At 38.8% G+C, this 57,671-nt stretch carries 69 protein-coding genes and 2 other annotated features; all 69 genes read right to left on the bottom strand.

Annotated features, from left to right (window positions below; all coding sequences use genetic code 11):
* Window positions 1–80: 80 nt before the first annotated feature.
* The 69 genes from cwlD to AB1K81_RS17920 all read right to left on the bottom strand — a co-directional run bounded on the left by cwlD (window position 81) and on the right by AB1K81_RS17920 (window position 57,463).
* Entirely contained in the window at window positions 81–806 is a 726-nt protein-coding gene (gene cwlD / locus AB1K81_RS18260) for an N-acetylmuramoyl-L-alanine amidase CwlD (protein WP_412978091.1), read from the bottom strand.
* A gap of 82 nt (window positions 807–888) precedes the next feature.
* Complete coding sequence (locus tag AB1K81_RS18255) at window positions 889–2,046, bottom strand: GNAT family N-acetyltransferase (protein ID WP_412978090.1); 1,158 nt, start codon at window positions 2,044–2,046, stop codon at window positions 889–891.
* 90 nt (window positions 2,047–2,136) lie between these two features.
* The gene (locus AB1K81_RS18250; protein ID WP_412978089.1) at window positions 2,137–3,360 is read right to left on the bottom strand and encodes an efflux RND transporter periplasmic adaptor subunit; all 1,224 of its coding nucleotides are present in this window, start codon (window positions 3,358–3,360) and stop codon (window positions 2,137–2,139) included.
* Window positions 3,357–4,034, bottom strand: a complete 678-nt coding sequence (locus tag AB1K81_RS18245; protein WP_412978088.1) for a hypothetical protein — start codon at window positions 4,032–4,034, stop codon at window positions 3,357–3,359. The genes AB1K81_RS18250 and AB1K81_RS18245 overlap by 4 nt, the downstream gene beginning before the upstream one ends.
* A 182-nt stretch (window positions 4,035–4,216) precedes the next feature.
* Window positions 4,217–4,441: a hypothetical protein gene (locus AB1K81_RS18240; RefSeq protein ID WP_412978087.1), complete on the bottom strand. Its 225-nt coding sequence runs from the start codon at window positions 4,439–4,441 to the stop codon at window positions 4,217–4,219.
* A 600-nt stretch (window positions 4,442–5,041) separates the two neighbouring features.
* Window positions 5,042–5,434, bottom strand: coding sequence for a 30S ribosomal protein S9 (gene rpsI, locus AB1K81_RS18235; RefSeq protein WP_412978086.1), 393 nt, complete (start codon window positions 5,432–5,434; stop codon window positions 5,042–5,044).
* 18 nt (window positions 5,435–5,452) lie between these two features.
* On the bottom strand, window positions 5,453–5,890 hold the full coding sequence (gene rplM, locus AB1K81_RS18230; protein ID WP_412978085.1) for a 50S ribosomal protein L13: 438 nt from the start codon (window positions 5,888–5,890) through the stop codon (window positions 5,453–5,455).
* A gap of 292 nt (window positions 5,891–6,182) precedes the next feature.
* Window positions 6,183–6,926, bottom strand: coding sequence for a tRNA pseudouridine(38-40) synthase TruA (gene truA, locus AB1K81_RS18225; protein ID WP_412978084.1), 744 nt, complete (start codon window positions 6,924–6,926; stop codon window positions 6,183–6,185).
* A gap of 21 nt (window positions 6,927–6,947) precedes the next feature.
* Window positions 6,948–7,748 carry an energy-coupling factor transporter transmembrane component T family protein gene (locus tag AB1K81_RS18220; RefSeq protein WP_412978083.1) on the bottom strand — a complete coding sequence of 267 codons (801 nt, stop codon included), beginning with the start codon at window positions 7,746–7,748 and terminating at the stop codon, window positions 6,948–6,950.
* Entirely contained in the window at window positions 7,741–8,613 is an 873-nt protein-coding gene (locus AB1K81_RS18215) for an energy-coupling factor ABC transporter ATP-binding protein (protein WP_412978082.1), read from the bottom strand. The genes AB1K81_RS18220 and AB1K81_RS18215 overlap by 8 nt, the downstream gene beginning before the upstream one ends.
* Complete coding sequence (locus AB1K81_RS18210) at window positions 8,589–9,428, bottom strand: energy-coupling factor ABC transporter ATP-binding protein (RefSeq protein WP_412978081.1); 840 nt, start codon at window positions 9,426–9,428, stop codon at window positions 8,589–8,591. Before AB1K81_RS18210 ends, AB1K81_RS18215 begins: the two co-directional genes overlap by 25 nt.
* A 574-nt stretch (window positions 9,429–10,002) precedes the next feature.
* A complete protein-coding gene (gene rplQ, locus AB1K81_RS18205; protein WP_186871278.1) occupies window positions 10,003–10,356 on the bottom strand; it encodes a 50S ribosomal protein L17 in 354 nt (117 codons plus the stop codon).
* A 43-nt stretch (window positions 10,357–10,399) separates the two neighbouring features.
* Complete coding sequence (locus tag AB1K81_RS18200) at window positions 10,400–11,344, bottom strand: DNA-directed RNA polymerase subunit alpha (RefSeq protein WP_186871277.1); 945 nt, start codon at window positions 11,342–11,344, stop codon at window positions 10,400–10,402.
* Window positions 11,345–11,631: 287 nt separating this feature from the next.
* Window positions 11,632–12,021, bottom strand: a complete 390-nt coding sequence (gene rpsK / locus AB1K81_RS18195) for a 30S ribosomal protein S11 (protein WP_345826587.1) — start codon at window positions 12,019–12,021, stop codon at window positions 11,632–11,634.
* 21 nt (window positions 12,022–12,042) lie between these two features.
* A complete protein-coding gene (gene rpsM / locus AB1K81_RS18190) occupies window positions 12,043–12,408 on the bottom strand; it encodes a 30S ribosomal protein S13 (RefSeq protein ID WP_186871276.1) in 366 nt (121 codons plus the stop codon).
* A gap of 22 nt (window positions 12,409–12,430) precedes the next feature.
* Window positions 12,431–12,544, bottom strand: a complete 114-nt coding sequence (rpmJ, locus tag AB1K81_RS18185) for a 50S ribosomal protein L36 (protein ID WP_010095733.1) — start codon at window positions 12,542–12,544, stop codon at window positions 12,431–12,433.
* Between the two features lie 31 nt (window positions 12,545–12,575).
* Window positions 12,576–12,794, bottom strand: coding sequence for a translation initiation factor IF-1 (infA, locus tag AB1K81_RS18180; protein ID WP_010095735.1), 219 nt, complete (start codon window positions 12,792–12,794; stop codon window positions 12,576–12,578).
* Between the two features lie 292 nt (window positions 12,795–13,086).
* Window positions 13,087–13,731 (bottom strand): adenylate kinase, encoded by a 645-nt coding sequence (locus tag AB1K81_RS18175; RefSeq protein WP_412978080.1) that lies wholly within the window; start codon window positions 13,729–13,731, stop codon window positions 13,087–13,089.
* A 29-nt stretch (window positions 13,732–13,760) separates the two neighbouring features.
* Window positions 13,761–15,053 (bottom strand): preprotein translocase subunit SecY, encoded by a 1,293-nt coding sequence (gene secY, locus AB1K81_RS18170; protein WP_412978079.1) that lies wholly within the window; start codon window positions 15,051–15,053, stop codon window positions 13,761–13,763.
* On the bottom strand, window positions 15,053–15,493 hold the full coding sequence (gene rplO, locus AB1K81_RS18165; RefSeq protein WP_412978078.1) for a 50S ribosomal protein L15: 441 nt from the start codon (window positions 15,491–15,493) through the stop codon (window positions 15,053–15,055). Before rplO ends, secY begins: the two co-directional genes overlap by 1 nt.
* Window positions 15,494–15,523: 30 nt before the next feature.
* A complete protein-coding gene (gene rpmD / locus AB1K81_RS18160; protein WP_412978077.1) occupies window positions 15,524–15,706 on the bottom strand; it encodes a 50S ribosomal protein L30 in 183 nt (60 codons plus the stop codon).
* Window positions 15,707–15,719: 13 nt separating this feature from the next.
* The gene (gene rpsE, locus AB1K81_RS18155) at window positions 15,720–16,223 is read right to left on the bottom strand and encodes a 30S ribosomal protein S5 (RefSeq protein ID WP_412978076.1); all 504 of its coding nucleotides are present in this window, start codon (window positions 16,221–16,223) and stop codon (window positions 15,720–15,722) included.
* 20 nt (window positions 16,224–16,243) lie between these two features.
* Window positions 16,244–16,606, bottom strand: coding sequence for a 50S ribosomal protein L18 (rplR, locus tag AB1K81_RS18150; RefSeq protein WP_412978075.1), 363 nt, complete (start codon window positions 16,604–16,606; stop codon window positions 16,244–16,246).
* Window positions 16,607–16,636: 30 nt separating this feature from the next.
* The gene (gene rplF / locus AB1K81_RS18145; RefSeq protein ID WP_412978074.1) at window positions 16,637–17,173 is read right to left on the bottom strand and encodes a 50S ribosomal protein L6; all 537 of its coding nucleotides are present in this window, start codon (window positions 17,171–17,173) and stop codon (window positions 16,637–16,639) included.
* 30 nt (window positions 17,174–17,203) lie between these two features.
* Complete coding sequence (rpsH, locus tag AB1K81_RS18140) at window positions 17,204–17,602, bottom strand: 30S ribosomal protein S8 (protein WP_412978073.1); 399 nt, start codon at window positions 17,600–17,602, stop codon at window positions 17,204–17,206.
* Between the two features lie 29 nt (window positions 17,603–17,631).
* Entirely contained in the window at window positions 17,632–17,817 is a 186-nt protein-coding gene (locus tag AB1K81_RS18135) for a type Z 30S ribosomal protein S14 (RefSeq protein ID WP_186871267.1), read from the bottom strand.
* A gap of 30 nt (window positions 17,818–17,847) precedes the next feature.
* The gene (gene rplE, locus AB1K81_RS18130; RefSeq protein WP_186871298.1) at window positions 17,848–18,387 is read right to left on the bottom strand and encodes a 50S ribosomal protein L5; all 540 of its coding nucleotides are present in this window, start codon (window positions 18,385–18,387) and stop codon (window positions 17,848–17,850) included.
* A gap of 27 nt (window positions 18,388–18,414) precedes the next feature.
* Complete coding sequence (gene rplX, locus AB1K81_RS18125; protein WP_412978072.1) at window positions 18,415–18,726, bottom strand: 50S ribosomal protein L24; 312 nt, start codon at window positions 18,724–18,726, stop codon at window positions 18,415–18,417.
* 34 nt (window positions 18,727–18,760) lie between these two features.
* Window positions 18,761–19,129 (bottom strand): 50S ribosomal protein L14, encoded by a 369-nt coding sequence (rplN, locus tag AB1K81_RS18120; RefSeq protein WP_010095756.1) that lies wholly within the window; start codon window positions 19,127–19,129, stop codon window positions 18,761–18,763.
* Window positions 19,130–19,172: 43 nt separating this feature from the next.
* A complete protein-coding gene (gene rpsQ / locus AB1K81_RS18115; RefSeq protein WP_186871265.1) occupies window positions 19,173–19,436 on the bottom strand; it encodes a 30S ribosomal protein S17 in 264 nt (87 codons plus the stop codon).
* 24 nt (window positions 19,437–19,460) lie between these two features.
* The gene (rpmC, locus tag AB1K81_RS18110) at window positions 19,461–19,661 is read right to left on the bottom strand and encodes a 50S ribosomal protein L29 (RefSeq protein WP_047983280.1); all 201 of its coding nucleotides are present in this window, start codon (window positions 19,659–19,661) and stop codon (window positions 19,461–19,463) included.
* Entirely contained in the window at window positions 19,651–20,085 is a 435-nt protein-coding gene (gene rplP / locus AB1K81_RS18105) for a 50S ribosomal protein L16 (RefSeq protein WP_010095762.1), read from the bottom strand. Before rplP ends, rpmC begins: the two co-directional genes overlap by 11 nt.
* Window positions 20,086–20,102: 17 nt before the next feature.
* Window positions 20,103–20,744 carry a 30S ribosomal protein S3 gene (gene rpsC, locus AB1K81_RS18100; protein WP_186871264.1) on the bottom strand — a complete coding sequence of 214 codons (642 nt, stop codon included), beginning with the start codon at window positions 20,742–20,744 and terminating at the stop codon, window positions 20,103–20,105.
* A gap of 3 nt (window positions 20,745–20,747) precedes the next feature.
* Window positions 20,748–21,089: a 50S ribosomal protein L22 gene (rplV, locus tag AB1K81_RS18095; protein ID WP_412978071.1), complete on the bottom strand. Its 342-nt coding sequence runs from the start codon at window positions 21,087–21,089 to the stop codon at window positions 20,748–20,750.
* A gap of 18 nt (window positions 21,090–21,107) precedes the next feature.
* On the bottom strand, window positions 21,108–21,386 hold the full coding sequence (gene rpsS, locus AB1K81_RS18090) for a 30S ribosomal protein S19 (RefSeq protein ID WP_186871262.1): 279 nt from the start codon (window positions 21,384–21,386) through the stop codon (window positions 21,108–21,110).
* Between the two features lie 56 nt (window positions 21,387–21,442).
* The gene (gene rplB, locus AB1K81_RS18085; RefSeq protein ID WP_412978070.1) at window positions 21,443–22,273 is read right to left on the bottom strand and encodes a 50S ribosomal protein L2; all 831 of its coding nucleotides are present in this window, start codon (window positions 22,271–22,273) and stop codon (window positions 21,443–21,445) included.
* A 29-nt stretch (window positions 22,274–22,302) separates the two neighbouring features.
* Window positions 22,303–22,590 carry a 50S ribosomal protein L23 gene (gene rplW / locus AB1K81_RS18080; RefSeq protein ID WP_186871260.1) on the bottom strand — a complete coding sequence of 96 codons (288 nt, stop codon included), beginning with the start codon at window positions 22,588–22,590 and terminating at the stop codon, window positions 22,303–22,305.
* Complete coding sequence (gene rplD, locus AB1K81_RS18075; RefSeq protein ID WP_412978069.1) at window positions 22,590–23,213, bottom strand: 50S ribosomal protein L4; 624 nt, start codon at window positions 23,211–23,213, stop codon at window positions 22,590–22,592. Before rplD ends, rplW begins: the two co-directional genes overlap by 1 nt.
* A 26-nt stretch (window positions 23,214–23,239) precedes the next feature.
* Window positions 23,240–23,869: a 50S ribosomal protein L3 gene (gene rplC, locus AB1K81_RS18070; RefSeq protein ID WP_412978068.1), complete on the bottom strand. Its 630-nt coding sequence runs from the start codon at window positions 23,867–23,869 to the stop codon at window positions 23,240–23,242.
* Between the two features lie 30 nt (window positions 23,870–23,899).
* On the bottom strand, window positions 23,900–24,208 hold the full coding sequence (rpsJ, locus tag AB1K81_RS18065) for a 30S ribosomal protein S10 (protein ID WP_010095771.1): 309 nt from the start codon (window positions 24,206–24,208) through the stop codon (window positions 23,900–23,902).
* 427 nt (window positions 24,209–24,635) lie between these two features.
* Window positions 24,636–25,826 (bottom strand): elongation factor Tu, encoded by a 1,191-nt coding sequence (gene tuf, locus AB1K81_RS18060; RefSeq protein ID WP_412978067.1) that lies wholly within the window; start codon window positions 25,824–25,826, stop codon window positions 24,636–24,638.
* A 124-nt stretch (window positions 25,827–25,950) separates the two neighbouring features.
* Complete coding sequence (gene fusA, locus AB1K81_RS18055; RefSeq protein ID WP_412978066.1) at window positions 25,951–28,029, bottom strand: elongation factor G; 2,079 nt, start codon at window positions 28,027–28,029, stop codon at window positions 25,951–25,953.
* Between the two features lie 42 nt (window positions 28,030–28,071).
* The gene (gene rpsG, locus AB1K81_RS18050) at window positions 28,072–28,542 is read right to left on the bottom strand and encodes a 30S ribosomal protein S7 (RefSeq protein ID WP_412978065.1); all 471 of its coding nucleotides are present in this window, start codon (window positions 28,540–28,542) and stop codon (window positions 28,072–28,074) included.
* 43 nt (window positions 28,543–28,585) lie between these two features.
* On the bottom strand, window positions 28,586–29,005 hold the full coding sequence (gene rpsL / locus AB1K81_RS18045; protein ID WP_186871253.1) for a 30S ribosomal protein S12: 420 nt from the start codon (window positions 29,003–29,005) through the stop codon (window positions 28,586–28,588).
* 135 nt (window positions 29,006–29,140) lie between these two features.
* Window positions 29,141–29,392 carry a ribosomal L7Ae/L30e/S12e/Gadd45 family protein gene (locus tag AB1K81_RS18040; RefSeq protein WP_412978064.1) on the bottom strand — a complete coding sequence of 84 codons (252 nt, stop codon included), beginning with the start codon at window positions 29,390–29,392 and terminating at the stop codon, window positions 29,141–29,143.
* A gap of 461 nt (window positions 29,393–29,853) precedes the next feature.
* A complete protein-coding gene (gene rpoC, locus AB1K81_RS18035) occupies window positions 29,854–33,459 on the bottom strand; it encodes a DNA-directed RNA polymerase subunit beta' (RefSeq protein WP_412978063.1) in 3,606 nt (1,201 codons plus the stop codon).
* A gap of 93 nt (window positions 33,460–33,552) precedes the next feature.
* The gene (rpoB, locus tag AB1K81_RS18030) at window positions 33,553–37,089 is read right to left on the bottom strand and encodes a DNA-directed RNA polymerase subunit beta (RefSeq protein WP_412978062.1); all 3,537 of its coding nucleotides are present in this window, start codon (window positions 37,087–37,089) and stop codon (window positions 33,553–33,555) included.
* A 451-nt stretch (window positions 37,090–37,540) separates the two neighbouring features.
* Window positions 37,541–38,143: a class I SAM-dependent methyltransferase gene (locus AB1K81_RS18025; protein ID WP_412978061.1), complete on the bottom strand. Its 603-nt coding sequence runs from the start codon at window positions 38,141–38,143 to the stop codon at window positions 37,541–37,543.
* Between the two features lie 101 nt (window positions 38,144–38,244).
* A complete protein-coding gene (gene rplL, locus AB1K81_RS18020; RefSeq protein ID WP_412978060.1) occupies window positions 38,245–38,607 on the bottom strand; it encodes a 50S ribosomal protein L7/L12 in 363 nt (120 codons plus the stop codon).
* 62 nt (window positions 38,608–38,669) lie between these two features.
* Complete coding sequence (rplJ, locus tag AB1K81_RS18015; RefSeq protein WP_412978059.1) at window positions 38,670–39,170, bottom strand: 50S ribosomal protein L10; 501 nt, start codon at window positions 39,168–39,170, stop codon at window positions 38,670–38,672.
* 42 nt (window positions 39,171–39,212) lie between these two features.
* Window positions 39,213–39,342 (bottom strand) — a sequence feature (ribosomal protein L10 leader region).
* Between the two features lie 47 nt (window positions 39,343–39,389).
* Complete coding sequence (gene rplA / locus AB1K81_RS18010; RefSeq protein ID WP_412978058.1) at window positions 39,390–40,082, bottom strand: 50S ribosomal protein L1; 693 nt, start codon at window positions 40,080–40,082, stop codon at window positions 39,390–39,392.
* 177 nt (window positions 40,083–40,259) lie between these two features.
* Window positions 40,260–40,685: a 50S ribosomal protein L11 gene (gene rplK, locus AB1K81_RS18005; RefSeq protein WP_010095790.1), complete on the bottom strand. Its 426-nt coding sequence runs from the start codon at window positions 40,683–40,685 to the stop codon at window positions 40,260–40,262.
* Window positions 40,686–41,171: 486 nt separating this feature from the next.
* Entirely contained in the window at window positions 41,172–41,705 is a 534-nt protein-coding gene (gene nusG / locus AB1K81_RS18000) for a transcription termination/antitermination protein NusG (protein WP_412978057.1), read from the bottom strand.
* A gap of 150 nt (window positions 41,706–41,855) precedes the next feature.
* Entirely contained in the window at window positions 41,856–42,029 is a 174-nt protein-coding gene (secE, locus tag AB1K81_RS17995; protein WP_412978056.1) for a preprotein translocase subunit SecE, read from the bottom strand.
* A gap of 58 nt (window positions 42,030–42,087) precedes the next feature.
* Complete coding sequence (gene rpmG, locus AB1K81_RS17990) at window positions 42,088–42,237, bottom strand: 50S ribosomal protein L33 (RefSeq protein WP_412978055.1); 150 nt, start codon at window positions 42,235–42,237, stop codon at window positions 42,088–42,090.
* 72 nt (window positions 42,238–42,309) lie between these two features.
* Window positions 42,310–42,960, bottom strand: a complete 651-nt coding sequence (gene sigH / locus AB1K81_RS17985) for an RNA polymerase sporulation sigma factor SigH (RefSeq protein WP_412978054.1) — start codon at window positions 42,958–42,960, stop codon at window positions 42,310–42,312.
* Between the two features lie 167 nt (window positions 42,961–43,127).
* Window positions 43,128–43,637 carry an NYN domain-containing protein gene (locus tag AB1K81_RS17980; RefSeq protein ID WP_412978053.1) on the bottom strand — a complete coding sequence of 170 codons (510 nt, stop codon included), beginning with the start codon at window positions 43,635–43,637 and terminating at the stop codon, window positions 43,128–43,130.
* 3 nt (window positions 43,638–43,640) lie between these two features.
* Window positions 43,641–44,399, bottom strand: coding sequence for a 23S rRNA (guanosine(2251)-2'-O)-methyltransferase RlmB (rlmB, locus tag AB1K81_RS17975; RefSeq protein WP_412978052.1), 759 nt, complete (start codon window positions 44,397–44,399; stop codon window positions 43,641–43,643).
* The gene (locus AB1K81_RS17970) at window positions 44,400–44,798 is read right to left on the bottom strand and encodes a Mini-ribonuclease 3 (protein WP_412978051.1); all 399 of its coding nucleotides are present in this window, start codon (window positions 44,796–44,798) and stop codon (window positions 44,400–44,402) included.
* Between the two features lie 3 nt (window positions 44,799–44,801).
* Window positions 44,802–46,202, bottom strand: coding sequence for a cysteine--tRNA ligase (gene cysS, locus AB1K81_RS17965; RefSeq protein WP_412978050.1), 1,401 nt, complete (start codon window positions 46,200–46,202; stop codon window positions 44,802–44,804).
* Window positions 46,203–46,205: 3 nt separating this feature from the next.
* Window positions 46,206–46,850 carry a serine O-acetyltransferase gene (gene cysE, locus AB1K81_RS17960; protein WP_412978049.1) on the bottom strand — a complete coding sequence of 215 codons (645 nt, stop codon included), beginning with the start codon at window positions 46,848–46,850 and terminating at the stop codon, window positions 46,206–46,208.
* Window positions 46,851–46,914: 64 nt separating this feature from the next.
* Window positions 46,915–47,131, bottom strand: a binding site (T-box leader).
* A gap of 138 nt (window positions 47,132–47,269) precedes the next feature.
* Window positions 47,270–48,739 (bottom strand): glutamate--tRNA ligase, encoded by a 1,470-nt coding sequence (gene gltX / locus AB1K81_RS17955; protein WP_412978096.1) that lies wholly within the window; start codon window positions 48,737–48,739, stop codon window positions 47,270–47,272.
* 141 nt (window positions 48,740–48,880) lie between these two features.
* Complete coding sequence (locus tag AB1K81_RS17950) at window positions 48,881–49,975, bottom strand: PIN/TRAM domain-containing protein (RefSeq protein WP_412978048.1); 1,095 nt, start codon at window positions 49,973–49,975, stop codon at window positions 48,881–48,883.
* 281 nt (window positions 49,976–50,256) lie between these two features.
* Window positions 50,257–51,630: a DNA repair protein RadA gene (gene radA, locus AB1K81_RS17945; RefSeq protein ID WP_412978047.1), complete on the bottom strand. Its 1,374-nt coding sequence runs from the start codon at window positions 51,628–51,630 to the stop codon at window positions 50,257–50,259.
* Between the two features lie 358 nt (window positions 51,631–51,988).
* Window positions 51,989–54,415, bottom strand: a complete 2,427-nt coding sequence (gene clpC, locus AB1K81_RS17940; RefSeq protein ID WP_412978046.1) for an ATP-dependent protease ATP-binding subunit ClpC — start codon at window positions 54,413–54,415, stop codon at window positions 51,989–51,991.
* A gap of 16 nt (window positions 54,416–54,431) precedes the next feature.
* The gene (gene mcsB, locus AB1K81_RS17935; RefSeq protein ID WP_412978045.1) at window positions 54,432–55,496 is read right to left on the bottom strand and encodes a protein-arginine kinase McsB; all 1,065 of its coding nucleotides are present in this window, start codon (window positions 55,494–55,496) and stop codon (window positions 54,432–54,434) included.
* A complete protein-coding gene (mcsA, locus tag AB1K81_RS17930; protein WP_412978044.1) occupies window positions 55,471–56,037 on the bottom strand; it encodes a protein-arginine kinase activator protein McsA in 567 nt (188 codons plus the stop codon). Before mcsA ends, mcsB begins: the two co-directional genes overlap by 26 nt.
* 37 nt (window positions 56,038–56,074) lie before the next feature.
* Window positions 56,075–56,536: a CtsR family transcriptional regulator gene (locus AB1K81_RS17925; RefSeq protein WP_412978043.1), complete on the bottom strand. Its 462-nt coding sequence runs from the start codon at window positions 56,534–56,536 to the stop codon at window positions 56,075–56,077.
* 231 nt (window positions 56,537–56,767) lie between these two features.
* Entirely contained in the window at window positions 56,768–57,463 is a 696-nt protein-coding gene (locus AB1K81_RS17920; RefSeq protein WP_412978042.1) for an MgtC/SapB family protein, read from the bottom strand.
* Window positions 57,464–57,671: the final 208 nt, after the last annotated feature.

Here is a 57,671-nt window from a genome sequence, read left to right as displayed (position 1 = left end):
TTAAATAGTCCAAGGCTAGTATACCATAAATCACAATAAATCTAAGTGATATGAATTTTAGGAAGGATGGTTTCAAATAGTTATTCTTCTTCTTCTAACTCTGGCTCTTCTGTCATATATCGCAAAACTCCCTTGTAAATACTTGCTGCCATTTGTCTTTGATACGTATCTGATTTCAGTAATTCCCTTTCCTGAACATTAGATAGAAACCCAATTTCCACTAAAGCTCCTGGTATTTCTGCATTCTTTAATAAGTACAAATTATTCACTGCAAGTGCACTACGGTTTGTATTTTCTAAATTACGTGTAATTTCTGCTTGGATCATTTTCGCTAAATGTTTACCTTCATCTGATTTCGGATAATAAAAAGTTTGTGCCCCACTCCATCTAGTGGAAGGTAGAGCATTTAAATGAATCGTTAAAAAGAAATCCGCTTCATGGGAATGAATAAACTCCATCCGCCTTTTTATATCTTCTGCCTTCCGCTTCGATAGACCTTTCGTATCTTTATCCGCTAAATCTGTATCCGTTTCACGCGTTAAATAAACAATAGCCCCTGCCTGCTGGAGATAATTTCGTAATTCCTTTGCCACTTCTAATGCAATACCCTTCTCTAACGTATCATCACTACCTACCGCCCCACCATCTGGTCCACCATGCCCTGGGTCTAGTACAATGGTTTTTCCGCTTAAAGGCATTGAAAAATTCGTCGTTTCCTTTGCGCTATCTGGTAATGGAATTTTTATAAGTGCAATTAAGATAACTAGTCCAATAACCCAAGCAACTACCTTTCCAAATCGATTCATCACATTCGCCCCTTTACTTATCCTCACACTATTTTATGGGACAAGTATGTCGTTTATGACTTATGCATGAACCGAATTTTCGCTAAAAAAAGTCTGGCAAATAGGTTTGCTGATTTGGAATAAGGTTCTCTAATTTTTCTACCGCTTCTTGACTACCTTCTATTAACCCTAAAGCAGCAAGTTCTCTCGGTCTTTTATAACCAAGGAACATCGAAGTAAACTGTTGAATGGTACAATGAATTTCCGCTTTTCCTTCTGTCTTTATAACCGTGCAGGTAAGGCCATCTGTAGTTGGATTAACATAATATACTCCCGTATTTTCTGGTAAAAATGAATCCTCCACAAAAATCGATATAGACTCTCTTCCCACTGTAGTAGGATATTGTTTTAAAAATCCTATCACATCTACTACCCTCGCCATGAAGTATGGGTCCACTTTCGTTTCAAATCTAGGTTCATCAAGAAGTAGTGGCATGTTATCATTTTCTGGTACAACAAATTCTGCATGCTCGGCCATCGAATCATGGTTACTGATAAACTCCATTAATAGCCTTAATCCCGATAACGAACGATACGCTATTTCAACTACCGTAAATAATTTCTCTTTTACTTCAAATATGATATAACCCTCAGGACTATGTTCGTCATTATAAGCTATTGCGATGTGGTAATTATCTTTCAAGACACGTTGTTTCCACCATTTTTCGTCACGAACAAGGGAACCAGTGTATTTCTTTGCATACTGCGGATAAATGGTATTTAGCAACGGAATATCTGGTTCAATCCTTCTTACATATCCTTTCGTTCCCCAGTCTTTCTTCAGTTTAGCAAAAGGAATTTTGTATTTTTTTTCATTAAACGCAATCTCATAGCCGTACTTCCTGTAGAACGGAACAGAAAATGGATGCAGATAAGAAAGTACCTGGCCATTTTCCCTCATGTATTTTAATGCATGTTTCAGTAGTTTCCTCACCATTCCATTTCGTCTATATTCTGGCCATGTAGCGACTGAAGCAACGCCACCCATTTGCATCTGTTTCCCCATTATATTGACAGCAAGTGGAATTAAATGCAGTTTTGCTGCAATTTTATCATTTTCCATGATGCCCCAAATCATATGCCGTTCTGCTTCTTGACGCTTTAACTCTAGTTCTTTTTCAGACAGAGTATATTGAAAAGCAAATTGTGAAAGGGCAAAAATATCACGATACTGTTCATTTAAATTTAACTCTTTAATCATGTAGACTTCCTCCAAGTATTTTTCTTATAGAGTATTTTAGCAAAAAACAATCCAGTATCACCATTAAGTATACTGGATTGTATATATCATTTATCTCACCATTATTCCCATCAACATATACTTCTTCCATTCAGCGTATTGATTAAAATCTAGCCAAGGAACTTGTGTGAACTTTAACGGAGTAAAAAATGGCATTCCAGTATAATCTGGGTGAATGGATTTATCAGTTACCGTATTTTCAGCTAACAAGCCACTTGTAATCTCTAGTTCATCCCCCATCAAAATCCCTGTTTCAACTGGAACTAATTCAAGGTTTCCTGATTCATTAAGCTTCCAGACTTGATCATCCTTTACTATACCCGCTTTAACCGTATTAGCATTTAAGGATTCATTCACTGTAATGGTCAAATCAGCATGATAACCTGGTAGAACCTCATCTAGTGGTTGTTCCTCGGAAAACTGCACCTCAAAAGGATAAATACTTTCCGCATCCACATCTACGTCATTTGGATGATCTTCCACATGAAGGACCGTTCCATGAAATGTTTGCTCACTTTCTTTTAAGGAGATTTCTACCGGTTGCTCTACATCCACTTCTACTCTTTTTCCTTCGTCAATATTTCCTTTAACCTGTAATGCTGTATTTTCAATAGCAATTATCGGATCATCTAACGTGGAGGAAAGTTCGCTCACTTTCCCTTCTACAGGGCTTTCCACTGTTATGACGGCCCCAGTAGTTAGTAAGTCTTCTAGCTGAGACTGGATAATTCGCTCTTCCTCTTGTTTCGCTTGTAATTCTTGTTCTTTTTGAATGATGAACTGCTCCTTCATCACTTCAGCTTCAGCAGGTTCCTGCGGAGACACAACTACCGTAGTTCCATCCTCTTCATTAGTTCCTACAACCGGCACGGTAGCACTTGGTATTTGAAACGCCACCATTTCAGAAATAGCCGCTCCAATCGCATCGATCTCACTACTCACCTTCTCAAGCTCATAAGTTAAAAACCTTTCCGTTTCCATAAAATCATGCACTTGATAGGTAAATAGTGGGTCTCCCACATTCACTGTACTCCCTTCTTCCACTAAAAAACCTTCAAAGCTTCCTAACGCTTTATCGAAATACACATAACTTTCCCCAGAATATGTAACAACACCGTCAGCATTCACCGTTTCAACTAAATCCTTTTGATACACTTTGTCCCACGTTGACACGTATGCTTGTCTTACTACTTTTTCCCCGTCATCAAGTAAAACAAGTAAGGTATTGATTCCAATAAATAAGATTACTGCTAACCATTTCATTCGCTTCTTCATTCGTTAAACCACCCATCTATCATATATAGATCGGTAAAGGCTAATACTGCAGTCACGGACCAAACCGCTAAATGAAATAAAATGACCGTGCTCCAAATCCATGCCTTATGTATACCAGAAAGCTTGGTTAGAAATTTTATTTGGAAGATAACAATCCATATCTGAAATAGAGAAACAGCCCCACACAAATAAATTAAAAAAGTAACATCCGTGAGGTAGGAGGCAATAATCCCTAAAGAAAATGGTGAAACAAACCAATCTAGCCCAGCATACACCGCCAAAGGAATCCAAAGAATTCTCTCGACCAGCATGATAAACAAAACAACGACTTGCATTAGTAATAATTTTTTAAATGGGATTTTTGTTACCCAGTAGTAAATTAAGGACGGAATAAATAACACAAACAATACAAAAGCGGTCGAGTAAATCATTCTACCGATTATAAAATAGAGCTTGGACAATTCATATTCCGAGGCTGTTAATAAAACTGCTCCACTAGATAATGCGGAAGATCCGATTCCCAATATCCCCATTCCACTATACGTTACCAAGCAAAGTAAACCTAATAGCACTACAGTCTTCCACGGGTTCCGAATTTGTTCTGCTTTCCCTATCCGGAAAATATGATCATCTACTGCAAACAATAGTTTAATAAGCTGTACTTGATATATCATTCTTTCACCCATTTCTGATTAGCTTTTTGGGAACCTACTTGCACCAATTTTAACCTACGATTCAACAAATATCCATTATTTTCAATTTATTTGGAATAATATTGGTACTTATGTCCCAAAAAAACAAAAAAATAGCCAGGCCACTACGAAACATGTCGTACTTTCGTAGTACCTGGCAAAATTTAATGGGCTCCGGTTGTTAATTTTTCCGGCTCTACTTCCTTACTTTCCTTCTTATCAAGCATCCGTACAAACTGCCAACCTACCGCTGCGTTGACTGCTGCCATTAACCCAAACAATAAATAGTCCCCAATCGGTTCTGGAAGGATCAAGTCCATAATCAACCATCCCCCAGCAGTAGAAGCACCAACTAGCCCTCCGATTATAGGCTTACGATTGCGATTCATTTTATTGCACCACCTTTAATATTTTGTAAGTACGTCTAAGTAGCTTGCTAGGTTGAAAAGTGCAATTCATTGAACAGTTATCTTGCTAATAATGTATTCTTCTTAATCCTATGTAACAAGTTCTGTTGAAATAACTAAAGAGTGAAGATTTGGCTCGTCCTAAGTGAACTTTTGCAATGCGGGAAGAGAATTGTTCGGGATATGGATTATCATGATGTTTTTCATGACTTTATAGTCGAATGAGGTGATGAGGAGGGTTCTCATGATGTTTTTGGGGGATTATTGTATTAAGAAGATGATGAGGACCTTTGTCATGATGTTATTGCCGAATATTATACTAAAAAACACGATGAGCCGATTTCTCATAACGTTTTTTCGAGGTATTTTGGTTAATAGTGCGATGAGGAGTTTCCTCATCATGTTTCTTCTTGGTTTTAAGTCAAAAAAGATAATGAGTTACCTTTCCACAGCCTCAATCGAGGTATTCAGCAAAATACCAAGTTAACTATCAAATAGCTAACTTGATTAATGCCCTTATTAAGTTAGTCCAAAAAAAAAGGCCCCAGCCATATTGACTGAAGACCTTTTGAAGTAAACATATTAACGTTTTGAGAACTGTGGTGCACGACGAGCGCCTTTAAGACCGTATTTCTTACGCTCTTTCATACGAGGGTCACGAGTTAAGAACCCTGCACTCTTAAGTGCTGAACGATAACCTGGATCTGCTTCTAGTAAAGCACGTGCGATACCATGACGGATTGCACCAGCTTGACCTGTAAATCCACCACCATCAACAGTTACGATTACATCATAAGTTCCTTGAGTTTCTGTAGCTTGAAGTGGTTGGTTAAGAATTAGAATTTGAGTTTCGTATGGGAAATAGTCATTTGCATTACGACCATTAATTGTTACATTACCAGTACCCGGTACTAAACGTACACGTGCAGTTGAGCTTTTACGACGACCTGTGCCGTAGTATTGTACTTGTGCCAATTGAGTTACCTCCTTTTATTATCCGCGAAGTTCGTAAACTTCAGGTTTTTGTGCTGCATGATTGTGCTCAGCACCTCTGTATACATGTAATTTCTTAGCCATTTTACGTCCTAAAGATCCTTTTGGAAGCATGCCTTTGATTGCGATCTCAAGCATTTGCTCAGGATATTTTGTACGCATTTCATCAGCAGTACGTTCTTTTAATCCACCTGGATGTCCAGAGTGACGGTAGTACATCTTATCACTTAATTTGTTTCCAGTTAATTCGATTTTGTCAGCGTTAAGGATGATTACATAATCACCAGTGTCAACGTGTGGTGTATAAGTTGCTTTATGCTTTCCACGAAGGATTGCAGCAACTTCACTTGCTAGACGACCAAGGCGCTTGCCTTCAGCGTCCACAACAAGCCATTTGCGTTCGATATTGTTTTCATTCGCCATGAAAGTTGTACGCATGTTTGGTTCCCTCCATATTTTTCATTCATTAATTTTTAATGTTTTAAAGTTCGTTATTCCTATATTTTCAACACAATTAGTTCCGGGGCTAATCGCGGTTTTAGAAATAAAATGCCATAGACCATAATATATCAAAAAAGGGTCATTTGTCAAGAGCCTGGCAGATTTATTTATACTTATTTTTTAGCTATTTAAATAAAAACCACTTTCCCTATTATATATCATTTCTACTCGAAAAGAAACCTGTCGATATTTCCCAGGAAATGTTTACTTTTGTCGGAAATAAATTAGATTACTCATACCGTACTCGCCATAAGAATAACCCTTGGGCTGGTGCAGTCTTTCCTGCGTTACTACGATCTTTTGATTCTAGTATCGCTGCCATTTCTTCCGGACGAATTTTTCCTTGTCCTACATCTAGTAACGTTCCTATTAATATCCGTACCATATTATATAAAAAGCCGCTTCCTCGAAAAACAAACTCTAATTTCTCGCCATTTTGGTTACAAGAAACTTCGAATAACGTTCGTACCTTATCACCTTTAACCGTTGCTTTAGCCGATGAAAAGGTAGTAAAGTCATGTGTTCCTTCTAAATAATGACAAGCTTCTTTTATCGCATCGATATTTAGTTTATAAGGGAAGTGATACATATAATTTCGATTAAATATATCCGGCTCTACAGCATTTATGATAAAGTAGCGATACTCTTTCTCCACTACACTATATCTAGCATGAAAATCACTAGAAGCTACCTCTGAATGCGTCACATATAAATCATCAGGAAGCAGTGCATTTAATGCCTTCTTCCAACTATTTCCCGGGATATCAAGAGCCGTATCAAAGTGGATGGTCTGCCCCCTGGAATGGACCCCTGTGTCTGTTCTACCAGATGCTTGTACACGAACATGTTCGCCTTTGTGTATCTTTTCTAATACTCGTTCTAATTCACCTTGCACCGTGCGTTTTTTAGGCTGGACCTGGTAGCCATGAAAGTGTGTCCCGTCATAGCTTATAATACATTTTATCTTCGGCAAATTTGTCCAACCTCCAGACTGTTAATAATTTCTCGTAATAAATAACCCAGCAATAACTAGTAAGAATAAAAGCAAAACAAAAATATCTATTCTTTCAATCTTCAGTTGCCTTAGCTTCGTCCTTCCTTCGCCACCTCGGTATCCCCTTGCCTCCATCGCCATTGCCAATTCTTCCGCTCGTTTAAATGCACTAACGAACAACGGTACTAAGAGTGGAACTATCGCTTTTAGTCGTTCCTTCATTGGGCCAGTACGAAAATCTACTCCCCTTGATGCTTGTGCTTTGGATATTTTATCGGTTTCCTGTAATAGCGTTGGAATGAATCGTAAGGAAATTGACATCATAAGTGCTAGCTCATGTACTGGAAACTTTATCTTTTTTAATGGATGTAGCATATCCTCAATCGCATCGGTAATCTCTATCGGTGTTGTCGTCAATGTTAATAGTGATGTAATCAAGATTAATAGGAAAAATCGCAATGATATCGCAAAGCCCTGTATTAGCGCTCCAGAGTATATTTTAAACCCTAGTATATCTACTAAAACAGAACCTTCCTTCGTCACGATTAAATGCAAGATAAAGGTGAAAGCAATTAAAAACCAAACAGGTGTTAATCCCTTTAATATAAATCGAAAAGGGATTCTTGTTGTTACTGTCGTTATCATCGCAAAAACAGTTAAAACACTATAACTCGCTACGTTGTTAGCAAAAAATACAAAAATAACAAATAAAAATATAACCGTTATTTTCATCCGTGGATCTAATCGGTGTACTAAAGAATTTCCTGGGACATATTGTCCAATGATCATCATGTTATTCATTTGACTCAGCCCCCTTTAAAGCCTGCTGAATCTCCAGGGCAAGTTCTTGGACCGTTTGTCTTCTAAACGGAATTGTATTCCCAAAACGCTCATGGAATGCGTTGATAAACTGAATCACTTCTGGAACATCTAATTGAACCTGATTAAGGGCTTCCTTCTGTGTGAAAACTTCTTCAGGTGAGCCTTCCATATACTTTGTCCCTTTATTCATAATGATGACTTGGTCTGCATATTTGACCGCATCTTCCATACTATGAGTGACTAACACTGTCGTTAAATTACGCTCTTTATGAAGTGAATAAAACATATCCATAATTTCTTGCTGCCCTCTAGGGTCAAGTCCTGCAGTCGGCTCATCTAAAACGAGAATCTCAGGCTTAATTGCAAGTACTCCAGCAATTGCAACCCGTCTCATTTGTCCTCCACTTAAGTCAAAAGGGGATCGACTTAATAACGCTTCATCAATTCCAACCGATGGGATAATTTCTCGTATTCTATTTTCTATTTCGCTTTCTGCAACACCGAAGTTTTTCGGTCCAAAGGCAATATCCTTTTTGACTGTTTCATCAAAAAGCTGATGCTCTGGATACTGAAACACTACCCCGACCCGACTTCGAAGCTCTTTTAAATTCTCCGGCTTTTTCTCCGAATTAATATGATAGTCACCAATATGAACTTCACCACTAGTTGGCGTTAACAGTCCATTTAAATGCTGGATTAAAGTTGATTTACCAGAGCCAGTATGGCCGACAATCGCAACAAAAGAACCTGACGGGATATGAAAGGATAAATTCTGTAAAGCAGTATGTGCAAAAGGTGAGTTTGCTTGGTAGATGTAACTTACATCGTTGAATGTAATGTCCATAGTTCCTCCAATAATTCTTCATGATTTAAAGGCTCTGTTTTGATTTTCATACCATTTTGTTTTAATTCATCTGCTAGTACTGCAATATATGGAACATCTAATCCAATCTTTCGTAACTCATCCTTTTTTGCAAAAACTTCTCGTGGTGTTGCCTCATCCCAGACTTCCCCATTATTCATCACAATAACCCGCTCTGCCTGTACTACTTCTTGTAAATCGTGGGTAATTGTAATCAATGACATCTCATTTTTCGATTGGATGTCTGATACGGTACGGATAATCTCCTTACGCCCTTTTGGATCGAGCATTGCGGTTGCTTCATCTAAGATTAATACAGCAGGTTCTATCGCAAGAACACTTGCTATCGCGACACGCTGCTTCTGACCACCAGAAAGCCTGTGTGGTTCAGTTAGAAGGTAGTCTTCCATCCTTACTGCTTTTAAAACTTCTTTGATTCGTGTTACCATCTCTTCTCGAGGTATTCCTCTATTTTCCATTCCAAAGGCAACATCATCCTGAACCGTTGTCCCAACAAATTGATTATCCGGATTTTGGAAAACCATTCCAACCTGCTTTCTGACTTCCCATACATGCTCATCATTAACCTGCATGCCATTTATAATAATTTCTCCCTCTTGGGGATATAATAATCCATTCATTAACTTGGCTATCGTAGACTTACCTGAACCATTATGACCTATAATTGCTACCCACTCGTCTTTACATATTTCAAATGAAACATTCTTTAATACCCAAGGGCCATCATCTCCGTACCTAAACGATACATTTCTAAACTCTATAAACTTCTCTCTCATCTAAACTCCTCCTATCTCCACATAGCCTTTAAGGTTCATCTATGTATGTATTTTACTACTTATCGTGGGGAATGTTAATTGTCAGGTAATGGGGTAGTTGGTTTTTTGGAGGGATTTAACTTCTCGGGGCGGTTGCACGGTGTTTTACTGCGGCAGGGTTTCAACTGTCTGCCGAGGAGATTCAACCGGTTTTCCAGAAATATCAACGGATATATTGTACCATCTACCACACGATTAATTCATCATCCGTTTAGCAAATATTTCAACCGAAGTATTCTTCTTACATTTATAACGGAGCATCAGCCAGATGTGCCCCTTTGCTTGTTACATCGACCCTATTCGCTGGGACATGTACCCATATCCTCCGCACATCAGCCCACTTCACTGGAACATGCGCCCATTCTCTTACTATATCTACCCATTACCTTAAGGCTTGTGACCGTTGCCGCAAAGTATCTGCCCAAAAACGCAATACTTGCACCAGTAACCATACCTCTTGTAGCCATACAAAAAAAGGGCTTGGATTTCACCTCGTGGAAGAGATCAAGTCCTGCCCTTAACGCGTATGGATTGATTAAACTAGCTCGATAATTGCCATTTTCGCTCCATCACCTTGGCGTTCGCCTAGCTTAAGAACGCGTGTATATCCACCTTGTCTGTCTTCATAGCGTTTCGCTACATCATTGAAAAGCTTTTGAAGAACAGTATCTTCTTCGTTAGCCTCTTTGTTGTATAAGAATGCAGCAGCTTGACGACGAGCGTGTAGATCACCACGTTTACCTAATGTAATCATTTTATCTACTACAGATCTAAGTTCTTTAGCCTTAGCTTCTGTTGTTTCAATCCGCTCATGAATAATTAAATCAGAAGCAAGGTTACGAAGTAGTGCTAGTCGTTGATCTGTTGTACGTCCTAGTTTTCTTGCCATGGACTATCCCTCCCTTTCTTGAAACTCTAAAGATGTCCGATTATTAGTCTTCTTTACGTAAACCTAAACCTAAATCAGCAAGTTTAACTTTAACTTCCTCTAATGATTTACGGCCTAAATTACGTACTTTCATCATATCTTCTTCAGATTTATTTGAAAGCTCTTGAACTGTATTAATGCCAGCACGTTTTAAACAATTGTAAGAACGAACTGATAAGTCTAGTTCTTCAATTGTCATTTCCATTACTTTTTCTTTCTGGTCTTCTTCTTTCTCGACCATAATTTCGACATTCTGCGCTTCGTCAGTTAACCCAACAAAAATATTTAAATGCTCAGATAAAATCTTTGCACCTAAAGAAATAGCTTCTTCAGGGCGAATGCTTCCATCTGTAGTCACATCTAATGTCAGTTTATCGTAGTTTGCACTTTGACCTACACGAGTATTCTCAACTTGGTAAGTAACACGTGATACTGGTGTGAAAATGGAATCAACTGGAATAACACCAATTGGTTGATCTTCATGTTTGTTTGCATCAGCTGGAACATAACCACGACCACGTTGTGCAGTTAACTTCATACGCAAGTTTCCTTTTGCATTTAATGTTGCAATTGGAAGTTCAGGATTTAATACTTCTACATCACTATCATAAGTTAGATCAGCAGCAGTAACGACTCCTTCACCTTGCACATCAATTTCTAATGTTTTTGGTTCGTCTGAATAGATTTTAAGGGCTAGCTTTTTCAAATTCAAAATGATTGTTGTTACATCCTCAACTACCCCATCGATAGTTGAAAACTCATGTAATGCTCCATCAATTTGAACCGATGTAACAGCAGCACCTGGAAGTGAGGATAGTAGGATACGACGCAAGGAGTTTCCAAGAGTTGTACCATAACCACGTTCGAGCGGCTCTACCACAAATTTTCCAAATGTAGCATCATCACTAATCTCAACCGTTTCAATCTTTGGCTTTTCTATTTCAATCATTCCATAATACCCTCCTTTAAAACGTCGAAACCCCGGCTAGAATATGCTCTAACCGAAATTCCTCGGGATAGGCAGTTGGCGTTCTGCACTACCTGCTTATTTATCGTACGTTTGTCTTTGCGATGCTGTATAGTAAGGTTTCAAAAAGAACTATAATCAGTTCGCCCAAAAGGCGTTTTATTAAATTCTTCCCTAATACCTTGGTGTTCACTTTATCTCTATTACCATCTATACTTTTAGTCATCATAACCCATTATAGACAGGGTGACAAATATTATACGTTAAAATTAAACACGACGACGTTTTGGTGGACGGCAACCGTTATGAGGTACTGGAGTTACGTCTTTAATAGCAGTAACTTCTAATCCAGCTGCTTGTAAAGAACGAATAGCAGCTTCACGACCAGCTCCTGGACCTTTAACTGATACTTCTAATGTTTTCATTCCATTATCTACTGCAGTTTTAGCAGCTGTTTCAGCAGCCATTTGTGCAGCAAATGGAGTAGATTTACGAGAACCTTTGAAACCTAATGCACCAGCAGAACTCCATCCAACAACATTACCTTGAACATCTGTGATCGTTACAATTGTGTTGTTAAATGTAGAACGGATATGTGCTACACCAGTCTCAATATTCTTTTTCACACGACGTTTACGTGTATTAGTTTTACGAGCCATCTATTAGTTTACCTCCTTACATTATTTTTTCTTGTTAGCGATTGTACGACGTGGACCTTTACGAGTACGAGAGTTGTTCTTCGTATTTTGACCGCGAACCGGTAAACCACGACGATGTCTTAAACCACGGTAAGATCCGATTTCAATAAGACGTTTAATGTTAAGAGACACTTCACGACGAAGATCCCCTTCCGTTGTATATCCATCAACTGCTTGACGAATACGACCTAACTCATCTTCAGTTAAATCACGAACACGAGTATCTTCGGAAACGCCTGCTTCTTTAAGGATATCCTGAGCAGTCTTTTTACCGATACCATAAATGTATGTTAAAGAGATTACTACACGTTTATCACGTGGAATATCTATACCTCCAATACGTGCCATAAAATATGCGCACCTCCTTCATTTATCCTTGTTTTTGCTTGTGTTTCGGATTTTCACAAATCACCATTACTTTGCCTTTTCGTTTAATGACTTTGCATTTTTCACAAATTGGCTTAACAGATGCTCTTACTTTCATCATCTATACCTCCTTTAATATCGGAGCTCGCTTATTTATAACGGTACGTAATTCGTCCTCTTGTTAAATCATACGGAGAGAGTTCTACCGTTACTTTATCACCTGGTAAGATACGGATGAAGTGCATTCGGATTTTACCAGACACATGTGCCAAGACCGTATGGCCGTTTTCAAGCTCTACATTGAACATTGCGTTTGGCAATGTTTCTGTTACAGTTCCTTCCACTTCAATTACATCATCTTTCGCCATCGCGCCTTACTCCCTTCTCTTAAATCAGTCACAATATTGTTTTTGGAAAAACAGTTAAACGATAAACTTACATTTGTGACACGACCAGTTTCTAGAAGGCTGTTTTGGACTTCTGGAGACGTTATAATCCATGTTTCAATATGATGTTTATTCTTTCTCTTTGGCCGATCATATTTAGGTGTTCCCCATCTGCTACCAAGACACAACGATCATCAATCACTCAAATCGATAAATCCTTGTTTCCTCATGCAAAATACGACAAAACCTATTCGTGCAGGGCTACAGTTCTAGCTTATTTTTCAATAATCGATTGAATGTCTTGAAAAACCTTATCTATATCTTGATCTCCATCAACGGTGACAAGATATCCTTTATCTTCATAAAAGTCTAGTAACGGCTTCGATTGCTCGATGTTGATCGCCAAACGATTTTTAACCGTTTCTGGTTTGTCATCATCACGTTGAATTAACGCTGAACCATCTTTATCACATATACCCTCTTCTTTGGGAGGATTATACATCACATGATAAGCTCTACCACATGTAGGACAAATTCTACGACCGGATAAACGCTCCACTAATTTCTCTTCTGGTACTTTCACATGTAATACATGGTCAATCGCTTGATTCATATCAGATAAAAGAGCTTGTAAGCTTTCTGCTTGTGGAATGGTTCTTGGAAAACCATCTAACAAGAAACCTTTCTCACAATCATCTTTGCTTAAACGCTCTTTTACAATTCCAATTGTTACTTCATCCGGAACAAGTGCACCTTGGTCCATAAAGCCTTTAGCTTTCATACCAAGTTCTGTTCCTTCTTTAATAGCGGATCGGAACATATCTCCTGTTGAAATATGAGGGATGTTATATTTCTCGCTTATTTTATCTGCCTGTGTACCTTTTCCAGCACCAGGAAGACCCATTAACAATAGATTCAAAACTTTCCCCTCGCTTCATTGGCAAATTGTTACTTAATAAATCCTTTGTAGTGTCGCTTCACTAACTGACCTTCTAATTGCTTCATAGTTTGGATTGCTACACCTACAACGATTAGTAAACTAGTGCCGCCGATTTGAACTGCTTGTGGCAGACCTGCAAGTTTTCCGAAAACAATCGGTAATACAGAAACTGCAGCCAAGAATAGTGCTCCTACAAATGTTAATCGATTGATAACACGAGTAAGATACGTCTCGGTATTTTTACCTGGACGAATTCCTGGAATATATCCACCTTGTTTTTGTAAGTTTTCCGCCATTTGTTCAGGGTTAACTTGAACAAATGTATAGAAATACGTAAACGCAATAATTAACGCCACATAGATAACCATACCTATTGGTTGTGTATAGTTAAAGATTTCTTGGATCGTTGTAGCAACATTTCCTTCAAAGAACCCTGCAACAGTACTCGGCGCCATAATAAAGGCAATCGCGAAGATTACTGGGATTACTCCCGCAGCATTTACTTTTAGAGGTAAATGTGTAGAATGGCCACCTACTGGAGAACGGTTAACAAGTTTCTTTGCATATTGAATTGGGATCTTACGTAATGCTTGTTGTACGAAAACAACACCTGTTACGATTGCGATCGCAACTAAAGCAATTAACGCCACAATAACGATATTGATAAACAATTGATCTCCAGGATTCAAGAAATACTGGGCATATAATTGTTGTAACGCATTCGGTATAGCAGCAACGATACCAGCAAAAATGAGTACCGAAATTCCATTCCCAACTCCACTAGCGGTGATCTGTTCACCTAACCACATTAAGAATGTTGTTCCAGCAGTTAATACTAATGCAATAATAAGGAATTTAACAGCGTCCGGGTTAGGGATTAAAAATCCACCAGCCATTGCATTAAAGCCAATAGACATTGCTATTGCTTGAAGAAATGCAAGGACGACTGTTCCATAACGGGTAATTTGAGCAAGCTTCTTTCTACCCACTTCACCTTGTTTTTTCCATTCTGTAAACTTCGGCACAACATCCATTTGTAATAATTGCATAATAATTGATGCTGTAATATAAGGCATAATCCCCATTGCAAAAATGGAGAAATTCAGTAATGCCCCACCGCCAAATGTATCTAGAAAACCAAATACACTATTTTGCGAGTTCAAATGTTCAATTGCAGTTTTATCTGTGAATGGCACAGGAATAAAAGTGCCTAGACGGAATACAATTAACAAAGCAAGTGTAAAAAGTATTTTCCGTCTAATGTCAGCCACGCGCATAAAATTGGAGAATGTACGGAACATTAGATCACCTCTGTTTTACCGCCCGCTTCTTCGATAGCTGCTTTTGCTGAAGCAGAGAACTTATGAGCTTTAACGGTATATTTATTTTCGACGGAACCATTACCAAGTACTTTAATACCTGATTTTACGTTCTTCACGACACCTGATTCAATTAATAACTCAGGAGTAATTTCTGTGCCGTCTTCAAATTGGTTTAAAACATCTAAGTTCACTATAGCATATTCTTTACGGTTTATGTTCGTAAATCCACGTTTTGGTAAACGTTGGAATAAAGGCATTTGTCCACCTTCGAATCCTGGACGTACACCACCGCCAGAACGAGCATTTTGTCCTTTATGACCACGACCGGAAGTTTTTCCGTTACCAGAAGATGTTCCGCGTCCCACACGGTTTCTCTCTTTACGTGATCCCTCTGCTGGTTTCAATTCATGAAGTTTCATACGAGCACCTCCTCTTTACGCTAATGTTTATTAACCTTCTTTAACCGTTACTAGATGAGACACTCTGTTAACCATGCCGCGAACAGCTGGAGTATCTTCAAGAACTACGGTTTGACGAATCTTTCTTAATCCTAGTGCTTCAACAGTTTTCATTTGTTTTTCTTTCGCACCGATAACACTGCGTGTGAGGGTGATTTCTAATTTTTTAGACATAGTGTTTCCCTCCTTATCCTAACAGTTCTTCTACAGACTTTCCTCGTAGTTTTGCTACGTCTTCTGCGCGCTTAAGGCCGTTTAAGCCGTTCATTGTAGCGCGGATCATATTAATTGGTGTGTTTGAACCAAGTGATTTCGTTAAAATGTCACCAACACCTGCAAGTTCTAATACCGCACGAACTGGACCACCAGAGATAACTCCAGTACCTTCAGAAGCTGGCTTCATTAATACACGACCTGAACCGAATTCTCCATGAATTTCATGAGGAATAGTAGTTCCAACGATTGGTACAGTGATTAAGTTTTTCTTTGCATCATCAACTGCTTTTCTAATTGCATCTGGTACTTCTTGTGCTTTACCAGTTCCAAATCCAACATGGCCGTTCTTATCTCCAACTACTACTAATGCAGCAAAACGGAAACGACGTCCACCTTTTACAACTTTTGCTACGCGGTTAACCGCAACAACGCGTTCTTCAAGATCTAATTTATTAGGATCGATTACTGTTTTCATCTGTGTCCCTCCTTTTACAATTAAAATTCAAGACCTGCCTCACGAGCAGCATCTGCTAATGCTTTTACACGTCCATGATAAAGGTAGCCTCCACGATCAAATACAACTGATTTATGACCTTTATCTTGGGCACGTTTTGCGATCAATTCTCCAACTTTAGTTGCAGCATCAACACTGCCAGTTGAATCTAAGCTTAATTCTTTATCAACAGTAGAAGCTGAAACTAATGTTACACCGTTAGTATCATCAATTAACTGTGCATAAATGTGTTTATTTGAACGATACACGTTTAAACGAGGACGCTCAGGTGTTCCGAAAAGATTTTTACGAACACGGTTATGTCTTCTTTTACGTGCAACATTTTTGTCAGGTTTTGTGATCATCTGGGTCACTCCTTTCTCGCCTAACTAACCTTACTTAGCAGTTTTACCTTCTTTACGACGTACATACTCATCAACGTAACGGATACCTTTACCTTTGTAAGGTTCTGGTTTTCTGATAGCTCTGATGTTGGCAGCAACTGCTCCAACTTTCTCTTTATCAATACCTCTAACAATCACAGATGTATTGCTAGGTACATCGATTTCGATACCGTCGATTGGATCTATTTCAACTGGATGTGAATAACCAGCGTTTACAACGACTTTATTACCTTGCTTTTGTGCACGATAACCAACACCGATGATTTGAAGTTGTTTTTCAAATCCTTTCGATACACCTTCAACCATGTTAGCTAGTAAGCTACGAGTTGTTCCGTGTAATGAACGATGTGCTTTTTGATCACTTGGACGTTCCACTGTGATTACGTTATCTGCAATAACAATTTTCATATCAGAATGAAAATCTCTTGTTAATTCACCTTTAGGGCCCTTAACAGTTACTGTATTATCATTAAGTTTTACTTCTACACCACTCGGAATCTCAATTGGCTTAAGTCCTATACGAGACATTCCATGCACCTCCTCATCATAAAAAATTAATTACCATACATATGCAAGTACTTCGCCACCAACAGCTTGAGCGCGTGCTTCTTTATCAGAAAGTACACCTTTAGATGTTGATACGATTGCAATACCTAAACCGTTTAGTACACGAGGTACTTCACCAGCTTTAGCATAAACACGTAATCCTGGCTTACTAATACGTTTAATACCTGTAATTACTCGTTCCTCATTAGTACCGTACTTAAGGAAAATACGCAGAACACCTTGTTTGTTATCTTCAATAACTTCATAATCACGTACAAAGCCTTCTCTTTTTAGAATATCAGCAATTTCAGTTTTAATTTTAGAAGCAGGAAGTTCTAACTTTTCATGTTTTACCATGTTCGCATTACGAATACGAGTTAGCATATCTGCGATTGGATCTGTCATAACCATTAATCATTACCTCCTTCCCTAATCGGGGTTTACCAGCTTGCTTTTTTGACACCAGGAATTTGACCTTTATAGGCAAGTTCGCGGAAACAAATACGGCAAAGTTTAAATTTACGCATTACTGAATGCGGGCGTCCACAACGTTCACAACGAGTATATTCTTGTACTTGATACTTTTGTGTGCGTTTTTGTTTCGCAATCATTGATTTTTTAGCCACAATTTTCCCTCCTTGTATTAGCTCTCATGTCTATTTTTGGAAAGGCATGCCAAGCTGAGCTAAAAGTTCACGTGCTTCTTCATCAGTATTAGATGTTGTTACAATAACGATATCCATACCGCGCACTTTACTTACTTTATCGTAATTAATTTCTGGGAAAATTAATTGTTCTTTAACACCTAGTGTGTAGTTACCACGACCATCAAAAGCTTTCTTAGAAATACCACGGAAGTCACGTACACGTGGTAGAGATACCGCGATTAACTTTTGAAGGAATTCATACATGCGCTCACCACGAAGAGTAACTTTCGCACCAATCGGCATTCCTTCACGAAGACGGAATCCTGCGATTGATTTTTTAGCACGTGTAATCATAGGCTTTTGACCAGAAATTAATGCTAGTTCTTCAACTGCGCTATCAAGTGCCTTAGAGTTTTGAACTGCATCACCAACACCCATGTTGATAACGATTTTTTCGATACCAGGCACTTCCATAACAGACTTGTAATTAAATTTATTCATTAAAGATGGTACAATTTCATCTTGGTATTTTTGTCTTAATTGATTCACCATGTTGCCCTCCTTTCACAGCACATACTATTTATCTAATGCTTCACCGGAACTTTTAGCGATGCGGATTTTCTTTCCGTCACGCACTTCGTGACCAACGCGTGTTGGTTTGCCGGTCTTTGGATCTACTGGCATCACGTTAGAAACATGAATTGGAGCTTCTTGGTTAAGAATTCCACCTTGTGGATTCTCTTGAGAAGGCTTAGCGTGTTTTTTGATCATGTTAACACCTTCAACAAGAACGCGATCCTTTTTCGGATATGCTTCTAAAATTGTGCCTGTTTTACCACGGTCTTTACCGGAAATAACAATAACTTTATCACCTTTTTTTACATGCATGCTTGACGCACCTCCTTACAAGGTCATTCTCTTCTTATAGAACTTCTGGAGCTAGAGATACGATTTTCATGAATTGTGCATCACGTAATTCACGTGCAACTGGTCCGAAGATACGAGTTCCTCTTGGACTTTTGTCGTCACGAATGATTACTGCTGCATTTTCATCAAAACGAATATATGAGCCGTCTTTACGACGTACACCAGATTTAGTACGTACAATTACTGCCTTTACAACGTCACCTTTTTTGACAACGCCTCCTGGTGTTGCTTGTTTTACGGAACAAACAATAACATCACCGATATTAGCAGTTTTGCGACCAGAGCCACCTAGTACTTTAATGGTTAGTAACTCACGCGCACCAGAGTTATCTGCAACTTTTAAGCGTGTTTCCTGTTGAATCATACGCTTTAAACCTCCCTTCGGATACCTTCCGAGCGAAACTTTATTATATAATTACCGCTTCTTCAACGATCTCAACTAGACGGAAGCGTTTAGTTGATGATAACGGACGAGTTTCCATGATACGAACGATATCACCAGTTTTTGCTTGGTTGTTTTCATCATGTGCTTTAAATTTCTTAGAATACTTAACACGTTTACCATATAACTTATGGTTTTTATAAGTTTCAACTAAAACAGTGATAGTTTTATCCATTTTATCTGAAACGACACGGCCTGTATATACCTTACGATTATTACGTTCAGTCATTTTGAGGCTAACCTCCTCTCATTATCAGTTGTTTACGCTAAGTTCACGTTGACGAACAACAGTTTTCATACGAGCAATAGTCTTTCTTACTTCACGGATACGTGCAGTGTTTTCAAGTTGACCTGTTGCTAGTTGGAAACGTAAATTAAATAACTCTTCTTTTAAAGATTTAAGTTTTTGTTCAATTTCGGCAGTGGTTAGTTCTCTGATATCATTAGCCTTCATTGATTTCACCACCAATTTCTTCACGTTTTACGAATTTCGTTTTAATCGGAAGTTTGTGAGATGCAAGACGTAATGCTTCACGAGCAACCTCTTCAGAAACTCCAGCGATTTCAAACATAACCTTTCCAGGCTTAACTACAGCTACCCATCCTTCAGGAGCACCTTTACCAGAACCCATTCGGACTTCTAGAGGCTTCGCTGTATACGGCTTATCTGGGAAAATCTTGATCCATACTTTACCGCCACGTTTCATGTAACGAGTCATAGCGATACGAGCAGCTTCTATTTGGCGGCTTGTAATCCAAGAAGCCTCAAGAGCTTGTATTCCATATTCACCAAAAGTAACTTGAGTACCACCTTTTGCTTGGCCTCTCATTTTACCACGATGTTGTCTACGATATTTAACACGTTTAGGCATTAACATGTAATTAGCCCCCTTCCTTATTTGTTCGATTTAGTTGGAAGGACTTCACCACGATAGATCCACACTTTAATTCCTAATTTACCGTACGTAGTATCAGCTTCTGCTGTCGCATAGTCGATGTCAGCACGTAATGTGTGTAGTGGAACAGTTCCTTCACTGTAATGTTCAGCACGAGCGATATCCGCGCCACCAAGACGACCAGATACCTGTGTTTTAATTCCTTTTGCACCAGCACGCATAGCACGTTGGATAGCTTGCTTTTGTGCACGACGGAATGAAATACGATTTTCTAATTGACGAGCAATGTTTTCTGCAACTAGTTTAGCATTTACATCAACTTTCTTAATTTCAACGATGTTAATGTGAACACGTTTACCAGTTAAACTGTTTAATGAGTTACGTAGAGCTTCTACTTCAGATCCGCCTTTACCGATTACCATACCAGGTTTACCAGTATGAATCGTAACGTTTACGCGATTAGCTGCACGTTCGATTTCAACATGGGAAACAGCTGCAGTTTTTAGACGGTTTTCAAGATATTCTCTGATTTTAATATCTTCATGTAGTAAGTCTGCATAGTCTTTGCCAGCGTACCATTTAGACTCCCAGTCTTTAATGATACCAACGCGAAGACCTGTTGGATTCACTTTTTGACCCACTAACTACCCCTCCTTCTTTTCTGTTACAACCACTGTGATGTGGCTAGTGCGCTTATTAATCTTGCTTGCACGTCCTTGAGCGCGTGGACGGAAACGTTTTAAAGTAACACCTTCGTTTACGAATGCCTCAGATACCACTAAGTTATCTAGATCCATTTCATAGTTGTGTTCTGCGTTAGCGATTGCTGACTTTAACACTTTCTCAACTACTGGAGAAGCACCGCGTTGTGTGTGGCGTAAAATAGCAATTGCTTCGCCAACTTCTTTTCCTCGAATTAAATCAACGACTAATCGCACTTTACGAGGAGCAATACGAACTGATTTAGCTACGGCTTTAGCTTGCATTTAGAGCGCCTCCTCTCATTAGCGTTTTGTTTTCTTATCGTCACTAGCGTGTCCTTTGTACGTACGTGTTGGCGCAAATTCACCTAATTTGTGTCCAACCATGTCCTCTGTAACGAATACAGGAACATGCTTACGTCCATCATAAACAGCGATAGTGTGCCCGATAAATGTCGGGAATATAGTAGAACGACGTGACCAAGTTTTAATTACTTGTTTTTTGTCAGATTCATTTAATTCATCAATTTTTTTCAATAGATGGTCATCTGCAAAAGGTCCCTTTTTTAAACTACGACCCATGGATAAACCTCCTTTCGAAGTTCGAAGATGGGAGTTATTCCCACCTTAAATTACGATTATTTTTTACGTTTACGTACAATATACTTATCTGAAGCTTTATTACGTTTACGTGTCTTATAACCAAGAGTTGGTTTGCCCCAAGGTGACATTGGTGATTTACGTCCGATTGGCGCACGTCCTTCACCACCACCGTGTGGGTGATCGTTAGGGTTCATAACAGATCCACGTACAGTTGGGCGGATACCTTTCCAACGAGAGCGACCTGCTTTACCAACACGAATTAATTCATGTTCTAAGTTACCTACTTGACCTACAGTTGCGCGGCAAGTTGATAGGATTAAGCGAACTTCACCAGAAGCTAAACGCACTAAAGTGTATTTTTCTTCACGACCAAGGATTTGAGCTTCAGCACCCGCAGAACGAGCTAACTGTCCGCCATTACCTGGTTTAAGTTCGATATTGTGAATTACAGTACCAACTGGAATGTTTGCTAATGGTAAAGCGTTACCCACTTTAATATCAGCTGCTTCTCCAGATTCAATTACTTGACCTACTTGTAAGCCTTTTGGTGCAAGAATATAACGCTTCTCACCATCAGCGTAATTAATTAATGCAATGTTAGCGGTACGGTTCGGATCGTACTCGATAGTCGCAACTTTACCTGGAATACCATCTTTATCACGTTTGAAATCGATGATACGATACTGACGCTTATGACCGCCACCTTGATGACGAACGGTTAATTTCCCTTGGTTATTACGTCCACCGCGTTTCGGTAGAGGAGCTAATAGGGATTTCTCCGGTTGATCTGTAGTGATCTCTGCGAAATCAGATACAGACATATTACGTCTACCATTAGTGGTAGGTTTGAATTTTTTAATCGCCATCTTGTTTTCCCTCCTTCACTTATTTACTTTTAGCCTTCAAAGAAGTCTAAATCTTTGCTGTCAGCAGATAGCTGAACGATAGCTTTTTTACGATTTGGGCGGAAACCTCCGTAACGACCCATACGCTTGAATTTACCTTTTAAATTCATTGTGTTAACTTTTTCAACTTTCACACCAAAGATTTCTTCAACAGCATCTTTGATTTGAGTTCTGTTAGCTTTCGTGCTAACTTCGAACGTATATTTTTTCTCTGCCATAAGATCTGCAGAGTGTTCTGTGATTACAGGGCGCTTAATAATATCACGTGCATCAGTCATTATGCAAGCACCTCCCCTGCTTTTTCAGCTGCTTCCTTAGTTAGGATCAGCTTGTCATGCGTTAACAAATCAAGAACGTTAACTTGTGTTACTGTAAGAACTTTAACCCCTTGAAGGTTATTAGCAGAACGTACTACGTTCTCATCAGTGTCAGCAGTAACAATTAAAGCTTTTTCATTTACGTTTAAAGCACCTAGCATTTTTACAACTTCTTTAGTTTTAGGTGCATCAAATACTAGATTTTCTAAAACTACTAAGTTTTCTTCTTTTACTTTAGAAGATAATGCTGATTTAAGTGCTAAACGACGAACTTTCTTAGGTAGTTTGTAGCTGTAGCTACGAGGCGTAGGTCCGAAAACGACTCCACCGCCAACCCATTGTGGTGAGCGAATAGATCCTTGACGTGCACGACCTGTACCTTTTTGACGCCATGGTTTGCGTCCGCCACCGCGTACATCAGAACGATTTTTAACAGCGTGAGTACCTTGACGCATTGAAGCACGTTGCATTACTACCGCTTCGTGTAAAACGTGTGTATTTGGCTCAATACCGAATACCGCTTCGTTTAATTCGAATTCACCTGCTTGTGAACCATCTTGTTTAAATAGTGCTACTTTAGGCATGACATATCCTCCCTTCGTATATATGATTAGTTAGCCTTAACTGCACTCGTGATTTTTACGAATGATTTTTTCGCACCTGGCACATTACCTTTGATTAATAGTAAGTTACGTTCAACGTCAACACTTACTACTTCAAGGTTTTGGATCGTTACTTGTTCTTGACCCATGTGGCCTGGTAAGTTTTTGCCTTTGAATACGCGCATTGCGTCAATTGAACCCATAGAACCAGGAGCTCTGTGATAGTGAGAACCATGGGACATTGGTCCACGAGATTGACCATGACGTTTAATTGAACCCTGGAATCCTTTACCTTTTGAAGTTCCAGTTACATCAACTTTTTCTCCAGCTTGGAAAATTTCAACGCTAACTTCTTGACCTACTTCATACTCATCAAGATTAGCGTCACGGATTTCACGAACGTAGCGCTTAGGGGCAGTGTTTGCTTTTTCAGCATGACCTTTCTCCGCTTTGTTTGTACGTGATTCCTTAAGATTTTGGAAACCGATTTGAATCGCTTCATACCCGTCGTTTTCAAGAGTTCTCTTTTGTAATACTACGTTAGGCTCAGCCTGAACAACTGTTACCGGAATTAATTCTCCGTTTTCATTAAATAACTGTGTCATGCCGATTTTTCGACCTAAGATTCCTTTCGTCATCCGTTACACCTCCTATTTTAAAAACAAATTTTATAGTTTAATTTCAATGTCAACACCAGACGGTAAGTCTAGACGCATTAGTGAATCCACTGTTTGCGGTGTTGGGTTTACGATATCGATAAGACGTTTATGTGTACGCATCTCGAATTGCTCACGTGAGTCTTTGTATTTATGAACTGCACGTAAGATTGTGTAAACAGCTTTCTCAGTAGGTAATGGAATCGGACCAGAAACTTTTGCTCCAGAACGTTTCGCAGTATCTACGATTTTTTCAGCAGACTGATCTAAAATACGATGATCATAAGCTTTTAAACGGATTCTAATTTTCTCTTTTGCCATTATTTTCCCTCCTTTTCGCCCATATTATTATAGACATACTCCGTGAAAATTTCTTAGCCACCGCCCATGGCAAAGGGGCCGGGTGTGCCAACAACCTTCCACATCATCGCCTGAAACGACCAACATTCTTATTATATAGAATATGATTGGTCTTTGCAACCCTTTTTTAGTTGAAAAACTAATTTGTTGCACATCTATGTATTATACTTGCTAATGTTAGTGATTGCAAGGGTTGTAGGGTGATTTCATGTTGGGAAAGTTTGGGTGTTTGGTAGAGATGGAGATTGGTTGATGTCTCATATTTCAGTTGAAGTTCTACAAATCAGGTTTAAACTCACAACAATTTAGCTAATACGATCTACTCCTTGAGTAAGAAAACAAAAAACAGGCAACCATTATCGGTTACCTGTTTTAATTTATCATTTAATTATTTGCTGATTGAAGATACAACGCCTGATCCTACAGTACGTCCACCTTCACGAATTGAGAAACGAGTTCCTTCTTCGATAGCGATTGGAGAGATTAGTTCAACATCCATTTCGATGTTATCTCCAGGCATTACCATTTCTACGCCTTCTGGTAAGTTGATTACACCAGTTACGTCAGTTGTACGGAAGTAGAACTGTGGGCGATAGTTTGAGAAGAATGGAGTGTGACGTCCACCTTCTTCTTTTGATAATACGTATACTTCAGCTTTGAAGTTTGTGTGTGGAGTGATTGTACCTGGCTTTGCAAGTACTTGACCACGGTTGATATCTTCACGAGCAACACCACGAAGTAGTGCACCAATGTTATCACCAGCTTCAGCATAGTCAAGAAGCTTACGGAACATTTCAACACCTGTTACAGTAGTTTTGCCTGATTCTTCTTGAAGACCAATGATTTCAACTTCGTCTCCAACTTTAACTTGACCGCGTTCTACACGACCAGTTGCAACAGTACCACGACCAGTGATTGAGAATACATCCTCAACTGGCATCATGAATGGTTTGTCAGTGTCACGTTCTGGAGTTGGAACATACTCATCAACAGCGTTCATTAATTCAACGATTGCTTCTTCGTATTTTTCGTCTCCTTCAAGTGCTTTAAGAGCAGAACCTTTGATTACTGGTACATCGTCACCAGGGAAGTCATATTCAGATAATAAATCACGAACTTCCATTTCAACTAGTTCTAGTAATTCTTCGTCATCAACCATATCAACTTTGTTTAAGAATACAACGATAGTTGGTACACCTACGTTACGAGAAAGTAGGATGTGCTCACGAGTTTGTGGCATTGGGCCGTCAGCAGCAGATACTACTAAGATAGCTCCGTCCATTTGTGCAGCACCAGTGATCATGTTTTTAACATAGTCAGCGTGTCCTGGGCAGTCTACGTGTGCATAGTGACGAGTGTCAGTTTCATATTCAACGTGAGAAGTCGCGATTGTGATTCCACGTTCTTTTTCTTCAGGTGCACCGTCGATTTGATCATATGCCATTGCAGTACCTTTACCACTTCTTTTAGCCATTACAGTTGTAATTGCAGCAGTTAATGTAGTTTTACCATGGTCAACGTGTCCAATTGTTCCAATGTTTACGTGACTTTTGGAGCGGTCGAATTTTTCTTTAGCCATTATATATTTCCTCCTTAAAATAAATGAAAGATTTTTTAAGTATATGTTGGAGCCAAGAAATAACCACTAGTGCTATTTCTTAGCCTACAATAAAAGTTATACTTTAGAATTCTAAAAAAATCAATTATTGTCCTGAATTTTTCTTGATAATTTCTTCAGAAACACTCTTAGGTACTTCTTCGTAGTGATCAAAGTGCATAGTGTATGTTCCGCGTCCTTGTGTGTTTGAACGTAATGCAGTTGCATAACCAAACATCTCAGCAAGTGGTACGAATCCTTTAACAACTTGCTGTTGTCCGCGCGCTTCCATACCTTCCATACGACCGCGACGAGAAGTGATATCACCGATGATATCTCCCATGTATTCCTCAGGGATAACAACTTCAACTCTCATCATCGGTTCAAGTAGAACTGGATTACACTTGTTCTTAGCAGCTTTAAGTGCCATAGATGCAGCAATCTTAAACGCCATTTCGTTAGAGTCAACATCATGGTAGCTTCCATCAAATAGAGTAGCTTTAATGTCGATTACAGGGTAGCCAGCTAATACACCATTTTCCATTGCTTCTTTAACACCTTGTTCAACAGCAGGGATGTATTCACGTGGTACTACACCACCAACGATTTTGTTTTCAAACTCAAATCCAGCACCTTCTTCGTTTGGTTCAAACTTGATCCAAACGTGACCGAATTGTCCACGTCCACCAGACTGACGTACAAATTTACCTTCAACTTCAGCTGCAGTACGGAACGTTTCACGGTATGCTACCTGTGGCGCACCTACATTAGCTTCAACTTTGAATTCGCGTCTCATACGATCAACAATGATATCTAGGTGAAGCTCACCCATACCAGAGATGATTGTTTGACCAGTCTCAGGGTTTGTTTCAGTTCTGAATGTCGGGTCTTCTTCAGCAAGTTTGCCTAGGGCAATACTCATTTTATCTTGGTCACCTTTAGTTTTTGGCTCAATAGCAACCGAGATAACTGGCTCTGGGAACTCCATAGATTCTAAGATGACAAGATTCTTTTCGTCACATAAAGTATCACCAGTTGTAGTATCTTTCAATCCTACTGCTGCAGCAATTTCCCCAGCATATACTGTCGGAATCTCTTCACGAGAGTTTGCGTGCATTTGTAGGATACGTCCTACACGTTCGCGCTTGTCTTTAACAGAGTTGCGAACATAAGAACCAGAATCAAGTGTACCAGAGTAAACACGGAAGAATGTTAACTTACCAACAAACGGGTCAGTCATAACTTTAAATGCTAGAGCAGCAAATGGTGCTTCATCCGATGATTCTCTTGTAACTTTTTCATCTGTATCCGGTAGAGTACCTTCGATAGGAGGTACATCAGTTGGAGCTGGTAGGTAATCAATAACACCATCAAGCATTAATTGAACACCTTTGTTTTTAAACGCAGATCCACAAAATACTGGATAGAATTCTACAGCTATTGTAGCATTACGAATTGCTTTCTTAAGTTCTTCGTTGGAGATTTCTTCCCCTTCTAGATACTTCATCATCAGCTCTTCATCTAGTTCAGATACTGATTCAAGAAGGCTAGTTCGTAATTCTTCTGCTTTAGCTTTATATTCATCCGGAATTTCAACTGCTTCTGCACGTGTACCTAAATCATCTTCATAGAAATAAGCTACCATGTCGATTAGGTCGATAATTCCGCTGAATTCATCTTCTGCACCGATTGGGTATTGAACAGGATGAGCGTTTGCTCCCAAACGTTCTTTTAATGTACCAACGGAGTATAAGAAGTCAGCACCGGTTTTATCCATTTTGTTGATAAATACGATACGTGGTACACCATAAGTTGTTGCTTGGCGCCAAACTGTTTCAGTTTGAGGCTCAACTCCAGATTGTGCATCCAGTACTGTAACCGCACCATCAAGTACACGTAATGAACGTTCAACTTCTACTGTGAAGTCTACGTGTCCTGGTGTATCGATGATGTTGATACGATGACCTTTCCATTGAGCAGTTGTAGCAGCAGAAGTGATTGTAATTCCGCGCTCTTGCTCTTGCTCCATCCAGTCCATTTGTGAAGCACCTTCGTGTGTTTCACCAATCTTATGAATGCGTCCTGTATAGAAAAGAATACGCTCAGTTGTAGTGGTTTTACCTGCATCAATGTGTGCCATAATACCAATATTGCGCGTCTTTTCCAAGGAGAACTCTCTTGCCATGTATTCTTCTCCTTCCTGTTAAAACCTTTATTTTTGTTTATATTACCAACGGTAGTGAGCAAATGCTTTATTTGCTTCTGCCATTTTGTGCATATCTTCGCGTTTCTTAACAGATGCACCTGTATTATTTGAAGCGTCTAGAATTTCATTCGCTAAACGTTCTTCCATTGTTTTTTCTCCGCGTAGACGTGCGTAGCTAACAATGTAACGTAAACCTAAAGTTTGACGACGTTCTGGACGAACTTCAACTGGTACTTGGTAGTTTGAACCACCAACACGGCGTGCGCGTACTTCAAGTACAGGCATAACGTTTTTCATAGCTTGCTCAAATACTTCCATCGGATTTTGTCCGCTGCGTTGTTCAACTAGTTCAAAAGCGTTATAAAGAATCTTTTGAGCAATGCCTCGTTTTCCGTCCACCATAATTTGGTTGATTAAACGAGTTACTAGTTTTGATTTATAAATTGGATCTGGCAAGACATCGCGCTTAGGTACTGGTCCTTTACGTGGCATATGTCCCCCTCCTTTCCTATATCATGATGTTAAACCTTTTGTATTACTTTTTCTCTTTAGGGCGTTTTGTACCGTATTTAGAGCGACCTTGCATACGACCGTCTACTCCAGCAGTATCAAGTGCACCACGAACGATGTGGTAACGTACCCCAGGTAAGTCTTTTACACGTCCTCCACGGATTAATACTACACTGTGTTCCTGTAGGTTGTGACCAATACCAGGAATGTATGCAGTTACCTCCATGTTGTTTGATAAACGAACACGAGCATATTTACGTAAAGCTGAGTTCGGTTTTTTAGGAGTTAGTGTACCAACACGAGTACAAACACCACGTTTTTGTGGAGAGTTTTCATCAGTTAGAGACTTTTTGAAACTGTTGTACCCTTTGTTAAGTGCTGGTGAGTTAGATTTCTTAGGTTTGCTTACGCGACCTTTGCGGACAAGTTGGTTAATTGTAGGCATTATGTTGTCCTCCCTTCTGTTCTTTTGTTAGTAAATAGCTAGTTAACACCTGTTTTGTAATCCCACACATCCAGGCGGTTCATCTTAGGGCAAAAAACAAAGCTTTCACAAGAGAATCTCTTGCCAAAACTATTTTTACTTCTTGATTGCTACCGTAGATGCGCCTACATCAATACCACATGCGGCTCCTAGCTTTTTCTTGGAATCAACACGCTCGACTTCAATGTCTAGCGTCTTAGCTAATTCTTCTACTTTTAGTGTAACGAACCGATCAGCATCTTCGGCTATATACACTTGTTTCACTTGGCCATTTTTCATGGCTTTAAGTGTTTGCTTTACACCGATAATTGTGTGTGACTTTACTTGGGTTACTTTTTCATAAGACATGTGTATATCCTCCAAAGTATCAAGTATAAATCGGAAGCACCTTGAATATAGTATCATCCTAGTGTTTTAATGTCAACTAGATTTCTAATATTTTTTGGTGCTTCCTGATGTTTTTTACAGCTAGTTTTCTAAGATAATATTTCTTGCCATGTTCGCGGCGAGAATACACTACGCTTTCACTTCCAGTACAAGTGCGACATCTGCTCGAAAGGACCTCGCAGTGTCTTCTTTGCCGTGGGCGGCTGGTGAGCCAGGCTGCTACTTGAATAATCTTCTTCGCAGCCTTGCACCGAGGAAGCCCGCTGCGTAGCATTACTTGCAGACGCAGGTGCATCTCTCGGGTCTCACCTATGCCTATCTTCCCGCAGGAGTCTCCGTGTATTCTCGCCGCTCAGAGCAATGACATTATTTACTTACCAAAAATATATCTAGAAACAAACAACTCATAAATTTTCCAATTATTACTGAACTGGTTGTTCTAGTTCTTCTGTTGTTTCTTCTTGTTCTACTTGTGGTAGTTGGATTTTGCGGTAGCGTTGCATGCCTGTTCCGGCTGGTACTAGCTTACCGATTATTACGTTTTCTTTAAGTCCTAATAGTTCGTCGCGTTTTCCTTTGATGGCTGCGTCGGTTAGAACTCTTGTTGTTTCTTGGAATGATGCAGCAGATAAGAATGAATCTGTTTCTAGGGAAGCTTTTGTGATACCTAGTAATACAGGTCTTCCTACTGCAGGTTGGTTACCTTCAATTAACACTTTGCGGTTCGCTTCTTTGAATTGATGTAATTCAAGTAATGATCCTGGTAATACATCTGTATCCCCAGCATCCAGTACACGAACTTTGCGAAGCATTTGACGAACCATTACCTCAACGTGCTTATCACCAATTTCTACACCTTGCATGCGATATACACGTTGCACTTCACGTAACAAGTAATCTTGAACGCCAGCTACACCTTGAACACGGATAAGTTCTTTCGGATCGACTGAACCTTCTGTAAGTTCTTGACCAGCAATAACTTCATCCCCAACAGATACTTTCAAGCGAGCATTATATGGCACAGCATATGAACGTTGCTCTACATCACCTTGTATTACAATCTCTTGTTTGTCTTTAACTTCGTGAATTTCTAGTACAGTACCATGAACTTCACTAATGATCGCTTGCCCTTTAGGGTTACGCGCTTCAAACAATTCTTGAATACGTGGTAAACCTTGTGTGATATCGTCCCCTGCTACCCCACCAGTGTGGAATGTACGCATGGTTAACTGAGTTCCTGGCTCACCGATAGATTGAGCGGCGATAATACCAACTGCTTCTCCTACTTCTACTTCAGAACCAGTTGCTAAGTTACGACCATAACATTTTTTACATACGCCGTGTTTCGTATTACATGTGAATACGGTACGGATTGTTACTTTTTCAATTCCTGCTTCTACAATCTGTTTCGCCTGATCTTCAGAAATTACTTTATCATACTCTACAATAACTTCGTTCGTTTCAGGGTGCACAATTTCTTCAAATGCAGTACGACCTACTAAACGGTCAAATAACGGTTCAATTACTTCGTTTCCATCCGTTAATGCAGTTACTGGTAAACCTCTGTCTGTTCCACAATCTGTTTCACGAACGATAACATCTTGAGCCACATCAACAAGACGACGAGTTAAGTAACCAGAGTCAGCTGTTTTCAGTGCTGTATCGGCAAGACCTTTACGCGCACCGTGGGTAGAAATGAAATACTCTAATACAGTTAAACCTTCACGGAAGCTAGATTTAATCGGTAACTCGATAATACGACCAGCTGGGTTGGCCATTAGACCACGCATACCCGCTAACTGTGTAAAGTTAGATGCGTTACCACGGGCACCAGAGTCACTCATCATAAAGATTGGGTTACGGTTATCTAGTGATTCCATTAGTTTATTTTGGATATTATCTTTCGCTTGCGTCCAAATAGCAATAACACGATCATAACGCTCTTCCTCTGTGATTAAACCACGACGGAATTGCTTCATCACGTTATCTACTTTCTTCTGCGCTTCAACTAGAATTTCTTCTTTTTCAGGTAATACCACGATATCGGAAATACCAACTGTCATACCTGCTGTAGTTGACATGCTGAATCCAAGATCTTTCATGCGGTCAAGCATTTTAGATGTTTCCGTAATTTTAAAGCGTTTGAAGACTTCAGCGATAATGTCACCTAAGAAGCCTTTCTTGAACGGCTTAATAAGTTCGCGCTTTTGAATCTCTTCTTTAACATTTGTTCCTTTTTCAACAAAGTACATTTCCGGAGTACGTTCCTCTAGATTTGTTCTTGTTGGTTCGTTAATGTATGGGAACGAGTCAGGTAAAATTTCATTAAATATTAATTTACCAACTGTGGTAATTAATAATTGGTTATTCTGTTCTGCTGTGAATGTTTTATTGTTTAAGCTTGAAGCTTGAACGGCAACACGTGTGTGCAAATGAACATAACCATTTTGATAAGCGATTCTAGCCTCGTCAACACCAGTAAATACTGTACCTTCACCTACTGCATTTTCACGTTCTAACGTTAGGTAGTAGTTACCTAATACCATATCCTGAGATGGTGTAACAACTGGTTTACCATCTTTAGGGTTTAAAATGTTTTGTGCAGCAAGCATTAGTAAACGAGCTTCCGCTTGTGCTTCTGCTGAAAGTGGTACGTGAACCGCCATTTGGTCACCATCAAAGTCAGCATTATATGCTGTACATACTAGAGGGTGAAGACGAATTGCACGACCTTCTACTAGTGTCGGTTCAAATGCTTGAATACCAAGTCTGTGAAGCGTAGGGGCACGGTTTAGTAATACCGGATGCTCCTTAATAACGTCTTCAAGAACTCCCCAAACATCTTGGTGAACACGTTCAATCTTACGTTTTGCAGATTTTATATTATGTGCGATACCGCGCTCTACTAACTCTTTCATAATGAAAGGCTTAAACAGTTCTAACGCCATTTCTTTCGGTAAACCACATTGGTACATTTTAAGGTTTGGACCTACTACGATAACAGAACGACCAGAATAGTCTACACGTTTACCTAGTAAGTTTTGACGGAAACGACCTTGCTTACCTTTAAGCATATGAGAAAGAGATTTCAATGGACGGTTACCTGGTCCTGTAACAGGACGTCCGCGGCGACCATTATCAATTAAAGCATCTACAGCTTCTTGTAGCATACGCTTTTCATTTTGAACAATAATACTAGGAGCACCTAGGTCTAATAGACGTTTTAGACGATTGTTACGGTTTATAACACGACGATATAAATCGTTTAAGTCAGAAGTAGCGAAACGGCCACCATCTAACTGTACCATTGGTCTAATTTCTGGTGGGATAACCGGAAGAACATCTAAGATCATCCAAGATGTATCATTACCAGAATTACGGAATGCTTCTAGCACTTCTAAACGTTTGATTGCTCTAGTTCTACGTTGTCCTTGAGCAGTTTTTAATTCTTCTTTTAGTGCATCTACTTCTTTATCAAGATCGATATCTTGAAGAAGTTTACGGATCGCTTCTGCACCCATTTGTGCTTTGAATGTATTACCATATTTTTCGTAATATGCACGGAATTCTTTTTCAGAAAGAAGTTGTTTTTTCTCTAATGGTGTATTACCTGGTTCTGTTACGATATAAGCTGCAAAATAAATGACTTCTTCTAAAGCACGTGGGGACATGTCTAAAACAAGACCCATACGGCTAGGAATCCCTTTGAAATACCAAATGTGAGAAACTGGAGCCGCTAATTCAATATGACCCATACGCTCACGACGTACTTTTGATTTTGTTACTTCAACACCACAACGGTCACAAACAACACCTTTGTAACGTACTCGCTTATATTTTCCACAATGACATTCCCAGTCCTTTTGTGGTCCAAAGATACGTTCACAGAATAAACCATCTTTTTCAGGCTTTAATGTACGGTAGTTAATGGTTTCTGGTTTTTTAACCTCGCCATATGACCAAGAACGAATCTTTTCAGGTGAAGCTAAACCTATTTTCATGAATTCAAAATTATTTACATCTAACAAGGGTATACCTCCCTTTTTAATGTCCGTTTTCCAATGGATTTACTTACGAATGAGATGTGGGGGAAAGACAAATACGTCAATTCCCCGCCATCCTTAATTTTCTTCAACTTCTAAATTCAACTTGCTTGCCGCTTGCGTTTCCTCTTCTTCAAGGTCGCGCATTTCTATTTCTGATTCGTCTCCTGCTAAGATTTTCACATCTAAGCCAAGACTCTGTAATTCTTTAATTAATACTTTAAATGATTCTGGAACTCCCGGTTCAGGGACATTGTCACCTTTCACGATAGCTTCATACGTCTTCACACGTCCAACCACATCATCCGATTTAACGGTTAGGATTTCCTGAAGTGTATATGCAGCACCGTATGCTTCCAGTGCCCAAACCTCCATCTCACCAAAACGCTGTCCACCGAACTGAGCTTTACCACCCAGTGGTTGTTGTGTAACTAGTGAGTAAGGTCCAGTTGAACGAGCATGTAATTTGTCATCAACCATGTGTGCTAGTTTAATCATATACATGACACCAACAGATACACGGTTATCAAATGGTACCCCGGTTCTTCCATCATACAGAATTGTTTTCGCATCTCTTGGCATACCTGCTTCTTCTAACGTATCCCAAACATCTTGTTCTGTCGCTCCATCGAATACAGGTGTCGCAACATGAATACCTAAAGCTCTTGCAGCCATACCTAAATGCAATTCAAACACCTGTCCGATGTTCATACGTGATGGTACCCCAAGTGGGTTAAGCATGATATCGACTGGCGTTCCATCAGGTAAGAATGGCATGTCTTCTTCTGGTAATATACGGGAAATTACCCCTTTGTTACCGTGACGTCCTGCCATTTTATCCCCTTCATGGATTTTACGCTTTTGTACGATGTAAACACGTACTAATTCGTTTACGCCTGGTGGTAATTCGTCGCCATCTTCACGATTGAAGACTTTAACATCTAGCACAATACCACCAGCACCATGCGGTACACGTAATGACGTGTCACGAACTTCACGTGCCTTTTCACCGAAGATTGCATGTAACAAACGTTCTTCTGCTGAAAGCTCGGTAACCCCTTTAGGTGTTACTTTACCAACAAGGATATCACCATCTGAAACTTCTGCTCCGATACGGATAATTCCTTGTTCATTTAGATTTTTAAGCGCTTCTTCCCCAACGTTAGGGATGTCGCGTGTAATTTCTTCTGGTCCAAGCTTTGTATCACGAGCTTCTGATTCATACTCTTCAATATGAATAGAAGTGTATACATCATCTTTAACAAGGCGCTCACTCATGATGATCGCATCCTCGTAGTTGTAACCTTCCCATGTCATGAACGCTACTAATACGTTACGTCCCAGAGCAAGTTCTCCTTTTTCCATGGATGGTCCATCTGCAAGAACTTCACCTTTTGTTACACGATTGCCTTCTTGTACGTTAGGACGTTGGTTTATACAAGTACCTTGGTTAGAACGGATAAACTTCTGAAGCTTATAACGGTCTAAATCGCCTTGTACTTCTTTACCGTCAACCACTGATACACGACGAACTAAAATTTCTTTTGCTTCAACTCTTTCTACAACACCATCATGTCTACAAATGATTGCCGCACCAGAGTCTTTACCAGAAACGTATTCCATACCAGTACCAACGATAGGTGCCTCTGGATTTAATAACGGAACAGCCTGACGTTGCATGTTCGCTCCCATTAGAGCACGGTTAGAGTCATCGTTCTCTAAGAAAGGAATACATGCTGTCGCTGCAGATACTACCTGCTTCGGAGAAACGTCCATATAGTCAATTTTCTCACGAGCAACAACCGTGTTTTCACCACGGAAACGTGCAACTACTTCCTCATCAGCAAAAGTACCATCTTCATTCAATCTAGCATTTGCTTGGGCAACTACATAGTTGTCTTCTTCATCTGCTGTTAAGTAATCGATTTGGCTTGTAACTCTACCCGTGTCCGGATCAACACGACGATAAGGAGTTTCAATAAAACCAAATTTATTCACTTTCGCATAAGAAGATAATGAGTTAATTAATCCAATGTTTGGTCCTTCAGGAGTTTCAATTGGACACATACGACCATAGTGAGAATAGTGAACGTCACGCACTTCAAAACCAGCACGCTCACGTGTTAAACCACCAGGTCCTAGAGCTGACAGACGACGTTTATGGGTTAATTCAGCTAACGGGTTAGTCTGATCCATAAACTGTGATAACTGTGAGCTACCAAAGAACTCTTTAATAGACGCAATTACAGGACGAATATTAATTAATTGTTGTGGTGTTACACTAGATGTATCTTGAATAGACATACGTTCACGAACAACACGCTCCATACGAGATAACCCGATACGGAACTGGTTTTGTAGTAACTCACCTACAGAACGAAGTCTACGATTACCTAAGTGGTCGATATCATCTGTGTCCCCAACTTGGTGTAATAAGTTAAAGAAATAACTAATAGATGCTAATATATCAGCTGGTGTAATATGTTTTACACTAGAATCAATATTTGCATTACCAATTAAGTTTAGTACTCTTTCACCACTAGGATCAGTAGGGTCTACAATCTTAATAGATTGAATGCGGATAGAATCCTCTAATACTCCATCATGTGGTTCAAGAATTTGTTCTCCTAAGACTACATCGGTTTTCTCGATGTAAGGGATAATTTTATCTAATAATCTACGTTCGACCTTATCCCCTGCTTCTGCAAGAACTTCTCCAGTATCTGTATCTACAATCGGTTCTGCCAACACTTGGTTGAACAGACGATTTTTAAGATGAAGTTTCTTATTGATCTTGTAACGTCCAACATGCGCTAGGTCGTAACGTTTAGGATCAAAGAAACGTGAGATTAGTAAGCTTTTTGCATTTTCTACAGTAGGTGGTTCACCCGGACGCAGACGCTCATAAATTTCTAGAAGCGCTTTTTCAGTTGATTCTGTATTGTCTTTTTCTAGAGTGTTGATTAAATATTCGTTTTCACCTATTAAATCGATGATTTCTTGATCGGTTCCAAAACCAAGCGCACGTAATAGTACGGTAATTGGCAATTTACGTGTACGATCAATACGAACATAAGCGACATCTTTTGCATCTGTTTCAAACTCTAACCAAGCTCCTCGGTTTGGAATGACAGTTGCAGCAACGCCACGTTTTCCGTTTTTATCGATTTTTTCATTAAAATAGACACTAGGTGAACGTACTAGCTGAGAAACGATTACACGCTCAGCACCATTAATAATGAACGTACCAGTATCTGTCATGAGAGGGAAGTCTCCCATAAAGACTTCTTGCTCTTTCACTTCGCCAGTTTCGTTATTAATTAAACGAACTTTCACACGAAGTGGAGCATTATAAGTAACATCTCTTTCTTTTGATTCATCTACAGGATACTTCGGCTCACCTAAGCTATAATCAACAAACTCAAGTGATAGATTACCTGTAAAGTCCTCGATCGGAGAAATGTCTTGGAACATTTCTCGCAAACCTTCTTCCATAAACCATTGATATGAAGCGGTTTGGATTTCGATTAGATTCGGCAATTCTAATACTTCACTGATGCGCGCATAACTTCTACGTTGGCGGTGCCGTCCATACTGAACTAGTTGACCTGTCAACTGCTTCACCTCTCAAATCATGCATATTTTATTTGCGAGCAAAGCTCACATGTAAATAACTAAATATATTGTTAGAAAACATCCGCCTCTTAAATCAAGAAACGTTTGTTTCAAAACAGAAAAAAACTAAATAGGTAATATGTACAAGTAACACACGAAAGCGAAAACAACTAGAACAATTAGTCTACTCACTCAAGTGAAACAATTACTTGCCAACCCTAAAAATATGGGGTATGATTTTAAAATAGAAAAGCAATAATAACCTATACATCTATGTGAAAATACATGGACAAAACGTGAAAAATAGATAGAACGCCCTTAAAATCTCGATTCTATCATTGTTTCCTAATCACGATGAATTATACACTTTTCTTTATTTCAAAAAAATTCCTCTTGACAAAATAACCCCATATTAGCATTTTATTATATTACCATAATCCCACTACTTGAGTCAATCATTTATTGATCGCAATATAAAATAACCTTTACTCTTTACTACCGTTTCACAATTTCCGAATAAAGACTCTAATTTTTGTATGGCAGAAGGAGCTCCTTGCTTTTTCTGAATGACTACCCAAAGCTCGCCACCTTGAAGTAAACTTTGTTTGCTACCTTCAAACATTCCATGCACAACATTTTTACCAGCTCGAATGGGCGGGTTTGTTAAAATAGCAGCAAATTTCCTCTGTTCTAATCCTGAAAATTGGTCACTCAGTACAAATTCTACATTTTCTACTCCGTTTTGTTTTGCGTTAGATGCAGCTAGCGCTAATGCCCGTTCATTAACATCTGCCATCACAACTAATTGATTCTGCAATTCACCAGCGATGGATATCCCTATCGGCCCATAACCACAGCCCAAATCGAGTACATCTCCAGGGATTTCAGGCGGAGTAAATGTTTCTATTAATAACCTCGATCCAAAATCTACTTCATTCTTAGAAAACACACCGACATCACTTGTAAATTTATATTCTTTTCCTCTCAGTCTGTAATTCCAATGTTTGGGTGAACTTTTTGATTGGGGTTTTTGCGAAAAGTAATGCTCAGACATTTGGGCACCTACTTTACTTTATGTTATAAGGAAGACTCTTAGTGTAAATGTAGAGCCCGTCGAATATTTACGACGAGCTCATGTTCATTTTAATAGAATTATTATTTAACTTCTACAGAAGCGCCTGCTTCTTCAAGTTTAGCTTTAACTTCTTCAGCTTCATCTTTAGAAACGCCTTCTTTAACAGCTTTAGGAGCGTTATCTACTAAATCTTTAGCGTCTTTTAAGCCAAGACCAGTGATTTCGCGAACTGCTTTAACAACTTTAATTTTAGAAGCACCAGCATCAGCAAGTACAACATCAAATTCAGTTTTCTCTTCAGCAGCTCCACCAGCAGCAGCACCAGCTACAGCAACAGGCGCAGCAGCAGTTACTCCGAATTCTTCTTCAATAGCTTTAACAAGATCGTTAAGATCTAATACAGACATTTCTTTAATAGCGTCGATAATTTGCTCTTTAGTCATTTTTAATTTCCTCCTAATTTTAATTGTTTTATGGTAAGACTAATCGTTGATTTACTATCAACTTACGCGCCTTGTTCTTCTTTTTGTTCTGCAACAGCTTTTGTAACATAAGCAAAGTTGCGCATTGGTGCTTGTAGTACAGAAAGTAGCATAGAAAGCATACCTTCGTAGTTTGGTAGATCTGCAAGCTCTTTGATTTGATCAAGAGATACTAATTTACCTTCTAGTACACCCGCTTTAATTTCTAAAGCTTCATGTTCCTTAGCGAAGTTGCTTAGGATTTTAGCTGGAGCGATTACATCATCTTTACTGAATGCAATAGCTGTTGGCCCAACTAATACTTCATTTAATTCAGCTAACTCAGCTGCTTCAGCTGCACGACGAGACATGGTGTTTTTGTACACTTTGAACTCAACACCAGCTTCACGAAGTTGCTTACGAAGTTCAGTAACTTCTGCAACGTCAAGACCACGATAATCAACTAAAACTGTTGATTGGCTTTCACGGAATTTATCAGCGATTTCTTGTACGATTTGTTGTTTCTGTTCCAATATTTTTGACATTGTTCCACCTCCCGTTAGTTTCGTCCATCATACCGCGCTAGGTTTATCATCAAAAGAGCCCCCATATAGACATGGAGGCTCGAATAAACAAAGTTAAATTTGTTTTAGGACACCTCGGCAGGATATTAAGCGAATTCGCACCTACTGTCTACGGTACAACGTATTCAATTAATCACGAATCTTAGTATATCGAATCAAACGGTAAAAGTCAATTACCAATTAACGGTAGTTTGAAACGTCTACTCTAATTCCAGGTCCCATTGTTGAAGTAATTGCTACGTTCTTCATGTAAACCCCTTTAGCTGCTTGAGGTTTAACTTTAACAATTGTTTCAACAAGAGCTTCGAAGTTTTCAACAAGCTTTTGGTTATCGAAAGAAATTTTTCCGATTGGAACGTGGATGTTAGATTGCTTATCTACGCGATATTCAACCTTACCAGCTTTAATTTCTTTGATTGCTTTTTCTACTTCGAACGTAACTGTTCCAGTTTTAGGGTTTGGCATAAGACCTTTTGGTCCTAACACTCTACCTAATTTACCAACTTCAGCCATCATGTCTGGAGTTGCAACGATCACATCGAATTCAAACCAACCTTGGTTGATTTTGTTGATTAGATCTTGATCTCCAACATAATCTGCTCCAGCCGCTTCAGCTTCTTTTACTTTATCACCTTTAGCGAATACTAGTACACGTTGTGTTTTACCAGTACCGTTTGGTAACACCATAGCGCCACGGATTTGTTGGTCAGCTTTCTTAGGGTCAACCCCTAAACGGAAAGCAACTTCTACAGTTTCATCAAATTTAGCTTTTGCTGTTTCTTTTAATAAAGCAACAGCTTCGTTTATATCATAAGATTTAGAACGATCAATTAGCTTTGTAGCTTCTTGATATCTTTTACCTCTTTTAGCCATTATATATTTCCTCCTCTAATGTGGTAATAACGGTAGTACCTCCCACTTATAGAAGCAGACCTTGCTTCTATAAAGCTTGCGATACAATCTACAAATTCAATAGATTGTTTTCATGAAAAAGGTTGCGCGAAACGGAAGACCATCACCGCAACCTCTAGTTCGTAACATGTTAATGTATTAGTCTTCGATAACAATTCCCATGCTACGTGCAGTTCCTTCAACCATGCGCATCGCTGCTTCTACGTCAGCGGCGTTTAAATCTGGCATTTTAGTTTCTGCAATCTCTCTTACTTTATCACGTTTCAAAGTCGCAACTTTGGTTTTATTAGGTTCACCAGAACCAGACTCAAGACCAGCCGCTTTTTTAAGTAATACAGCAGCAGGTGGAGTTTTCGTAATAAATGTAAATGAACGGTCTTCAAATACTGTGATTTCAACCGGAATGATTAAACCAGCTTGATCTTGCGTACGTGCGTTGAATTCCTTACAGAATCCCATGATATTAACACCAGCTTGACCTAGTGCAGGTCCCACCGGTGGAGCTGGATTCGCTTTACCAGCTGGAATTTGCAATTTAACTAATTTGATTACTTTTTTAGCCACGAGACACACCTCCTTAAAGTCCGTGATGTGGTAATTGGGGATTTTCCCCTCCCACTCAGGTTTTCATGTTCCCTTCTAGGGCATGAATAACAAAAGAATTTTAGCATGTATTAGAAAAAAAAGCAAGTGCCTTTCTAAAGCAAAATACTCTCTTCAGTGTTTCTTGCCTTGTCCGCGGCACGGATACACTTCGCTTTTACTTCCAGCACAGGAGCGACATCTGCTCGAAACTACCTCGCAGTGTCTACCTTGCCGCGGGCGGCTGGTGAGCCAGGCTGCTACTTGAGATAACTTCTCTGCAGCCTTGCCCCGAGGAAGCCTACTTCGAAGCATTACTTGCAGACGCAGGGGCATCCAAGGGTCTCACCTATGCCTATCCTCCCGCAGGAGTCTCCGTGTATACAGGCCGCTCAGTGCGAACATTTACTTTTTTTCTCTTGCTTTATTCTATAACTTTTCTTTTAAAAACCTTATATTTTTCGAATATTATATTTTCTCAATTTGAGAGAAGTCTAGTTCTACTGGGGTTTCTCGGCCGAACATGTTGACGTGGACTTTTACTTTTTGTTTGTCCATGTCAATGTGCTCGATGGATCCGGTGAAGTTTGAGAATGGTCCGTCGGTTACGCGAACGTTTTCTTTAAGTTCAAAGTCTACCTGGATGACAGGTTCTGCCATACCCATTCGTTTAAGGATTGCTTCTGCTTCTCCTGGCATTAATGGGGTTGGTTTTGTTCCTCCACCACTTGAACCGATGAAACCTGTTACTCCTGGTGTGTTACGAACAACATACCAAGAATCATCTGTCATGATCATTTCAGCTAATACATAGCCTGGGAACACTTTCTTTTTCAAGACTTTTTTCTTCCCGTTTTTTATTTCTGTTTCTTCTTCCTCAGGAACGATGACTCTGAAGATTTTATCTTCCATTCCCATCGTTTCCACACGCTTTTCTAAATTTGCTTTTACTTTGTTCTCATATCCTGAGTACGTATGAATAACATACCAATTTTTCTCCATTCATTTAGGACAATTATGTTGCCCTTCCCTCCCTTAATCCGTGAAATTACTATCGCAATAGAAAAATACATATTAAAAAAACCCGTAGATTTTCCGGGTTTTTCAAAAATTTCCTTATCTATTTTTCATTATAACATATTTGTAGGAAAATTATTCAAAAAATAAGTTCAACACTTGTGATATACCTAAATCAACTAATCCAAAGAAAATCGCCATAAAGATTACTGTTGATATTACAACTACTGTATAGCTTGTTAGCTCTTTACCTTTTGGCCAGCTAACCTTCTTCATTTCTTTCGATACGTTACTTAGAAACTTAAACATGCTTGTACCCTCCCCAAACTTAGGCCCTGAAGATGCGTAAAACGTTTACTAGGTTAATTTATTTTGTTTCGCGATGCAATGTATGCTCACCACAGGTTTTACAATATTTGCGCACTTCCATGCGATCAGCTTGTGTGGATACATTCTTAGTCGTAGTATAATTTCTGCTAGAACAAATTGCACACGCTAATATAATCTTTTTCGTCATACTTTCACCCCGTATTTCGGGATATTTCCTCATTTAAATGTAGCATGCTTGTCAGCACATGTCAATGGCGCCCTAAAGACTTACTTCATTAGTCTCCATCAGCTGTTCAAGCTTTCGTTTTACTCTTTGCAGGGCGTTATCAATCGATTTTACATGCCGATTTAAATCTGCTGATATTTCTTGATAGGTACGTCCTTCTAAGTACAATTGTAAGACGCCTCTCTCAAATTCACTTAAGAGCTCAGAAAGCTTTATTTCCATATCACCAAATTTTTCTTGATTAACGAGTAATTCTTGTGGATCAATTGCCTTTGATCCTGCGATAACATCCAGTAATGTTCTATCGGACTCTTCATCATAAATAGGCTTGTCCAATGAAACATAAGAATTAAGTGGAATATGTTTTTGTCTCGTTGCGGTTTTAATAGCGGTAATAATTTGCCTTGTAATACACAATTCGGCAAATGCTTTAAACGAAGTCATCTTACCTTCGTTATAATCGCGAATCGCTTTGTAGAGGCCTATCATTCCTTCTTGAATAATATCCTCTTTATCCGCTCCAATTAAAAAATATGTTCTCGCTTTTGCCCGGACAAAGTTTTTATACTTCGTAATTAAATAGTCTAATGCCTGATTATCACCTTGATGGATTAACTCTAAAATCTCATCATCATCAAGCGCAACTAATTTGTCGCTATCTTCGGTTAATTGCTTGATGTTCATCCGGAAAGCCTCCTTGACAAGTAGTCAATTGTTAAAAACATTATACAGTAAGCGATTTAATAACTCAATAGCTTTAATTTTCAAACGGTTTACATAATCGGAAGTAAAAAGCTGTACTAGGAATTAACGCTTTCCCCAAACAAAAAGAGAATCAGGAAAGTGCACCTCTACATTTTCCCTCTTCTCCATTTTTCAAACTTCTCTAATATGTCATCATTTAATGGTATTTTTGACTTTGGTTTCGACTGCTGGTGTTTAGTGACACTACTTGTGATTTCGCGTTCAAGATTGGTTAGCTCTATCGCTAGCTCTCGAGCAGATTTTCGTAATGCCCCTTGTCCAAACGTAACCCGTTGCTCGGTGTAGTCTGAGGTTGCAACATATATTTGGGTTTTTACATTTTTTATCTTTTTTACTAGCCGTTCAATACATTCGTCGGCAGTTTCTTTCTCTTTTGTATAAATAATCTCAACTTTATATTGCTTCAGCCTATTCTCTATACCACGAACATAATAAGCATCGAATACAATAATTACTCGTGTACCGGAATATGCTTGATACTCTGCCATTAACTCGATAAGGCGGTCCCGAGCTTGGCTTAAGTCTTTCTTTTTTAACGTTTTGAGTTCATCCCAATCACCGATAATATTATAGCCATCTACGATTAATACAACCATAACCTATTCACCAACAGGATACCTTTTTCGATACACCTCATATAACAATAGACTACACGCAACAGAAGCATTCAGCGAGGAAACCTTCCCCTTCATCGGAAGACTTACTGTCCAGTCACATTTTTCACGGACCAGTCTGCTCATTCCCTTTCCTTCATTCCCAATAACTAATGCGATTGGAAGGGTTCCATCAAGTTTGCGATAATCTTCCGTTGCATCCGCTTCGGTACCAACAACCCAGACATTTTGTCCCTTTAACTCTTCAATCGTATTAGCGATATTCGTAACCCGAGCAACTGGTATATGCTCTAGCGCCCCAGCTGCCGTCTTCGCAACAGTCGCAGTTAAACCTACTGAACGTCTTTTCGGGATAATGACACCATGTGCACCGGTAGCATCTGCAGTACGTAAAATCGAACCTAGGTTATGTGGATCTTCTAATTCATCTAAAATAATAAAGAACGGATCTTCATTTCGTTCCTTTGCTCGTGCAAATAAATCATCTAATGAAGCATATTGGTAGGAAGCGACATAAGCTATTACCCCTTGGTGATTCCCATCTGTTAAATGGTCTAGTTTATTCTTTGGTACCTTTTGTACAATAGTTCCTGCTTGTTTTCCTAGCTGAATGATTTTCCCTTGAGCACTAGAATTTAATTGGTCCGAAATAAGTACTTTATTTACGGATCTTCCTGAATTTAATGCTTCTATTACCGGGTTTTTCCCAATAATCATTTCCTGTTCGGTTTTTTCATGATCCATCTAGCTATTCCTCCTTTCTAATTGTTCAATCGCTAAATTTATCAATTCTTGTAATCTTGTCTCATTTTTAGATAAGTAATGAAACCCTATCAACGCCTCAAACGCTGTGGAGTGACGGTATGTTACGACATCGGTGTTTTTAGGAACGGAGCCGGACTTTGCATTTCTTCCCCTTGCAACAATCCGCTCCTCTTCCTCTGTTAGAATTCCGTTTTCTAACCAATCCCGTAGGACAAAGCTTTGCGCTTTCGCTGATACAAAGGTAATCGCTTCTTGATGTAATTGATTCGGTTTAACCGATCCTTTTTCTAATAAATGTTCTCGAACATACACTTCATAGATTGCATCACCCATATAGGCGAGGGCTAAACTCTTCATCTGTTTTATATCAGTTTCCATGTACTAGCCCCTTTTCCAACGAACCCCTTGAGGTGTGTCCTCTAAGATAATGTTTTTCTCTTTTAATAGATCACGGATCTCATCTGCACGGGCGAAATTACGAGCTTTCCTCGCTTCATTTCTTTCTTCAATCAATGCTTCAATATCTTCATCCAACAATTCCGCTTCATTTTCCACTGTAACGCCAAGGATTTCTAGGAATGCTTTTATCGTTTCTTGAAAAGCGTTAATCACATTTCCGGACGTGTGGTCTTGATTCAAATAAACATTCGCTTCTTTCGTTAAATCAAATAAGACAGAAATAGCATTTGCAGTATTAAAATCATCATCCATTTCCTGTTCAAAACGTTTTTTCACAGCATCAATTTTAGTTAACCATTCCGCTTCATTACGTTCCAGATTCGTACTTGATGCTTTTCGATGCTCTAGGTTCTGATAAGAAGTCAAGATTCGATCTAAACTATTTGCAGCTGATTCTAGTAACTCTTCTGAGAAATTGATTGGATGTCTATACTGAACACTGAGCATAAAGAAGCGAATAACATTAGGGTCATATTGCGCTAATAGGTCTCTTGTTAACACAAAGTTCCCTAAGGATTTAGACATTTTTTCGTTATTAATATTAATATACCCATTATGCATCCAATAGTTTGCAAAAGTTTTTCCGTTATTCGCTTCAGATTGAGCAATCTCATTCTCGTGATGTGGGAAGGTTAAATCTTGCCCACCTGCGTGGATATCAATCGTCTCTCCAAGATATTTCTTCGCCATTGCCGAGCATTCAATATGCCAGCCAGGACGACCTTTCCCCCAAGGTGAATCCCAAGAAATTTCCCCCTCTTTTGCATTTTTCCATAAGGCAAAGTCTAACGGATCATCCTTTTTCTCACCGATTTGAATTCTAGCACCAGACCTTAGTTCATCAATGGACTGATGGGAAAGCTTACCATATCCCTCAAAAGCTCTCGGCTTAAAGTAAACATCACCATCCGCTTCATAAGCAAAGCCTTTGTCGACTAGTTCTTTTATGAAGGAGATAATATCTTGCATTGTATCCGTCACTCGTGGATTATACGTTGCTTTTTTAACCCCTAATTTACTAACGTCTTCTAAATAGGCATCGATATATTTATCCGAAACAGCAAACACATCTTCACCTAACTCATTCGCTCGTTTAATAATTTTGTCATCTACATCGGTAAAGTTAAGAACATAATCTACTTCATAGCCCTTATATTCTAAATATCTTCTAACTGTATCAAAAACAATGGCAGGACGCGCATTTCCAATATGAATGTAGTTGTAAACGGTTGGACCACATACATACATCCGAACTTTCCCATCTTCTATTGGTTTAAATTCTTGTTTTTCACGAGTTAATGTATTATAAATTGTGATCGACATATCCTAATTCCCTTCCTTCAGTTTTGTAATTTCAGCTTTTAATTGGTCAATTTCTGCTTGTAGATCGCTACATTTTTCTTCAACAGGATCAGGTAGTTTGTGATGGTCTAAACGCATAACCTTCTTTCCATCTTGAATGACTACCTTTCCAGGAATTCCTACAACTGTTGAATTATCTGGAACATCTTTCAGCACGACAGAACCAGCGCCTATTTTGGCATTTTCTCCAATCGTGATCGATCCTAAAACTTTTGCACCAGATGCGATTAAGGCATTATCTTTTATCGTAGGATGTCTTTTTCCTTTTTCTTTCCCTGTACCACCGAGTGTTACACCTTGGAAAATGGTTACATTGTCCCCAATCTCACACGTCTCTCCAATGACGACTCCCATTCCATGGTCAATAAACAATCTGCGGCCAATTTTTGCTCCTGGGTGTATTTCGATGCCAGTAAAAAAGCGGCTAATTTGCGATATAACCCGGGCAATAAAGAATAGTTTTCGTTTATAGAATGCATGTGCAATGCGATGGGACCAAACAGCATGTAAGCCTGAATAGGTTAAAAACACTTCAAAATAGGTTCTTGCTGCAGGATCTTGCTCGAAAACAACATCCATATCTTCTTTCATTCGTTTAAAAAACCCCATGTTACATCCCCCTTTGGAAAGGAAAAATAATATTAAACAAATAAAAAACGCCCCTGTGTTAAAACACAGAGACGCTTTTCGCGCGGTTCCACTCTGTTTGGAGGAAATAACCCCCCCCAACTCATGCTCTCATAACGGGAGAGAACCGCCGTTATGTACTAGACCTTTCCATAACGGACTCAAAGGAGCACTTCATAGTTAGCGATTAAAATCACTTCCAGCCATGGTGATTTTCTCTGAGTAATCTACTAGCTATTACTTTCCCTTATCAACGTTCTTTATTTATTGTATTAATACTATATTATAGTTTGGTTGAAATGTGAATCACTATGCTCAAATATTTTGAGCTAATGGCCAGGACTGCGGCTGGAATAAAGATTCACATATTATATTAATTATCTAAGACTTCCTATCAAAACTTAAGCACCTAGATTTTTTAGTAGGTTGTCTAGTCTTTCTACGATTAGGTCTTTTCCTAGTAGTTCGATAGCTAGTGGTAGTTCTGGGCCATGGGTTTGGCCAGTTGTTGCTACTCGGATTGGCATGAATAGTTTTTTACCACGGTGACCTGTTTCTTTTTGGGTTGCTTTGATTTGGTCTTTGATTGAGTCTTTATTAAATTCTTCTAGGTGAATTAGTTTATCGGTAAATACTTGTAATACCTCTGGAACTTGCTCTTCAGCTAGTACAGCCTTTGCCTCTTCATCAAGTTCAACTTCTTTTGTAAAGAACATTTCAGACAGCTCTACGATTTCCTTACCGTAACGTAATTGCTCATGGTATAAGCCAATAACTTTCTCAACCCACTCTTTTGTTTTTGCATCCATGTTTTCTGGTACTCTTCCCGCTTCTATTAAATGCGGAAGTGCTAGGTCAATTACTTTATCTAAGTCAGCTGCTTTAATATATTCATTGTTCATCCATTTTAACTTTTGAACATCGAAAATAGCCGGTGATGTAGACAATCTTTCTGGATCAAAGATTTCGATTAATTTTTCTTGCGTGAATATCTCTTCTTCCCCAACAGGAGACCAGCCTAATAATGCAATAAAGTTAAATAGTGCTTCTGGTAAGTAACCAAGATTTTTATACTGTTCGATGAACTGAAGAATATGATTATCACGTTTACTTAACTTCTTACGATCTTCATTTAAGATTAATGTCATATGACCAAATTTAGGTGCTTCCCAACCAAATGCATCATAAATCATTAGCTGTTTTGGTGTATTGGAAATATGCTCCTCACCACGAAGAACATGGGTAATAGCCATTAAATGATCATCGATGGCAACCGCAAAGTTATACGTTGGAACACCATTTTTCTTTACGATTACCCAGTCACCGAAATCACTTGATTCGAATTTAATTGTACCCCGTACAATATCTTCAAATGTATACGTTACATTATCTGGCACACGGAAACGGATACTTGGTGTTCTACCTTCCGCTTCAAAAGCCGCGATTTGTTCCGGCGTTAGATCGCGATGCTTCCCACCATATTTAGGCGGTTCACTATTGGCAATTTGCTCTTCACGTTCTTGTTCAAGCTCTTCTTCTGTCATGTAACACTTATATGCCAATCCTTTTTCAAGCAATTCATCCACATATTTATTATAAATATCTAAGCGTTCCATTTGACGATATGGTCCATAATTTCCACCTACATCGGCACCTTCATCCCATTCGACGCCTAGCCATTTTAAATATTTAAGCTGACTTTCTTCTCCACCTTCAACATTACGCTTCTCATCCGTATCTTCAATACGAATAATAAACTTTCCATCAAAATGTTTCGCATATAAATAGTTAAATAACGCCGTACGTGTATTTCCAATATGTAAATGCCCAGTTGGACTTGGCGCATAACGTACTCGAACTTCTTTTGTCATAACCGTCTCTACCTTCTTTTCTAAATTTATGTATAAAACATTACTTGTCATAACTTCCTATAACATTATAACAAAAAGTGATAACACTGACTGTTATCACTTTTTATTTATTGTCAATCTCCAATATAAGTTATACCCTTTTTATAATGCTTTTTCAAGTAATTTTGGCTTTGCGAAGATCATACGTCCAGCAGAGGTTTGTAAAACACTAGTTATAAGTACTTCTATCGTTTTTCCAATATAATTTCTGCCTTCTTCCACCACAATCATCGTGCCATCATCTAAATAAGCAATGCCTTGATTTTGCTCTTTCCCATCTTTAATCACTTGAACCATTAATTCTTCACCAGGTAAGACGACCGGTTTTACTGCATTTGCAAGATCATTAATATTTAATACATGAACACCTTGCAAATCACATACTTTATTAAGGTTAAAGTCATTCGTCACCACAATACCATCAATTACTTTAGCTAATTTAATCAGTTTACTATCTACTTCTTGTATATCTTCAAAATCGCCTTCGTAGATTTCTACTTTAATAGGTAAATCCTTTTGGATACGATTCAATACATCTAGACCACGTCTACCACGATTTCGTTTCAGAACGTCTGATGAATCAGCAATATGCTGTAATTCCCCTAAAACAAATTGCGGAATCACAATGGTTCCTTCAATAAAGCTTGTTTGGCAAATGTCCGCAATACGTCCATCAATAATAACACTAGTATCTAGTATTTTAGGTCGTGGTTCATTTGAATCTATATTGTCATTGTCGGTGGAACCTTTTTTCTTCTCTTTCTTGTTGATACTTAACAGATTAATTAATTCATCACGTCGTCTAAATCCAACCTGGAATCCGAAATAACCTAACAGAATCGTAACAAAAAGCGGAATTACTTGTGATACAAATTCAATCTTTGTCTCTTGGATTGGTAAGTTAATTAAAAATGCCGTAACTAGACCGATTATAAGTCCTAGACTTCCAAAGAGTAAATCACCAATTGGGATTTTAACTAGTCCCTCTTCTATCCATCTTAAGAAATCTACAATATAATCCGTTACTAGATAGGAAATAACAAATAAAATAATTGCACCTACTACAGCACCTAAATACGGTGATTCAATCCAATTCATATCAGTAAAATCTAATAGCTTAATAACATATGGTATATATAAATACCCAATGGTACCCCCTGAAATTATAAAGAATAAATGTACAATCTTTTTCAGCACCACTGTCACCTCCTAACCATTATTATTGCCTATTAACCTAAAATAATAACCATTATTTTTTAGTAAACTTGGCGTTCGCAAAGTATTTAGGCAATGCTTACTTCGCATATGTGGAAATAGGAAAGTTTTAAGCTTTCTCATTCTGCCAAAATAGAGTAGTACTTCACCATCATAGCATAGCTTCAAAAAACATTCAAACTGGTAAAACCATAAATTTTATCACAGTAAAAATACAAAGTCAATCAAAATTCGACAATTTTCTATTATTTTTTTCTAATCTATTATCTTGGTATGGCTATATCTAGCGCTTCTTGGATAGTTTTAACACCAATTACACTAATATCTTTCGGTATTGTCCAACCTTCTAAGTTGTTTTGTGGACAAATAACCCGTTTAAAACCAAGTTTTCGAGCCTCTTGAACTCGTTGTTCTATTCTGGATACTCTTCTTATTTCACCGGTTAATCCAACTTCTCCTATAAAAATATCATCTGGTCGTGTCGGAATATCTCGAAAGCTGGAAGCAATACTTACAGCTGTCGCTAAATCAATTGCTGGCTCGTCCAATTTCACTCCACCAGCAACTTTAATATAAGCATCTTGGTTTTGCAGCATAAGTCCAACCCGCTTCTCTAAAACAGCCATCAGTAAGGACACCCGATTATGATCAATTCCGGTAGCCATCCTTCTCGGATTACCAAAACTTGATGGGGAGACTAATGCTTGAATTTCCACTAATACAGGTCTAGTGCCTTCCATTGATGCAACAACCGTTGATCCTGCAGTACCTTGAGATCGTTCTTCTAAAAATATTTCCGAAGGATTCAGCACTTCTCGTAGTCCTTCTTCCTTCATTTCAAAAATTCCCATCTCATTCGTACTACCAAAACGGTTTTTCACACCACGTAGTATACGATACGTATGATGTCTTTCCCCTTCAAAGTAAAGCACCGTATCTACCATGTGTTCGAGTAACCTTGGACCTGCAATTGCTCCTTCTTTCGTTACATGTCCAACAATAAAAATAGGAACACCTGTCGTTTTAGCAATTCGCATTAACTCACTAGTACATTCTCTTACCTGGGATACACTACCAGGTGCACTAGTAACCTCTTCTCGATAAATCGTTTGAATCGAGTCAATAATGACCAGTGATGGCTTTAAATGATCGATATGATTCGTAATCGTCAGCAAATTTGTTTCCGATAGGACGTAAAGTAAATCCGAGCTTACTCCTAAGCGATCTGCGCGGAGCTTCGTTTGTCTAGTAGATTCTTCACCAGATATATAGAGAACGGGTAGCTGTTTCTCTGCTAGTTGTGAAGAGACTTGTAATAGTAGAGTGGACTTCCCAATCCCTGGGTCCCCTCCGATAAGTACTAATGAACCTGGAACTACCCCGCCGCCGAGCACTCGATTTAATTCATTTAGGTTCGTTGTAATACGTGGTTCGTCTCGTGATTCTATGGATGTGATTTTTTCTGGTTTGCTTCCGGCACTAGATATGCCACTAAATGTATGTCTTGATTGTTTACCTGTAATTTCAGTTTCTTCAACAAAGCTATTCCAGTTGTTACAGCCTGGACATTTCCCCATCCACTTTGCTGATTCATATCCACATTCTTGGCAAACAAATTTTGTTTTTCTTTTTGCCACTGATATCAGTCCTTTCGGATATCTCTATTATATACGTATAAAGTGTTGCTATGGTTACAGTTATCTATCAATTTAGTATTATTTTCCTAAAGTTTGCCACATATTTTTCATATAATTTTTAAGATGCTTTTCAATAATTGCCCACCGAAACCGCAGGCGCTCACCCTAGCCACTTATTCCGCGGGAGTCTCCGGGGATTCAGTCCGCTCAGTGGAATAACGATATATTTTATCCTTACTTTTCGGTGACAAATTTATAGAATCTTTTTTAAGTAGCATCTTATCATATTTTTTAAGTTACGAAAAAAACTAGAAGGGGGGATTCCTTCTAGTTTTTTGGTGAGGGAACGAAATTTTCATTAGGATAAAATGATGAAATCGCCTTTGTTGTTGAGGCCGATTTTTACTTTTTCTCCAATTTTTATCGTACCCTTCAGTAATTCCTCTGATAATAAATCTTCTATATTTTTTTGGATGGATCTTCTTAATGGTCTTGCACCATATTCTGGATCAAATCCTTCGTTAGCAATTTTTTCAACCGCTTTATCCGTTAGTGTAAAGTCTATGTTTTGTTCCACTAAACGCTTTTGAACATCTTTAATCATAAGCGTAACAATGGATTTCATATGCTTCTTCTCTAAAGAATGGAATACGATTGTCTCATCAATTCGGTTTAAGAACTCCGGACGGAATGCTTTTTTCAACTCATCCATTACTTTAGATTTCATATTGTCATAGTCCTTGTTTTCGTCACCTAAGTTGAAGCCAACATACTTATTACGTTTAAGTTCACTTGCTCCAACATTAGAAGTCATGATTAACACCGTATTACGGAAATCTACGACACGCCCTTTTGAATCTGTTAAGCGACCATCCTCTAATACTTGTAGTAGAATGTTAAATACTTCTGGGTGTGCTTTTTCAATTTCGTCAAGTAGTACTACAGAGTACGGCTTTCTACGAACTTTTTCCGTTAGCTGGCCCCCCTCTTCATATCCAACATATCCTGGAGGTGAACCTACAAGACGTGATGTGGAGTGCTTTTCCATGTACTCTGACATATCAATCCGAATCATCGCATCTTCATCAGCAAACATTGCTTCAGCTAATGCACGTGCTAATTCCGTTTTACCTACCCCTGTTGGTCCTAAGAAGATAAAGGAACCAATTGGACGCTTCGGATCTTTAAGGCCTGCTCGTGCTCTTCTAATCGCCTTAGAAACAGCTTTAACCGCTTCCCCTTGGCCAATAACACGGTCATGTAATACGTCTTCTAGATTAAGTAGGCGTTCGCTTTCATCCTTCGTTAATTTCGAAACAGGTACACCAGTCCAAATGGATACGATACTTGCGATATCTTCAACCGTTACCTGGGAATCTTCTTGACCTTGTTTTTCTTTCCATTCATTTTTCGTTGTTTCTAATTGTTCACGAAGTCGTTGTTCCGAATCTCTTAAAGAAGCTGCTTTTTCAAATTCTTGACTTTGTACAGCTGCATCTTTTTCCTTACGCACTTCCTCAAGCTTTTGTTCTAAGTCCTTTAAATTCGGTGGAACCGTGTAAGAACGTAACCTTACTTTTGAACCTGCTTCATCAATTAAATCAATTGCTTTATCAGGTAAGAAGCGATCGGTAATATATCTGTCTGATAACTTGGCAGCCGCTTCAATCGCCTCATCGGTAATCGTTACACGGTGGTGAGCTTCATAGCGGTCACGTAGTCCTTTTAAAATTTGAATCGTTTCATCTAATGTCGGCTCATCCACTTGAATTGGCTGGAAACGTCTTTCAAGAGCTGCATCCTTTTCAATGTATTTACGATACTCTTCTAATGTCGTAGCTCCAATACATTGTAACTCCCCACGTGCTAAGGATGGTTTTAAAATATTGGATGCATCAATGGCACCTTCCGCACCACCTGCGCCAATTAACGTGTGTAACTCATCAATGAATAGAATGATATTTCCGGCTTGGCGAATTTCTTCCATCACCTTCTTCAGGCGATCTTCAAACTCTCCACGATATTTTGTACCCGCAACAACCGTACCCATATCAAGCGTCATTACACGCTTATCACGTAATGTTTCTGGAACTTCATTATTTACGATTTGCTGTGCTAATCCTTCCGCTACCGCTGTCTTACCAACCCCTGGTTCGCCGATTAATACTGGGTTGTTTTTTGTACGACGGCTCAATACTTGGATAACACGTTCGATTTCTTTACTTCTACCTATTACCGGGTCAATATTGCCCTCTTTTGCACTAGCTGTTAAGTCACGAGCTAATGAATCCAATGTCGGGGTATTCGCATTGGTAGCTTGCCCTCTTCCTTGTCTTCCTGCTTGAGACTCATTACTACCTAATAATTGTAGAACTTGTTGTCTTGCTTTATTTAGACTAACACCTAGATTATTTAAAACTCGAGCAGCAACACCTTCGCCTTCTCGAATTAATCCTAATAAAATATGTTCCGTACCTACATAGGAATGACCAAGTTTACGCGCCTCATCCTGGGATAGCTCCACAACCTTTTTCGCTCTTGGTGTATAGTGGATGGTTTGCATAGGTTGCTTGCCTGTTCCGATTAACTTTTCCACTTCTTCTTGTATTTTAGAAACTTCTAGCCCAAGAGATTCTAATGCTTTTGCAGCTATTCCTTCCCCTTCACGTACTAATCCAAGAAGAATATGCTCCGTACCAATATTGTTGTGACCTAGACGTACGGCTTCTTCTTGTGATAAGGCTAAAACTTTCTGTGCTCTCTCAGTAAAACGTCCAAACATCATATAAGATTCCTCCTACCTATTCCTCAATTTGTAATCGTTCCCGGATTAAAGACGCTCTAAGTATATCTCTCTCTGAAGCTGTTAACGTCTTTTTTGCATAATGCTGCAAGAACCCTGGTTGTGTTAAAACCATCAGTTCATTAAGTATATTACGTGATACATTTTTAATGATTCCTAAGTCAATTCCTAATCGAACATTTGATAAACATCTCGCAGCTTCTTTTGATTCAATAATTCTACTATATTCCAATACGCCAAACGAACGGAAAATACGATCCTCTAGCTCGATACTAGATTGTTCTAAAATTCTAGTACGTGCTTTCCGTTCATGCTCAATTAATTGTTGAACAACACTCTCCAAATCTTCTATGATATGTTCTTCTGCTTTTCCGAGTGTAATTTGGTTGGAAATTTGGAAGATGTTACCTAACGCCTCACTACCTTCACCATAGATTCCTCTGACAACTAGTCCTAGTTGATTGATAGCTGGCATCATTCGATTTATCTGTTTCGTCATTGCAAGAGCTGGTAAATGCATCATCACAGATGCTCTCATCCCAGTACCAACATTAGTTGGGCAGCTTGTTAAGAAACCGCGTTTTTCATCAAATGCATAATTTACCTTTTCTTCTATCCAATCATCAAATTGTAATGCTTTATTTAATGCCTTCGTCAGTTGAAGACCTGGAAAATAAATTTGAATTCGAATATGATCCTCTTCATTTATCATGACGGAAACTTGCTCATTTTGCGAGATGAGCGCTGCCGCTGCACCTTCCTTTTTGGCAAGTAACGGACTGATGAGATGTTTTTCCACTAACACACTCTTTTCAATCGCAGTTAAATCCCGAATCGAAATAAATTCAAAGTTTTTATATTCTTCAAAAGACGTATGCTCATATTCCTGTTTAAAAAATTTGCGAATTTGGTCTAAATCTTTCTGATCGGCAATGATTGGAAATGGCATATCTGCAAAATTACGTGCTAAACGGATGCGACTACTTAGTACAATATCATGATCTGGACCTTGTTCACGCATCCAAGGACTAATAGCCTCATTCATGAAATGTTGAAGCGTCATTGTTATCACCCGTTTCTTTCCGATTAATCTTAGCATCTAATTCCTTAATTTTATCGCGTATTACAGCAGCTTGTTCAAACTCTTCGTTAATAATTAAATCCTGTAGTTCTGCTTTATAAGCAGCCAATTGTTTCTTAAGGTGTAAACTACCACCCTTACGTTTCGGAATCTTCCCTCTATGTTCCGTATTTCCACTATGGACTCGACGGAAAATTGGGTTAAGATTAGTAGAAAACGCATGATAGCACTCAACACATCCAAATTTACCGATTTGCTTAAACTCGGTAAAGGTCATTCCACATTTAGGACATGTGGTTTCCTTTTCCTTTTGCAAATGGGTACCAGGTGACCCGACAGGACCAGACTCAAAATTAAATAGCCCTGTTAAGAGATTATGAAGAGAATATCCTTCTTCTGGATAAGTCATGTACCCTTTTTCTTTTGCACAAACTTCACAAATTTGAATTTCCGTCTTATGTCCATTAATTACTTGTGTATAATGCAAAGTAGCTGGCCGTTGATGACATTCCTGACACTCCACTCTGTTTCCCCCTTATTAAAAGTATGAAACCAATTAATTATAAGTACTTTAAAGTTGTAAGCATGGAGGTTAAAATTCTTGCTCTTATTTCATCCCTTAATGGCAATTTAAATGCTAATGTATCCCTACTAATTCCATTAGCCATAATTTTGGCTTCTCTTTCGGTTATGATGTCTTCTTCTAAAAGTCGTTCTAATACATTCAAAGCCGCTTGCTGTGTTACTTGCGGATTAATAAGGTGAATAATTTCATCTATAAGTTCAGATTTATCTCGGTGCTTAACACGAATGATTCGAATATATCCTCCACCACCGCGTTTACTTTCCACAATATAACCCTTTTCCATGGTGAAACGTGTATTAATGACATAATTTATCTGTGATGGAACACATTGAAATCGATCTGCTATTTCACTACGTTTTATTTCAATAGCATCTTGCCCTTTTGCTTGTAAAACCTTTTTTAAATATTCTTCAATTACATCTGAAATATTGCTCATTTGATACCCTCCTAATTTCAGTGAGTAATCTTAAGTAAGTCCATCATCCTGACTTTGACTATCTTTGACTTTACTTATATTATACTTCAATTTTTATCAGATGCAACTATCATACAATTTCTATTGTAGACAAATTCATGAAAATCAAAACCATGTATGCTTCAATAAAATAATATTAAAAAACCTGCACACGTGTTCATAATGTACAGGTTTTCTAAGTCGCATGTAAATTTATCTTTCCGATACACTCTTTACCGCATCTATTCTAGATAAACTTTCAAACAGTTCTATTTTATTAAGATCTTCTTTTGATTCTACTTTGATAAAAATACTTTTTAAATCATTTTCCACTTTGATTACTTCCACTTGTCTCACTTTTAATTCCATTTCCTCTAATACAGAAACTACCTTATTAATTGCTAGCCCTGAATAGGATATAATTTCTAGAACTAACGAATTCTTTCCCCTCGTAAATAGCTTTTCAAAATTATTAAGGAAAACTAGGCTTAGTAAGATAATTAATGTAGTAAATACCGCAACAGCATACATACCAGCCCCAACAACAAGACCAAGACCAGCAACAGCCCAAATAGATGCAGCAGTTGTTAACCCTCTAATGGTTCCACCATACACCATAATGGTTCCTGCCCCTAAGAAACCTATCCCACTAATAACATAAGAAGGAATACGTGCAGGATCAAATCGAACATTATCGTACTTTTCAATATAAGCCTCAAAGCCATATAAAGATAAAAGCATCATTAAACACGCACCAACCCCAACTAAGATATGGGTCCTAAATCCAGCTGAATGGTTTTTTAGTTCGCGTTCAAATCCTATTAATCCTGATAATACTAGGGCAACAAGGACACGTACGATTATGAGGAGAAAATGGTCATCAATTAAGTTTTGAAAAAAAGCTTGCATTTTAGATCTCCTCCTTTTACTTATTTCTATATTATCAGTTTAGTACGTTTATTTGTAAATATGATTTTTAATTCATTTTCTAATATACAAAAAAACCAAAAGATGATTATCTCATCTCTTGGTTTTACTTTTTGCCTGGCAACGTCCTACTCTCACAGGGGCAATGCCCCAACTACCATCGGCGCTGAGAAGCTTAACTGCTGTGTTC

It is taken from the genome of Ornithinibacillus jepli (assembly GCF_047228935.1).
In the GTDB taxonomy this organism is placed as follows: Bacteria; Bacillota; Bacilli; order Bacillales; family Amphibacillaceae; genus Ornithinibacillus.
Note: the sequence above shows the minus strand (reverse complement) of the source record. Positions and strands in the feature narration are given on the sequence as shown.

Coding starts and splice junctions, on each gene's coding strand:
- rpsG (WP_412978065.1), bottom strand. CDS start 28,542: ATGCCACGTAAAGGACCAGTACCTAAGCGCGATGTCTTGCCAGATCCA.
- rpsH (WP_412978073.1), bottom strand. CDS start 17,602: ATGGTTATGACAGATCCAATCGCAGATATGCTAACTCGTATTCGTAAT.
- rplX (WP_412978072.1), bottom strand. CDS start 18,726: ATGCATGTAAAAAAAGGTGATAAAGTTATTGTTATTTCCGGTAAAGAC.
- rplV (WP_412978071.1), bottom strand. CDS start 21,089: ATGCAAGCTAAAGCCGTAGCTAAATCAGTTCGTATTGCTCCTCGTAAA.
- nusG (WP_412978057.1), bottom strand. CDS start 41,705: ATGGAGAAAAATTGGTATGTTATTCATACGTACTCAGGATATGAGAAC.
- AB1K81_RS18245 (WP_412978088.1), bottom strand. CDS start 4,034: ATGATATATCAAGTACAGCTTATTAAACTATTGTTTGCAGTAGATGAT.
- rplC (WP_412978068.1), bottom strand. CDS start 23,869: ATGACGAAAGGAATCTTAGGTCGAAAAATCGGCATGACACAGTTATTT.
- rplF (WP_412978074.1), bottom strand. CDS start 17,173: ATGTCTCGTATAGGACTTAAGCCAATTGAGATTCCGAGTGGTGTAGAA.
- tuf (WP_412978067.1), bottom strand. CDS start 25,826: ATGGCTAAAGAAAAATTCGACCGCTCCAAAAGTCACGTAAACATTGGA.
- AB1K81_RS18255 (WP_412978090.1), bottom strand. CDS start 2,046: ATGATTAAAGAGTTAAATTTAAATGAACAGTATCGTGATATTTTTGCC.
- rplO (WP_412978078.1), bottom strand. CDS start 15,493: ATGAAACTTCATGAATTGAAACCAGCAGAGGGATCACGTAAAGAGAGA.
- rplW (WP_186871260.1), bottom strand. CDS start 22,590: ATGACTGATGCACGTGATATTATTAAGCGCCCTGTAATCACAGAACAC.
- rpsK (WP_345826587.1), bottom strand. CDS start 12,021: ATGGCTCGTAAAACTAATACACGTAAACGTCGTGTGAAAAAGAATATT.
- AB1K81_RS17920 (WP_412978042.1), bottom strand. CDS start 57,463: ATGCAAGCTTTTTTTCAAAACTTAATTGATGACCATTTTCTCCTCATA.
- cwlD (WP_412978091.1), bottom strand. CDS start 806: ATGAATCGATTTGGAAAGGTAGTTGCTTGGGTTATTGGACTAGTTATC.
- AB1K81_RS18040 (WP_412978064.1), bottom strand. CDS start 29,392: ATGTCTTATGAAAAAGTAACCCAAGTAAAGTCACACACAATTATCGGT.
- sigH (WP_412978054.1), bottom strand. CDS start 42,960: ATGAACATCAAGCAATTAACCGAAGATAGCGACAAATTAGTTGCGCTT.
- rpsE (WP_412978076.1), bottom strand. CDS start 16,223: ATGAAAACAGTAATCGATCCTAATAAATTAGATCTTGAAGAACGCGTT.
- rlmB (WP_412978052.1), bottom strand. CDS start 44,399: ATGGATCATGAAAAAACCGAACAGGAAATGATTATTGGGAAAAACCCG.
- secE (WP_412978056.1), bottom strand. CDS start 42,029: ATGTTTAAGTTTCTAAGTAACGTATCGAAAGAAATGAAGAAGGTTAGC.
- rplB (WP_412978070.1), bottom strand. CDS start 22,273: ATGGCGATTAAAAAATTCAAACCTACCACTAATGGTAGACGTAATATG.
- AB1K81_RS18210 (WP_412978081.1), bottom strand. CDS start 9,428: ATGAGAGAGAAGTTTATAGAGTTTAGAAATGTATCGTTTAGGTACGGA.
- fusA (WP_412978066.1), bottom strand. CDS start 28,029: ATGGCAAGAGAGTTCTCCTTGGAAAAGACGCGCAATATTGGTATTATG.
- rpmG (WP_412978055.1), bottom strand. CDS start 42,237: ATGACGAAAAAGATTATATTAGCGTGTGCAATTTGTTCTAGCAGAAAT.
- rpsJ (WP_010095771.1), bottom strand. CDS start 24,208: ATGGCAAAAGAGAAAATTAGAATCCGTTTAAAAGCTTATGATCATCGT.
- rplA (WP_412978058.1), bottom strand. CDS start 40,082: ATGGCTAAAAGAGGTAAAAGATATCAAGAAGCTACAAAGCTAATTGAT.
- secY (WP_412978079.1), bottom strand. CDS start 15,053: ATGTTCCGTACATTCTCCAATTTTATGCGCGTGGCTGACATTAGACGG.
- rplN (WP_010095756.1), bottom strand. CDS start 19,129: ATGATTCAACAGGAAACACGCTTAAAAGTTGCAGATAACTCTGGTGCG.
- rplQ (WP_186871278.1), bottom strand. CDS start 10,356: ATGGCAAGAAAACTAGGACGTACAACAGATCAACGACTAGCACTACTT.
- rpsS (WP_186871262.1), bottom strand. CDS start 21,386: ATGGGTCGTAGTTTAAAAAAGGGACCTTTTGCAGATGACCATCTATTG.
- rpsQ (WP_186871265.1), bottom strand. CDS start 19,436: ATGACTGAACGTAATAATCGTAAGGTATATACAGGCCGTGTCGTTTCA.
- AB1K81_RS18250 (WP_412978089.1), bottom strand. CDS start 3,360: ATGAAGAAGCGAATGAAATGGTTAGCAGTAATCTTATTTATTGGAATC.
- rplR (WP_412978075.1), bottom strand. CDS start 16,606: ATGATCACAAAACCTGACAAAAATGTTGCACGTAAAAGAAGACATAAC.
- AB1K81_RS18200 (WP_186871277.1), bottom strand. CDS start 11,344: ATGATTGAAATAGAAAAGCCAAAGATTGAAACGGTTGAGATTAGTGAT.
- rplD (WP_412978069.1), bottom strand. CDS start 23,213: ATGCCTAAAGTAGCACTATTTAAACAAGATGGTTCACAAGCAGGTGAA.
- cysE (WP_412978049.1), bottom strand. CDS start 46,850: ATGGGGTTTTTTAAACGAATGAAAGAAGATATGGATGTTGTTTTCGAG.
- rplP (WP_010095762.1), bottom strand. CDS start 20,085: ATGTTAATGCCTAAACGTGTTAAATATCGTAGACAACATCGTGGTAAA.
- rpmC (WP_047983280.1), bottom strand. CDS start 19,661: ATGAAGGCTAATGATATCAGAGAACTAACCACTGCCGAAATTGAACAA.
- infA (WP_010095735.1), bottom strand. CDS start 12,794: ATGGCGAAAGATGATGTAATTGAAGTGGAAGGAACTGTAACAGAAACA.
- clpC (WP_412978046.1), bottom strand. CDS start 54,415: ATGATGTTTGGACGTTTTACTGAGAGAGCACAGAAAGTTTTAGCCTTA.
- AB1K81_RS17970 (WP_412978051.1), bottom strand. CDS start 44,798: ATGGAAACTGATATAAAACAGATGAAGAGTTTAGCCCTCGCCTATATG.
- AB1K81_RS18240 (WP_412978087.1), bottom strand. CDS start 4,441: ATGAATCGCAATCGTAAGCCTATAATCGGAGGGCTAGTTGGTGCTTCT.
- rpsM (WP_186871276.1), bottom strand. CDS start 12,408: ATGGCACGTATTGGAGGTATAGATATTCCACGTGATAAACGTGTAGTA.
- AB1K81_RS18025 (WP_412978061.1), bottom strand. CDS start 38,143: ATGTCTGAGCATTACTTTTCGCAAAAACCCCAATCAAAAAGTTCACCC.
- rpmD (WP_412978077.1), bottom strand. CDS start 15,706: ATGTCTAAAAAATTAGAAATCACCCTCACACGCAGTGTTATCGGTGCG.
- rplM (WP_412978085.1), bottom strand. CDS start 5,890: ATGCGTACAACTTTCATGGCGAATGAAAACAATATCGAACGCAAATGG.
- mcsB (WP_412978045.1), bottom strand. CDS start 55,496: ATGACGCTTCAACATTTCATGAATGAGGCTATTAGTCCTTGGATGCGT.
- rplL (WP_412978060.1), bottom strand. CDS start 38,607: ATGACTAAAGAGCAAATTATCGACGCTATTAAAGAAATGTCTGTATTA.
- rplJ (WP_412978059.1), bottom strand. CDS start 39,170: ATGTCAAAAATATTGGAACAGAAACAACAAATCGTACAAGAAATCGCT.
- rpmJ (WP_010095733.1), bottom strand. CDS start 12,544: ATGAAAGTAAGAGCATCTGTTAAGCCAATTTGTGAAAAATGCAAAGTC.
- AB1K81_RS18215 (WP_412978082.1), bottom strand. CDS start 8,613: ATGGACATTACATTCAACGATGTAAGTTACATCTACCAAGCAAACTCA.
- AB1K81_RS18220 (WP_412978083.1), bottom strand. CDS start 7,748: ATGAATAACATGATGATCATTGGACAATATGTCCCAGGAAATTCTTTA.
- gltX (WP_412978096.1), bottom strand. CDS start 48,739: ATGACAAAAGAAGTTCGAGTACGTTATGCGCCAAGTCCAACTGGGCAT.
- AB1K81_RS17980 (WP_412978053.1), bottom strand. CDS start 43,637: ATGGTTGTATTAATCGTAGATGGCTATAATATTATCGGTGATTGGGAT.
- AB1K81_RS17925 (WP_412978043.1), bottom strand. CDS start 56,536: ATGAGCAATATTTCAGATGTAATTGAAGAATATTTAAAAAAGGTTTTA.
- cysS (WP_412978050.1), bottom strand. CDS start 46,202: ATGTCGATCACAATTTATAATACATTAACTCGTGAAAAACAAGAATTT.
- rpsL (WP_186871253.1), bottom strand. CDS start 29,005: ATGCCTACAATTAACCAACTTGTCCGCAAAGGTCGCGTAAGCAAACCT.